This is a genomic window from Pseudoxanthomonas sp. PXM03, assembly GCF_014852005.1.
Classification (GTDB): Bacteria; Pseudomonadota; Gammaproteobacteria; order Xanthomonadales; family Xanthomonadaceae; genus Pseudoxanthomonas_A.
This window is the reverse complement of sequence record NZ_JACVAU010000002.1, coordinates 1-54,735: the sequence shown is the minus strand read 5'-3', so window position 1 is coordinate 54,735 and position 54,735 is coordinate 1. Positions and strand designations below refer to the sequence as shown.

The 54,735-nt window shown below is 67.1% G+C and carries 60 protein-coding genes and 1 tRNA gene; 25 read left to right on the top strand and 36 right to left on the bottom strand.

The annotated features are described in order from the left end of the window. Nucleotides 1–13: 13 nt before the first annotated feature. The 14 genes from IB223_RS09000 to IB223_RS08935 form a co-directional block, all read right to left on the bottom strand. Nucleotides 14–99 (bottom strand) — tRNA-Leu (locus tag IB223_RS09000). Between the two features lie 61 nt (nt 100–160). Continuing rightward, nucleotides 161–748: a cysteine dioxygenase family protein gene (locus tag IB223_RS08995; protein ID WP_192201358.1), complete on the bottom strand. Its 588-nt coding sequence runs from the start codon at nt 746–748 to the stop codon at nt 161–163. A 239-nt stretch (nt 749–987) separates the two neighbouring features. Continuing rightward, nucleotides 988–2,115 (bottom strand): homoserine O-acetyltransferase, encoded by a 1,128-nt coding sequence (locus tag IB223_RS08990; RefSeq protein ID WP_192201357.1) that lies wholly within the window; start codon nt 2,113–2,115, stop codon nt 988–990. Between the two features lie 27 nt (nt 2,116–2,142). Continuing rightward, nucleotides 2,143–3,075, bottom strand: coding sequence for an endonuclease/exonuclease/phosphatase family protein (locus IB223_RS08985; RefSeq protein ID WP_192201356.1), 933 nt, complete (start codon nt 3,073–3,075; stop codon nt 2,143–2,145). Between the two features lie 314 nt (nt 3,076–3,389). Beyond that, entirely contained in the window at nt 3,390–4,406 is a 1,017-nt protein-coding gene (locus IB223_RS08980) for a tetratricopeptide repeat protein (RefSeq protein WP_192201355.1), read from the bottom strand. Next, nucleotides 4,406–4,864: a cytochrome c-type biogenesis protein gene (locus IB223_RS08975; protein ID WP_192201354.1), complete on the bottom strand. Its 459-nt coding sequence runs from the start codon at nt 4,862–4,864 to the stop codon at nt 4,406–4,408. The genes IB223_RS08980 and IB223_RS08975 overlap by 1 nt, the downstream gene beginning before the upstream one ends. After that, entirely contained in the window at nt 4,861–5,406 is a 546-nt protein-coding gene (locus IB223_RS08970; RefSeq protein WP_192202362.1) for a DsbE family thiol:disulfide interchange protein, read from the bottom strand. Before IB223_RS08970 ends, IB223_RS08975 begins: the two co-directional genes overlap by 4 nt. Before the next feature lie 47 nt (nt 5,407–5,453). Then, a complete protein-coding gene (locus IB223_RS08965; protein ID WP_192201353.1) occupies nt 5,454–7,394 on the bottom strand; it encodes a heme lyase CcmF/NrfE family subunit in 1,941 nt (646 codons plus the stop codon). 216 nt (nt 7,395–7,610) lie between these two features. Next, on the bottom strand, nt 7,611–8,072 hold the full coding sequence (gene ccmE, locus IB223_RS08960) for a cytochrome c maturation protein CcmE (RefSeq protein WP_192201352.1): 462 nt from the start codon (nt 8,070–8,072) through the stop codon (nt 7,611–7,613). A 3-nt stretch (nt 8,073–8,075) separates the two neighbouring features. Beyond that, entirely contained in the window at nt 8,076–8,243 is a 168-nt protein-coding gene (gene ccmD, locus IB223_RS08955; protein ID WP_192201351.1) for a heme exporter protein CcmD, read from the bottom strand. Beyond that, nucleotides 8,240–8,995, bottom strand: a complete 756-nt coding sequence (locus IB223_RS08950) for a heme ABC transporter permease (RefSeq protein WP_192201350.1) — start codon at nt 8,993–8,995, stop codon at nt 8,240–8,242. The genes ccmD and IB223_RS08950 overlap by 4 nt, the downstream gene beginning before the upstream one ends. 13 nt (nt 8,996–9,008) lie before the next feature. Further along, on the bottom strand, nt 9,009–9,701 hold the full coding sequence (ccmB, locus tag IB223_RS08945; RefSeq protein ID WP_192201349.1) for a heme exporter protein CcmB: 693 nt from the start codon (nt 9,699–9,701) through the stop codon (nt 9,009–9,011). Between the two features lie 244 nt (nt 9,702–9,945). Next, nucleotides 9,946–10,596, bottom strand: coding sequence for a heme ABC exporter ATP-binding protein CcmA (gene ccmA / locus IB223_RS08940; RefSeq protein ID WP_192201348.1), 651 nt, complete (start codon nt 10,594–10,596; stop codon nt 9,946–9,948). A 119-nt stretch (nt 10,597–10,715) separates the two neighbouring features. Beyond that, nucleotides 10,716–11,213: a DUF3293 domain-containing protein gene (locus tag IB223_RS08935; RefSeq protein ID WP_192201347.1), complete on the bottom strand. Its 498-nt coding sequence runs from the start codon at nt 11,211–11,213 to the stop codon at nt 10,716–10,718. A 71-nt stretch (nt 11,214–11,284) separates the two neighbouring features. On the opposite strand from IB223_RS08935, the gene IB223_RS08930 reads away from it, so the two are divergent. Continuing rightward, the gene (locus IB223_RS08930; protein ID WP_192201346.1) at nt 11,285–12,436 is read left to right on the top strand and encodes a pyridoxal phosphate-dependent aminotransferase; all 1,152 of its coding nucleotides are present in this window, start codon (nt 11,285–11,287) and stop codon (nt 12,434–12,436) included. 137 nt (nt 12,437–12,573) lie between these two features. Then, nucleotides 12,574–13,371, top strand: a complete 798-nt coding sequence (locus tag IB223_RS08925) for an amidohydrolase (RefSeq protein ID WP_192201345.1) — start codon at nt 12,574–12,576, stop codon at nt 13,369–13,371. 829 nt (nt 13,372–14,200) lie between these two features. On the opposite strand, the gene IB223_RS08920 is transcribed toward IB223_RS08925, so the two are convergent. The 11 genes from IB223_RS08920 to IB223_RS08870 all read right to left on the bottom strand — a co-directional run bounded on the left by IB223_RS08920 (nt 14,201) and on the right by IB223_RS08870 (nt 27,116). Then, entirely contained in the window at nt 14,201–14,647 is a 447-nt protein-coding gene (locus IB223_RS08920) for a PaaI family thioesterase (protein WP_192201344.1), read from the bottom strand. Then, a complete protein-coding gene (locus IB223_RS08915) occupies nt 14,644–15,024 on the bottom strand; it encodes a hypothetical protein (RefSeq protein ID WP_192201343.1) in 381 nt (126 codons plus the stop codon). The genes IB223_RS08920 and IB223_RS08915 overlap by 4 nt, the downstream gene beginning before the upstream one ends. 10 nt (nt 15,025–15,034) lie before the next feature. Beyond that, nucleotides 15,035–16,249, bottom strand: a complete 1,215-nt coding sequence (locus tag IB223_RS08910; protein ID WP_225590984.1) for a PQQ-dependent sugar dehydrogenase — start codon at nt 16,247–16,249, stop codon at nt 15,035–15,037. A gap of 26 nt (nt 16,250–16,275) precedes the next feature. Next, a complete protein-coding gene (locus IB223_RS08905; RefSeq protein ID WP_192201342.1) occupies nt 16,276–18,168 on the bottom strand; it encodes an ABC transporter ATP-binding protein in 1,893 nt (630 codons plus the stop codon). 282 nt (nt 18,169–18,450) lie between these two features. Further along, nucleotides 18,451–19,548 (bottom strand): efflux RND transporter periplasmic adaptor subunit, encoded by a 1,098-nt coding sequence (locus IB223_RS08900; RefSeq protein WP_192201341.1) that lies wholly within the window; start codon nt 19,546–19,548, stop codon nt 18,451–18,453. A 26-nt stretch (nt 19,549–19,574) separates the two neighbouring features. Next, complete coding sequence (locus IB223_RS08895; protein ID WP_192201340.1) at nt 19,575–22,670, bottom strand: efflux RND transporter permease subunit; 3,096 nt, start codon at nt 22,668–22,670, stop codon at nt 19,575–19,577. Between the two features lie 317 nt (nt 22,671–22,987). Continuing rightward, nucleotides 22,988–23,836 carry a LytTR family DNA-binding domain-containing protein gene (locus IB223_RS08890; protein WP_192201339.1) on the bottom strand — a complete coding sequence of 283 codons (849 nt, stop codon included), beginning with the start codon at nt 23,834–23,836 and terminating at the stop codon, nt 22,988–22,990. Nucleotides 23,837–23,840: 4 nt separating this feature from the next. Continuing rightward, on the bottom strand, nt 23,841–24,926 hold the full coding sequence (locus IB223_RS08885) for a histidine kinase (protein ID WP_225590983.1): 1,086 nt from the start codon (nt 24,924–24,926) through the stop codon (nt 23,841–23,843). A gap of 108 nt (nt 24,927–25,034) precedes the next feature. Continuing rightward, on the bottom strand, nt 25,035–25,679 hold the full coding sequence (locus IB223_RS08880; protein ID WP_192201338.1) for a trimeric intracellular cation channel family protein: 645 nt from the start codon (nt 25,677–25,679) through the stop codon (nt 25,035–25,037). Nucleotides 25,680–25,744: 65 nt separating this feature from the next. Then, complete coding sequence (locus tag IB223_RS08875) at nt 25,745–26,191, bottom strand: carboxymuconolactone decarboxylase family protein (RefSeq protein WP_192201337.1); 447 nt, start codon at nt 26,189–26,191, stop codon at nt 25,745–25,747. A gap of 37 nt (nt 26,192–26,228) precedes the next feature. Then, nucleotides 26,229–27,116 carry an RNA polymerase sigma-70 factor gene (locus IB223_RS08870; protein ID WP_192201336.1) on the bottom strand — a complete coding sequence of 296 codons (888 nt, stop codon included), beginning with the start codon at nt 27,114–27,116 and terminating at the stop codon, nt 26,229–26,231. Between the two features lie 114 nt (nt 27,117–27,230). Between IB223_RS08870 and IB223_RS08865 the strand changes: the two genes are divergently transcribed. The 3 genes from IB223_RS08865 to IB223_RS08855 all read left to right on the top strand — a co-directional run bounded on the left by IB223_RS08865 (nt 27,231) and on the right by IB223_RS08855 (nt 29,834). Beyond that, entirely contained in the window at nt 27,231–28,748 is a 1,518-nt protein-coding gene (locus tag IB223_RS08865; protein ID WP_192201335.1) for a fumarate hydratase, read from the top strand. A gap of 79 nt (nt 28,749–28,827) precedes the next feature. Then, the gene (locus IB223_RS08860) at nt 28,828–29,178 is read left to right on the top strand and encodes a hypothetical protein (protein ID WP_192201334.1); all 351 of its coding nucleotides are present in this window, start codon (nt 28,828–28,830) and stop codon (nt 29,176–29,178) included. Nucleotides 29,179–29,198: 20 nt separating this feature from the next. Then, a complete protein-coding gene (locus tag IB223_RS08855) occupies nt 29,199–29,834 on the top strand; it encodes a glutathione S-transferase family protein (protein ID WP_192201333.1) in 636 nt (211 codons plus the stop codon). 175 nt (nt 29,835–30,009) lie between these two features. Here IB223_RS08855 and IB223_RS08850 read toward each other — a convergent pair whose 3' ends face one another. From IB223_RS08850 to IB223_RS08835, 4 genes are all read right to left on the bottom strand, one after another. Beyond that, nucleotides 30,010–31,119, bottom strand: a complete 1,110-nt coding sequence (locus tag IB223_RS08850; RefSeq protein WP_192201332.1) for a sterol desaturase family protein — start codon at nt 31,117–31,119, stop codon at nt 30,010–30,012. A 46-nt stretch (nt 31,120–31,165) separates the two neighbouring features. Further along, nucleotides 31,166–31,585 (bottom strand): arsenate reductase (glutaredoxin), encoded by a 420-nt coding sequence (gene arsC, locus IB223_RS08845; protein ID WP_192201331.1) that lies wholly within the window; start codon nt 31,583–31,585, stop codon nt 31,166–31,168. Further along, nucleotides 31,585–32,772 carry a phospholipase A gene (locus IB223_RS08840; RefSeq protein WP_192201330.1) on the bottom strand — a complete coding sequence of 396 codons (1,188 nt, stop codon included), beginning with the start codon at nt 32,770–32,772 and terminating at the stop codon, nt 31,585–31,587. The genes arsC and IB223_RS08840 overlap by 1 nt, the downstream gene beginning before the upstream one ends. A gap of 69 nt (nt 32,773–32,841) precedes the next feature. After that, a complete protein-coding gene (locus IB223_RS08835; RefSeq protein WP_192201329.1) occupies nt 32,842–33,327 on the bottom strand; it encodes a DUF456 domain-containing protein in 486 nt (161 codons plus the stop codon). A 229-nt stretch (nt 33,328–33,556) separates the two neighbouring features. Between IB223_RS08835 and IB223_RS08830 the strand changes: the two genes are divergently transcribed. Beyond that, nucleotides 33,557–33,766 (top strand): cold-shock protein, encoded by a 210-nt coding sequence (locus IB223_RS08830; RefSeq protein ID WP_055944114.1) that lies wholly within the window; start codon nt 33,557–33,559, stop codon nt 33,764–33,766. Between the two features lie 90 nt (nt 33,767–33,856). Here the strand turns inward: IB223_RS08830 and IB223_RS08825 are convergent, their stop codons facing one another. Together IB223_RS08825 and IB223_RS08820 are read right to left on the bottom strand one after the other, a co-directional pair. After that, nucleotides 33,857–34,333 (bottom strand): glycine zipper 2TM domain-containing protein, encoded by a 477-nt coding sequence (locus IB223_RS08825; protein ID WP_192201328.1) that lies wholly within the window; start codon nt 34,331–34,333, stop codon nt 33,857–33,859. Between the two features lie 141 nt (nt 34,334–34,474). Beyond that, entirely contained in the window at nt 34,475–34,915 is a 441-nt protein-coding gene (locus IB223_RS08820; RefSeq protein ID WP_192201327.1) for a cytochrome c, read from the bottom strand. 76 nt (nt 34,916–34,991) lie between these two features. On the opposite strand from IB223_RS08820, the gene IB223_RS08815 reads away from it, so the two are divergent. Continuing rightward, entirely contained in the window at nt 34,992–35,801 is an 810-nt protein-coding gene (locus IB223_RS08815; RefSeq protein WP_192201326.1) for a tRNA threonylcarbamoyladenosine dehydratase, read from the top strand. 107 nt (nt 35,802–35,908) lie between these two features. Beyond that, nucleotides 35,909–37,324 carry a nuclear transport factor 2 family protein gene (locus IB223_RS08810; RefSeq protein ID WP_192201325.1) on the top strand — a complete coding sequence of 472 codons (1,416 nt, stop codon included), beginning with the start codon at nt 35,909–35,911 and terminating at the stop codon, nt 37,322–37,324. 4 nt (nt 37,325–37,328) lie between these two features. Here the strand turns inward: IB223_RS08810 and IB223_RS08805 are convergent, their stop codons facing one another. Together IB223_RS08805 and IB223_RS08800 are read right to left on the bottom strand one after the other, a co-directional pair. Next, on the bottom strand, nt 37,329–38,111 hold the full coding sequence (locus IB223_RS08805) for a TatD family hydrolase (RefSeq protein WP_192202359.1): 783 nt from the start codon (nt 38,109–38,111) through the stop codon (nt 37,329–37,331). After that, nucleotides 38,111–38,329 carry a DUF6116 family protein gene (locus tag IB223_RS08800; RefSeq protein ID WP_192201324.1) on the bottom strand — a complete coding sequence of 73 codons (219 nt, stop codon included), beginning with the start codon at nt 38,327–38,329 and terminating at the stop codon, nt 38,111–38,113. The genes IB223_RS08805 and IB223_RS08800 overlap by 1 nt, the downstream gene beginning before the upstream one ends. Nucleotides 38,330–38,502: 173 nt before the next feature. Between IB223_RS08800 and IB223_RS08795 the strand changes: the two genes are divergently transcribed. The 7 genes from IB223_RS08795 (at nt 38,503) to IB223_RS08765 (ending at nt 45,251) form a co-directional block, all read left to right on the top strand. Beyond that, nucleotides 38,503–39,318: a glycine zipper 2TM domain-containing protein gene (locus IB223_RS08795; protein WP_192202358.1), complete on the top strand. Its 816-nt coding sequence runs from the start codon at nt 38,503–38,505 to the stop codon at nt 39,316–39,318. A gap of 148 nt (nt 39,319–39,466) precedes the next feature. After that, on the top strand, nt 39,467–40,630 hold the full coding sequence (locus IB223_RS08790) for an acyl-CoA dehydrogenase family protein (RefSeq protein WP_192201323.1): 1,164 nt from the start codon (nt 39,467–39,469) through the stop codon (nt 40,628–40,630). Nucleotides 40,631–40,723: 93 nt separating this feature from the next. Continuing rightward, nucleotides 40,724–41,275: a GNAT family N-acetyltransferase gene (locus IB223_RS08785; RefSeq protein ID WP_192201322.1), complete on the top strand. Its 552-nt coding sequence runs from the start codon at nt 40,724–40,726 to the stop codon at nt 41,273–41,275. Nucleotides 41,276–41,313: 38 nt separating this feature from the next. Next, nucleotides 41,314–41,760 carry a hypothetical protein gene (locus tag IB223_RS08780; protein ID WP_192201321.1) on the top strand — a complete coding sequence of 149 codons (447 nt, stop codon included), beginning with the start codon at nt 41,314–41,316 and terminating at the stop codon, nt 41,758–41,760. Beyond that, complete coding sequence (locus tag IB223_RS08775) at nt 41,750–42,406, top strand: glutathione S-transferase family protein (protein ID WP_192201320.1); 657 nt, start codon at nt 41,750–41,752, stop codon at nt 42,404–42,406. Before IB223_RS08780 ends, IB223_RS08775 begins: the two co-directional genes overlap by 11 nt. Nucleotides 42,407–42,414: 8 nt before the next feature. Next, nucleotides 42,415–44,676, top strand: a complete 2,262-nt coding sequence (locus tag IB223_RS08770) for a thiamine pyrophosphate-dependent enzyme (RefSeq protein WP_192201319.1) — start codon at nt 42,415–42,417, stop codon at nt 44,674–44,676. A gap of 29 nt (nt 44,677–44,705) precedes the next feature. Then, on the top strand, nt 44,706–45,251 hold the full coding sequence (locus tag IB223_RS08765; protein ID WP_192201318.1) for an NADPH-dependent FMN reductase: 546 nt from the start codon (nt 44,706–44,708) through the stop codon (nt 45,249–45,251). Nucleotides 45,252–45,268: 17 nt separating this feature from the next. Here IB223_RS08765 and ubiM read toward each other — a convergent pair whose 3' ends face one another. Together ubiM and IB223_RS08755 are read right to left on the bottom strand one after the other, a co-directional pair. Then, entirely contained in the window at nt 45,269–46,498 is a 1,230-nt protein-coding gene (gene ubiM / locus IB223_RS08760; RefSeq protein WP_192201317.1) for a 5-demethoxyubiquinol-8 5-hydroxylase UbiM, read from the bottom strand. Between the two features lie 88 nt (nt 46,499–46,586). Further along, entirely contained in the window at nt 46,587–47,369 is a 783-nt protein-coding gene (locus IB223_RS08755; protein WP_343227180.1) for a folate-binding protein, read from the bottom strand. Between the two features lie 123 nt (nt 47,370–47,492). On the opposite strand from IB223_RS08755, the gene IB223_RS08750 reads away from it, so the two are divergent. The 10 genes from IB223_RS08750 to lolD are packed head-to-tail and all read left to right on the top strand — an operon-like array spanning nt 47,493 to nt 54,164. Further along, nucleotides 47,493–47,678, top strand: a complete 186-nt coding sequence (locus IB223_RS08750; RefSeq protein WP_192201316.1) for a DUF1674 domain-containing protein — start codon at nt 47,493–47,495, stop codon at nt 47,676–47,678. Between the two features lie 59 nt (nt 47,679–47,737). Continuing rightward, entirely contained in the window at nt 47,738–48,130 is a 393-nt protein-coding gene (sdhC, locus tag IB223_RS08745) for a succinate dehydrogenase, cytochrome b556 subunit (RefSeq protein WP_192201315.1), read from the top strand. Further along, nucleotides 48,127–48,510: a succinate dehydrogenase, hydrophobic membrane anchor protein gene (sdhD, locus tag IB223_RS08740; RefSeq protein ID WP_192201314.1), complete on the top strand. Its 384-nt coding sequence runs from the start codon at nt 48,127–48,129 to the stop codon at nt 48,508–48,510. Before sdhC ends, sdhD begins: the two co-directional genes overlap by 4 nt. 5 nt (nt 48,511–48,515) lie before the next feature. Then, nucleotides 48,516–50,306 (top strand): succinate dehydrogenase flavoprotein subunit, encoded by a 1,791-nt coding sequence (gene sdhA, locus IB223_RS08735; protein WP_192201313.1) that lies wholly within the window; start codon nt 48,516–48,518, stop codon nt 50,304–50,306. 18 nt (nt 50,307–50,324) lie between these two features. Beyond that, nucleotides 50,325–51,107 carry a succinate dehydrogenase iron-sulfur subunit gene (locus tag IB223_RS08730; protein WP_192201312.1) on the top strand — a complete coding sequence of 261 codons (783 nt, stop codon included), beginning with the start codon at nt 50,325–50,327 and terminating at the stop codon, nt 51,105–51,107. 4 nt (nt 51,108–51,111) lie between these two features. Further along, nucleotides 51,112–51,543: an MAPEG family protein gene (locus IB223_RS08725; protein WP_225590980.1), complete on the top strand. Its 432-nt coding sequence runs from the start codon at nt 51,112–51,114 to the stop codon at nt 51,541–51,543. Further along, entirely contained in the window at nt 51,540–51,788 is a 249-nt protein-coding gene (locus IB223_RS08720; protein WP_192201310.1) for a succinate dehydrogenase assembly factor 2, read from the top strand. The genes IB223_RS08725 and IB223_RS08720 overlap by 4 nt, the downstream gene beginning before the upstream one ends. Continuing rightward, on the top strand, nt 51,739–52,194 hold the full coding sequence (locus tag IB223_RS08715) for a hypothetical protein (protein WP_225591112.1): 456 nt from the start codon (nt 51,739–51,741) through the stop codon (nt 52,192–52,194). The genes IB223_RS08720 and IB223_RS08715 overlap by 50 nt, the downstream gene beginning before the upstream one ends. 4 nt (nt 52,195–52,198) lie before the next feature. Further along, nucleotides 52,199–53,446, top strand: a complete 1,248-nt coding sequence (locus IB223_RS08710) for a lipoprotein-releasing ABC transporter permease subunit (RefSeq protein WP_192201308.1) — start codon at nt 52,199–52,201, stop codon at nt 53,444–53,446. Further along, nucleotides 53,439–54,164, top strand: a complete 726-nt coding sequence (gene lolD, locus IB223_RS08705; protein ID WP_192201307.1) for a lipoprotein-releasing ABC transporter ATP-binding protein LolD — start codon at nt 53,439–53,441, stop codon at nt 54,162–54,164. Before IB223_RS08710 ends, lolD begins: the two co-directional genes overlap by 8 nt. Before the next feature lie 466 nt (nt 54,165–54,630). Here lolD and IB223_RS08700 read toward each other — a convergent pair. Next, on the bottom strand, nt 54,631–54,735 hold a 105-nt coding region (locus tag IB223_RS08700), incomplete at its 5' end, for an IS3 family transposase (protein ID WP_192199669.1).

The following is a 54,735-nucleotide window of genomic DNA, read 5'->3' as shown; positions in this document are numbered from 1 at the left end:
CGGGGTTTGATCTTGGTGCCGAAGGTGGGACTCGAACCCACACGCTTTTAAGGGCGGCGGATTTTGAGTCCGCTGCGTCTACCATTCCGCCACTTCGGCGCGGACGGGGAGTATAGCCGAGCCCGGGTCCCCGCCGACAGGGGCAGGGTCCCGCAGCCCCTCAATTGACCTGGTCCGTGCCCAGCAGCCGCTCGCCCCGGCGCTGCCAGCCGTCCGTGCCGGCCTCTTCCTCCGGCGTGAAGATGCCGCAACGGACCATCGTGCGCTGATACACATGCAGGCTCACCGCGATCGCCTTGTCGCTCGGGTTGCGGATGGTGTGGTACTCGTGCGGCGGGATCAGGCTGCCCGCCGAGCCCGTGCCGGCCTCGATCGTCCCGGCCGGGACGAAGCGATAACGCACATCATCGTGCTCCGCCAGCTCGTACTGCGTGATCTCCAGGCGCCCGCGCCACACGCCCTCCACGCACCACATGCCCGAATGATCATGGATCTTCGTGCCCTGGCCCGGGCCCCACGTCATCGCGATCACGCTGTAGCCGTGCTCCGGACTGGTGTACAGCTCGCGGCGCGCGTAATGGTCGGAGATCGGCTCCAGCACGCAGGACGGCAGATGCACGTCCTCGTCGCAGATCAGTTCGCACAGCGACTTGCGCAGCGCATCGGTGACGGCGCGGTCGTCACCCAGGGCGACGGCGGCGTCCAGCGAAGCGATCAGCTTGTCGGCGCCGGGGAAATCGAGGGTCATGGGACGAGCCCGGTGGAAGTGTGGGCCCATTTTAGCCGCGCGGGGCGGGGAGGGTGTCGTGCGGTGCGGGATGGGTTGGCCGTTCCCTCACCCCGCGCAGCGGGGAGAGGGTGCCCAGCGGGCGGGTGAGGGGCGAACGGAGACCGGATGGGTGCGCGCTCGGGTGTTTGCCGCGCTCGCCCCTCATCCGCCTTCGGCACCTTCTCCCCGCTGCGCGGGGAGAAGGGAACAGCGAGGGCTCAGACCCCCTCCAGAAACCCTGCCACTGCCGGTCCGAACCGCTCGAAATCCACCAGGAAGGCATCATGCCCCTGCGGCGATTCCAGCGGCAGGAACTCCGCCTGCGCCCCGCCGGCCGCCAGCCCCTCGGCGATCTGCTGCTGCTGTTGCAGCGGGAACAGGATGTCGGTGGCCGCCCCGATTGCCAGCGCACGCTGCACGCGGATTTTGGCCAGCCCCTTCATCACGTCGCCGTCCGCGCGGTCCTCACCGGCGTATTCTGCCAGGTCGAACCAGTCCATCGACCGGCTGAGATAGAGATAACAGTTGGGATCGAAGCGGCGCACGAAACGGCGCGCATGGCCTTCCAGGTAACTCTCCACCTGGAACTCCAGGCCGAACGGTTCCTCGTCAGGTCGATCCGATTCCAACCGCACGCGACCAAAGCGGCCATCCCACTCCAGCGCCGAACGGTAGGTGATCACGCCCAGCTTGCGCGCCATCCGCATGCCGGATTCGGGATAGGTCTCGTCGTCGTACTGGCCGTGGTTCCATTGCGGATCCAGCCGGATCGCCTCGCGCTGCAGCGAGCGGATCGCGATGGAGAACGGCAGCGCCTGCGCACTGCCGGAGATGTTGATGTGCGTGCGCGCTGCGCCCGGGTGCAGCAGCAGGTAGGCCAGTGCCGTCATCCCGCCCATCGAGTTGCCGATGATGCAGGCCAGCTGCTCGATGCCCAGCCCGCGCACCACGTCGAAGGCCGCGTTGGCGCCGTCTTCCACCGACAATTCGGGGAAGTCGAGGCGGTAGAGGCCACCCGTATCCGGATTCACCGAGGCCGGGCCCGTCGAGCCCTTGCAGCTGCCCAGCGAGTTCACGCAGACCACGAACCAGCGGTCGGTGTCGATCGGCTTGCCGGGGCCGAGCATCGCTTCCCACCAGCCCTCCGCCTCGTTGCCCGGATTGCGCGCCGCATGCGCGTCCGGCGACAGCCCGGTGACGATCAGCACCGCGTTGTCGCGGTGCTCGTTCAAGGTGCCCCAGGTCTCATACGCCATCCGCGCCCCGTGCAGCGCACCGCCGCGCTTCATGCGGAACGGCGAGGGCAGGGGATGGAAGCGGGTGCCGGGGGGGATGAATTCGGTCATCCGCCAAGTGTAGCGATCTGCGCGGCGCTATTCGCCATGCCAACGCACCCCGACGCGCACGGGCAGGTGGTCCGAACCGATATCGGGGCCGCGTTGCGCGTCCGTGCCGGCAAACTCGGACGAGACCAGCACGTGGTCGATACCGATGCCGAACCAGCCGCCGGCCTCGCTGGGATAGGTAGGTGCCCATCCTGAAACGCGACGCAGGGAGCGCAGGTCGCTGCCGAGCAACGCACTGGACCACGGCGTGGCATTGAGGTCGCCGGCGACGATGGTCGGTCGGGCGGTCGCCGCCGAGGCGAGTTCGCGCAGCAGGCCATCGCGTGCACGGTACTTGCGCGTGGCCATCGGTGGTTTCGGGTGCGCGGCGATGAGATGGACGGTACGGCCGTCGATGTCGAGATCGGCCTCCATCCGCAGTGCGCCCAGTCCGTCGGGCAGTACACGCACGTTGTGCAGTGGATGATCTGAGAGCACGCCCAGGCCGGGCGGAGATGCAAGCGGATGCAGCGCGTAGTGTGCGAAGCCGCCGTACTGCCGTTCGGCCAGCGCGGCGGCGTAGTCCGGAGACAGTTCGGTCAGCACCACGAGGTTGGCCGGCTTCCGTTGCAGCCAGTCGAGCAGTGCGGCGGGGTCTTGCTGGCGGATGTTGACGTTGGCGACCGCTACCACGAGATCCGACGATTCCTGCGAGCGCGGGGCAACGGGACTGGCGGTGAGCCATGGCAGGGCCAGCAGTGGCAGGCCGAGCAGCCAGCGCCTGTCGCGTAGGGCGCCGAGCAGGCAGGTGACTAGCCAAGCGGCGCCATAGAGCGGCTGCCAGTGCGCGAGCAGGTCCAGCGCCCAGCCGATGGATCCTTGGCCGGGCATCCATGCGCGTTGCAGCGGGAGCAGCAGTCCGAGCAGCGCAGGTGCGGAGAGCCAGAGCGCTAGCCGCGACGCAACGCGTGCGCGCTTCATGCAGTGGGCAGCAGATGGATCATCGCCGGAGTGTAGGGAAGGCGGGTGAGCGATGCCATGTCATGCAGGTGCGGGCACGGCACGGATACGTCGCAACGCAGTGTCCGTATCCCTCGCCCTGCGCAGCGGGGAAAGGGTGCCCGGAGGGCGGGTGAGGGGCGAACGGAGTGGGCGTCCTCGCGCTGCGATCGACGGTCAACGCGCGTCTACGACGGGGACGCGGAGGGTTCTGCGCGAAGAGCGCCCCTCATCCGCCTTCGGCACCTTCTCCCCGCAGGCGGGGAGAAGGAGATGCGCTGGCGTGTGCCGATGCCTTACGGCACCACGCGATCAATCGTCAGCGTGTAGCTGTTGCCGGCCTTGACCTCGGCCGTGACGGCAGCGGCTTCCAGATCGCCGGTCTGGGCGGCGGGGCCACTGCCCTTGGCGATGCGGGCGACCAGTTGCACATGCGGCAGCTGCGACAGCTTGAGCGTGGGCATGGGGCTGTCGCCGTCACCGAGGGGCACGGTCACCGGGAAGGTGTTCACCGGCAGGCGCCTGGCGGCGACCGGCATCGGCGGGCCGCCCATCTGGCGGGCGAACACGAACAGCGTGTCGCCCGGCGCCAGCTTGTCCTTCAGTGCCGGGGCCAGCTCAACGGTGACGGTGAGCAATGCAGGTGCCGCGTCGGCGGGCGCGGCCGGTGCAGTGTCGGCAAGCGGCGGCAGGCCGGCGTCGGCGCGTGCTTCGTTGATCTGTGCGCGCAGGGTGGCGGCCGTGTTGGGGTCGACCTTGGCCAGCAGGGGTTCCCAGGTCTTCGCCGCCTCGGCGTGCTTGCCTTCCTGCCGCTGCGCGAGGCCGACGAACCACAGCGCGCGCTGGTGATCGGGATTGATGGCGATGGCCTTGTCCAGCAGTGCCATCGACTGCGCGTCGAGCTTGCGTTCGGCATTGTTGAACAGGCGCGCCTGCGCTGTCTCGACCAGCAGGTCGGCGTCGGTGGGCAGCAGCTGCACGGCGCGCTCGAAGGCTTTCTGCGCATCGTCGTAACGTTGCAGCGCGGCGTAGGACTTGCCCAGCAGGCGCCAGCCTTCCGGTTCGTTGGGCTGCTTCGCGAGCTCGGCTTCGAGCTGGGTCACGGCATCGTCCAGCGTCGTGGGCATCGTGGCGGTGGCCTGCGGCGACAGCGCGGCAGGCGTGCCCACCACGCGGTACAGCGCGAATGTGGCGATGCCGAGCGCGGCGACGCCACCCAGCACCAGCCCGCGCGCATCGCGCCACAGCGGCCACAGCACCGCCAGCAGGATGGCGGCGGAAAGCACGATGGAGAGGATCACGAAGGTGGTCATCACCACTCCTGGTTGTCGTCGTCGGTGGCCGGCGCGGGGTGCTTCGCGCGCTTGGCGACGATCCGGCCGACCCACACGCCGCCGGCCAGCAACAGCAGCAGCGGCCCGAACCACAGCACGTAGGTGCCCGGTGCCATCTCCGGCTTGTACAGCACGAACTCGCCGTAGCGATCGACCAGGAACTGCTTCACCTGCGCGTCGTCCTTGCCCTGGCGCATCAGGTCGAGCACCTCACGCCGCAGGTCGTGCGCGATCTGCGCGTTGGAATCGGCCAGCGACTGGTTCTGGCACATCACGCAGCGCAGTTCGGCGGTCAGCCTGTGGAAGCGGGCTTCCTCGGCGTCGTCGCGGAATCGCAGCGGGGTGGGGTCGCTGACCTGGGCGACGGCGGGCGCGGCGATGGCGACCAGCAGGGCCAGCAGCAACGCGCGCAACAGGAGAACGGGGGAGATGTTCATCGGCCGGCTTCGATCTTCTCCAGCGCGGGAATCAGCTGGTGGTCGATGATGGCCTGGTCGATGGCGCCGACGTGCTTCCAGCGCACGATGCCTTGGCCGTCCACCAGGAAGGTCTCGGGCGCGCCGGAAATGCCCCAGTCGATCGCCGTGCGGCCTTCGATGTCGGCCAGCACCATCATGTAGGGATTGCCGAACTGCTCCAGCCACCGCAGCGCGTCCGGGCGCTCGTCCTTGAGGTTGTAGCCGATGAAGCGCACGCGCTTGGTCAGCGCGAACTGGGTGAGGACCGGGTGCTCGACGCGACATTCCGGGCACCAGCTGCCCCACACGTTCATCACGTAGGCCTGGCCGGCGAGGTCCGCGTTGGTGACGCGTTTGGCGGGTTCGTGCAGCAGCGGCAGGTCGAACGCGGGCGCCGGCTTGCCGATCAGCGTGGAGGGCAGCGCATCGCGGCCGGCGCGGTCGGATTGCTTCACGCCGTAGTACAGCAGGCCCATCAGGCCGATGAAGAACAGGCCGATGATGATCAGCGCGAAGGTCATCGCGCCACGCGAGCGCGGCGGCGACGGCGGGAGTTCGGACGCGTTGCTCATGCGGGATTGGCCTCGGGCTTGCGGTGGTTGCGGAACCGGCGGTCGGCGGCGGTGACGAAGCCGCCCAGCGCCATCAGGGCGGCGCCCAGCCAGATCCAGCGGACGAAGGGCTTGATGTGCACGCGCAGCGCCCAGGCGCCGTCGCCGAGCGGTTCGCCGATGGCGACGTAGACATCGCCGAGCACCCCGGGCCGGATGCCGGCCTCGGTCATCACCTGACCACCACTGGCGTACGCGCGCTTCTCCGGATGCAGCAACGTCACCGGCTTGCCATCGCGCAGTACCTGCACGTGACCCCGGTCGGAGAGGTAGTTCGGTCCCTGGGTTTCATCGACGCCCTGGAAGTGGAAGCCCCAGCGGCCGACCTCGACCGTCTGGCCGGGCTTCACCGCCAGTTCGCGCTGCACGTTGAGCGCTTCCACCAGCAGCGCGCCGACCAGGAACACGGCGATGCCGGTGTGCGCCAGCGTCATGCCCAGCATCTCAGGAGTGAAACGGCCGTTCGCGCGCAGGCGCGACCAGACGAAGCGCAGCGTGCCCAGGCCAACCCACGCCGCACCGAGGATGCCGGCGGCGGCTTTCAGCTTGCCTTGAGGCGCCACGAACCAGGCGATGACGGCCAGTGCGATCGCCAGCCCGGCCCACGGCAGCAGCATGGCCAGCGGCTTGCGCAGGTTTTCGCGCTGCCACTTGGTGATCGGCCCGAAAGGCACCAGTGCCACCAGCGGCGCCATCAGCACGATGAAGAGCAGGCTGAAGTACGGCGGGCCGACCGAGATCTTGCCCAGTTCCAGCGCGTCGGCGATCAGCGGATACAGCGTGCCCAGCAGCACCATCGCGCAGGCGGCGGCGAGCAGCAGGTTGTTGGCCAGCAGCAGCGTCTCGCGCGAGTTGGCAGCGAAGTACGACTTCTCCGATTCGCCCTCGGACAGCTGCGGTGCGCGCCAGGCGTACAGCAGCAGCGAACTGCCGATCACCACGCCCAGGAAGATCAGCACGAACAGGCCACGGGTGGGATCGGCGGCGAAGGCGTGCACGCTGGTCAGCACACCGGAGCGCACCAGGAACGTGCCCAGCAGCGACAGCGAGAACGCGGCGATGGCGAGCAGCAGTGTCCAGCCACGGAACGCGCCGCGCTTCTCGGTGACCGCCTGCGAATGGATCAGTGCCGCGCCCACCAGCCAGGGCATGAAGCTGGCGTTCTCGACCGGATCCCAGAACCACCAGCCGCCCCAGCCCAGTTCGTAGTACGCCCACCAGCTGCCCAGCGCGATGCCGAGGGTGAGGAAGCCCCAGGCGACGTTCGTCCACGGCCGCGTCCAGCGCAGCCAACGTGCGTCCACGTGGCCGTCGAGCAGCGCAGCGATGGCGAACGCGAACGGCACCACGAAGCCGACGTAGCCCACGTACAGCAGCGGCGGGTGGATGATCATCCCCGGGTCCTGCAGCAGCGGGTTGAGGTCGCGGCCTTCGCCGGGAGACGGCAGCAGGCGGATGAAGGGGTTGGAGGTGAAGATCAGGAAGGCGAGGAAGCCGATCGCGACCACGCCCATCACGCCGAGCACGCGTGCCATCACCACGTCCGGAAGACCGCGCGAGAACAGCGCCACGGCGCCGGTCCAGATCGCCAGCACCAGCGCCCACAACAGCAGCGAGCCTTCGTGCGAGCCCCATACTGCGGTGTAGCGGTAGACCATCGGCAGCAGCGAGTTGGAGTTGCTCGCCACGTACTTGACCGAGAAGTCCTGCTGCACGAAGGCCACCGTCAGCGCGATGAAGGCCAGCATCACCAGCCACAGCTGTGCGTAGGCCGCCGGGCGCGCGACTTCCATCCATGACGCCTTGCCGCGCTGCGCGCCGGCCAGCGGCAGCACCGCCTGCAGCATCGCCACCAGCAGCGCCAGGATCAGCGCGATTTGTCCGAGTTCAGGAAACATGCGTATTCCATACCCTCTCCCTGCGCAGCGGGGAGAGGGTGCCGAAGGCGGGTGAGGGGCGAGCGGAGTCGCCGGCGTTCAAACAATGGGAGGGCATCCAGATGCGACGATCATCTTTCCCGTCGAACAGGTGCTGACCAGCAAGAGCGCCCCTCATCCGCCCTTCGGGCACCTTCTCCCCGCAGGCGGGGAGAAGGGAGCGGGCAAGCGCCACCTTCAATTCGGTGACCCGGCCGGCGCGGCCTGCACGTCGTGCTTCTGGTGCGCTTTGCCCATCTTGTCTGCGACTTCCTTCGGCATGTACGCCTCGTCGTGCTTGGCCAGCACGTCCTCGGCCACGAACACGCCATCCTGCAGGGTGCCGGTGGCGACCACGGCCTGTCCCTCGCGGAACAGGTCCGGGAGGATCTTGTCGTAGCGCACCGTCAGCTGCGCGTCGCCATCGGTGACGCGGAAGTGCGAGGTCAGCGAGCCGGCTTCGCGCTTGAACGAGTTCTTTTCCACCATGCCGCCCAGCCGGAAGCGGGACTGCTTGGCATCACCACGCAGCACTTCGGCCGGTGTGTACAGGTACGCCACGTTGCGCTGCAGGGCCATCGCGATCAGCGCGGTGGCGATGCCGGCCACCACGACGGCGAGCAGCACGAACAGCAGGCGACGGCGTCGCACGGGATTCATCGGTCAGCGTTCCAGGTCGGTGGGGGCGGCGTTGCGGCGCGAATCGCGTGCGATGCGCAGGCGGGCGGCGCGCAGTTCGCGGCGCACCTGCAGGCGCGGGGCGATGAAGTCCCAGGCCAGCACGGCGGCGAACACGGCGTAGGCGCCGATGACGTATTCCAGATAGCTCATGGGGCGGCTCCGTCCGACGCGAGTTTCGCCACCCAGGCCTTGCCGGCTTCGCGGTGCAGGTTGTCGGCGCGCGCGCGCGCCAGCAGCGAGCCGGCGAACCAGAACTTGGTGGCGATCACCATCAGTACCAGAGGCAGCAGCATGCTGTCGTCCATGCTGGACTCGCCGAACACGCGGATGGTCTGGCCCTGGTGCAGCGAGTTCCACCACACCACCGAGTAGCGGATCACCGGCAGCAGCGCCACGCCGACGATGGCCAGAAGGCCGGCCGCACGCGCCGCGCTACGGCGGTCGTCGATGGCGCCGTACAGGCCCATCACGCCGAGATAGAGGAACAGCAGGATCAGTTCGGTGGTCAGGCGCGGATCCCAGTCCCACCAGGTGCCCCACATCGGCTTGCCCCAGATGCTGCCGGTGGCCAGGGTGATGACGGTGAACGCGGCGCCGGTGGGGGCGCAGGCCATTGCCAGGATCTCGCACAGTTTGATGCGCCAGACCAGCGCGATGGCGGCATAGAACGCCATCAGGCCGAACACGAACATGCTCATCCACGCGCTGGGCACGTGGATGTACAGGATCCGGAAGCTGTCGCCCTGCTGGTAGTCGGCCGGCACCACGAACAGCGCCTGCCACAGGCCCACGCCGAACAGCACGAGCGCCGCCAGGTAGCACCACGGCGTCCAGCGCGCGGCGAAGCGGTCGAAGTAGGGCGGTGAGCCGAGTTGGTGGAACCAGCGGACGAGAGGATTCATGCGGCGGCGGTCTTCAGGTCAGGGCGATGCGGATCGCCGCGGCGGCGGCCAGCGGCGCCAGCAGCAGCGAGAGCAGCAGGCCGGCGGCCAGCCAGAGGAGGGCGCCGGAAGCATCCAGCCCTTGCGCGCTGGCGGTCACGGCCCCTGCGCCGAACACCAGCACGGGCACGTACAACGGCAACGCCAGCAGGGCGACAAGGATACCAGAGCGCCTCATGCCCACCGTCAGCGCGGCCACCACGGCGCCCAGCAGGCTCAGCAGCGGCGTGCCCAGCGCGAGCGTGGCCAGCAGCATCGGCAGGTCGCTGCGCGGCAGGTGCAGCATCTCGCCCAGCAGCGGCGTCACCAGCACCAGGGGCAGGGCGGTGGTGGCCCAGTGGGTCAGCACGCGCACCAGCACCAGCCACGCCAGCGGCACCGGCGCGAGGATCCATTGTTCGAGCGAACCATCTTCCGCATCGCCACGGAACAGCGTGTCCAGCGACAGCAGGCCCGCCAGCAGCACAGCGACCCACAGCACCGCCGGCGCCACCTTCGACAGCGCCTGCGGCGCGGTGCCCAGGCCGAGTGCGAACAAGACGACCACCAGCATGGCGAACAGGGCAGGCTGCAGTGCATCGCCACGGCGGCGCCACAGCAGTTGCACGTCGCGCGTGATCAGTGCGCGGGCGGTCTGGAGGAGCGAGGGGGACGTGGTCGAATTCATGCTTCCGCCTCGGAGGAGCAGCGCCTTCCCCCGCCTGCGGGGGAAGGCGGGGATGGGGGCGAAGCGGAGTCGTGTGCCGTGATCACGGCATGGGAATTCCACGAGCGCGTTCCGTGCGAACGAGACACTGGATGCAGGGCCCCGGCGGCGCGCTTCCGGGCGCCGGCGTGCCCCCACCCCAGCCCTCCCCCGTGAACGGGGGAGGGGGCGATGGACGGCGGAGTCGGAAACATCGGTGCGGGATTCATGTCGCGTCTCCCCGCTCCAGCAGCAGCATGCGGGTCTGCACCGGTGGTGCGGCGTAGGCGCCGTGCGTGGTCACCAGCGCAGCGCCGCCGTCGCGCAGGTGCGCGGAGATCATCCGGTTGACCAGGGTGATGCCGTCCAGGTCGAGGTTGGCGTAGGGCTCGTCGAGCAGCCACAGCGGCGACGGCGACAGCCACAGGCGCGCCAACGACAGCCGCTTCTTCTGGCCGGCGGAGAGCTGCCGCGCCAGCGCGTCCTCGTAGCCGGCCAGGCCGACCATCGCCAGGGCATTGCCCGGCATCTGCCGCGCGCGGCGACCGTGCAGGCCGCAGAGGAAGTTGAGGTTCTCCAGCGCGTTCAGGTCCGCCTTCAGTGCCGGCAGGTGGCCGAGGTAGGCCATCGCGTGGGCGCGACGCGACGGGCCGGCAGGCTGTCCGTCGATGTCGATCTGGCCCGTATCGGCCCGCAGCAGGCCGGCCAGGACGCGCAGCAGGGTGGTCTTGCCGACGCCATTGCCGCCCTGCACCAGCAGCGCCTCGCCTGCGTCCACGGCGAAGTCCAGCGGCCCGAACACCGGCTCGTCATTGCGCGAGAACGCCAAGGCGCGGGCGGCCAGCAACGGCGGGTGGCGGGGAGCGGCGTCGGTCATCGGATCGGGCGTTCCCGGGCGGGAGGCTGGGGTGTCCTGGGGGCTCAGCCGCGCATTGTAAGCGGAGGCGCCGGGCCGGCCGCCTGCGACAGACGGTCGCGCCCCGGGCCCCGACAGGCTCAGCCCACCCAGTCGGTATGCGGGTCGCCGTCGGCCTGCGCCGGTCGCGGCCACATCATGCGCAGGCGGACGGGTTCGCCGGCCTGCCAGAACAGGGTGCCGCCCTGGCCGAACTCGCGGGCCAGGACATCGGCCTGCTCCGGAGTGGCATCCAGCACCAGGCACCCGTGTTCCACCATGCCGCCCTGGCTGTTGCAGCCCAGTGCGGGATGGAAGGACAGGCCGAGCGCCTGCACGCGAGCATGCAGGCGTTCCTGCGCGGCGTCATTGAGCGGGCGCGAAGTGTCGCCGGGCGGTGGATTCCATGCGGTGATGAACAGATAGCGGGTCGCCATGATCTGCCGCTCGACATCCGCCGCGGTCAGGCCGGTGCGGAACAGCCATTCCTGCCGCCCTACCGCCACGAAGTAATGCGCGGCTGCCCAGGCGGTGGCCAGACGCGCCCGTTCGACCTCGGGAACCTGGTCGATGGCGTCGGGATCGCGGGAGTCGCCCATGGGCCGCATCATCGCGCGTAAAGCGGAGCGCGTACACTCCGCCTTCCCCTTCATCGAGTGCCTGACCCGGGATGTTCCAGCCCCAGACCAAGCTGCCCAAGGTGGGCACCACCATCTTCACCGTGATGTCGCAACTGGCCGCCGAGCATGGCGCGGTCAACCTGGGGCAGGGTTTCCCGGATTTCGCGGTGCCGCCACGCCTGGTGGACGAACTGGATGCCGCCATGCGGGCCGGCCACAACCAGTACGCACCGATGACCGGGGTGGCGCCGCTGCGCCAGGCCATCGCCGAAAAGGCGCTGCGCTGCTACGGCCGCGAGGTGAATCCCGACACCGAGATCACCGTGACCAGTGGTGCTACCGAGGCGTTGTTCAACGCCATCCATGCGGTAGTGCGCCCGGGCGAAGAGGTCATCGTGCTGGACCCGGCCTACGACAGCTACGAGCCCGCCATCGACCTGGCCGGCGCGCGCGCCGTGCATGTCCCGCTGGATCCGCAGACCTTCGCCGTGGATTGGGACCGCGTGCGCGCGGCCATCACCCCGAAGACGCGCCTGCTGATCATCAACAGCCCGCACAACCCGTCCGGCGCGATGTTCGACGCCGCCGACATCCGCGCACTGGCCGCGCTGCTGGAAGGCACCGGCATCTACCTGATCTCCGATGAGGTGTACGAGCACATCGTGTTCGATGGGCGTCGCCACGAGTCGATCCTGCGTTACCCCGAGCTTGCCGCGCGTGCGTTCGTGGTGTCCAGCTTCGGCAAGACCTACCACTGCACGGGTTGGAAGATCGGCTATGCCATCGCACCGCCGGCGCTGACGGCGGAGTTCCGCAAGGTGCACCAGTACAACGTGTTCTGCACCTTCGCGCCGGCGCAGTTCGCCTTCGCCGCGATGATCCGCGATGAGCCGGAACACTACGAGCAGCTGGGTGCGTTCTACCAGGACAAGCGCGACCGTTTCCGCGAACAGCTACTGGGCACGAAGTTCAAACCGTTGCCGGTGCCGGGTGGTTACTTCCAACTGGTGGACTATTCCGCCGTCAGTGACCTGTCGGATACCGAGTTCGTGAAGTGGCTGACCGTGGAGCACGGCGTCACTGCGATCCCGCTGTCACCGTTCTACGAAGCGCCTCCGGCGGGCCAGCGCCTGGCGCGCCTTTGCTTCGCCAAGAACGAAGCGACGCTGGATGCGGCGATCGAACGGTTGAAAAAACTCTGAACCCTGTAGGAGGGGCTTCAGCCCCGACGCTTTCCCGTCCGTTCGCTGGAAGTCCGGACATCGAAGAGCATCGGGGCTGAAGCCCCTCCTACAGAGGGTTCCGTTTCGTTGTCGATGCAACCAGGAATATCCGAGCCATGCAGGACCTCCGCATTTCCCTCATCCAGGGCGAGACACGCTGGCACGACCCGGCGGGCAACCGAGACTATTACGGCGGCCTGATCGCGCCCCTTGCCGGACAGACCGATCTGGTCGTCCTGCCGGAGACGTTCACCAGCGGCTTCAGCAACGAGGCGATCGACCAGGCCGAGGGCATGGACGGCGCCACGGTGGCGTGGATCCGCGAGCAGGCCGGGACGCTGGGTGCCGCGGTTACCGGCAGCGTGCAACTGCGCACGTCTGAGGGGGTGTTCAATCGTCTGCTGTTCGCCACGCCCGACGGCGCGCTGCAGCACTACGACAAGCGGCATCTGTTTCGTTACGCCAACGAGCACATGCGGTATGCGGCGGGCAGCGAGCGGTTGACGCTCGAGTGGAAGGGTTGGCGGATCAATCCACTGGTCTGCTACGACCTGCGCTTCCCGGTGTTCGCGCGCAACCGTTATGACGTGGAGCGCCCGGGCCAGCTCGACTTCGATCTGCAGATATTCGTCGCGAACTGGCCGGCGGCGCGTGCGTATCCGTGGAAGACGCTGTTGCGCGCGCGGGCGATCGAGAATCTCTGCTACGTCGCGGCGGTCAATCGTGCGGGCACGGATGGCAATGGGCACGAATACAGCGGCGACAGTGCGGTGATCGATTTCCTGGGACAGCCGGTGGTGGAGTTGCCGGCAGGCGAGGGTGTGGCGACGTCGACGATCTCGGCGGAGGCGCTGGCGACGCACCGGGAGAAGTTCCCGGCGATGCTGGATGCGGACCGATTCGAGCTGCGCTGAGTTGAGCCCCTCTCCCTGCGGGAGAGGGGTTGGGGTGAGGGGTAACGAAGTCCGTTGCTCACGTGGACCTTTAGCGTGTCCAGGTGCGCACCGTCGCGTAGGGTTCTTGGGCCTGGCGGGGCGGTTCTTTTTGCGTGCAGGCATGGTGCGCTCGCCGCGGGGCGTCCCTTTCTTTGCTCGTGCAAAGAAAGGAACCAAAGAAACACGCCCCAGGCGGCACGCCCTCCGCGCTGCGCGCTCCGGGTTCGCGAGTGGGCCGGGAATTTTCGTAAGGCACATCCCTGTGCCATACGAAAACGCCGCCATCCATGGCGGCGCCCTGCGGGTTTTACCCGACCCACTCGCCGTGCCTAGATGGGGCCCCGAAAGCAACAGCCACAGCAAAGCACTTGCTACGGATATGCCCGGCCCAGCTTCGGGGCCCCTTAGGTCCGGCAGTCACGGCGGGTCAAACCCCGTAGGGGCGGCGCACAGGGATGTGCGTCGTTTCCGGATGACACAGGATGTGTCTTCCGGAAATTCCCGCCGGGACTGCGAACCCGCCGCGAAGCGGCGGGCGGACCGCCGGGGTGTGATTTCTTTGCCTACTTTTCTTTGCACAAGCAAAGAAAAGTAGGGCCCCCGCGGCGAGCGGCGCCATGCGTGACCTCAAGCAGACCCGCACCGAAAGATGCATGCAAAAGATTCGTCGCGCGTGAGTGCTTTCGGTGAATCGTGGATGTTGTCGGGCCGCCGCTTATCGAGACTCGCCGACTTCGTTGGCCCTCACCCCAACCCCTCTCCCGCAGGGAGAGGGGCTTCAGAGCCGCCACTGCCTAGCCGCGTGAAGTCAGCCGCTCTTCGGAGGCAGGATCTGGCACACCGCCTGGCACATCACCAGCACGCGGCCCGCGTCGTCACGTACCTCGCCCGCGAGGAACAACTGATTGCGCGTGCGCTCCACCAACCGCGCGTGGCAGGTGATGTGCGGCATGTCCGGCGTCACCGGGCGCAGATACTGCGTGTTGAGCGAGGTCGTGACGCTGGGCGGCGCGATCAGGTACGAGAACGGACCCAGCGTGTTGTCCAGCGCGGCGACGATGAAGCCGCCCTGCATGTGGCCGATCGGGTTCTGGTAGCGGGGAAGCACGGGAAAACGCATCGCCAGCGATTCGCCTTCCACGTAGGCGACCGGCTCGCCCTGCATGTCGAGCAGGCACGGCGGTGGAATCTGCAGGGGTGCGCCGGCAGGCAGGCGCGCGCGCAGCAGGGCATTGATGTCGTTGCCGTCGCTCATGGTGTGAAACTCAGCTCGAACGAAGTGAAGAAAGGCGCACGCCGTGGCGCCGACAGCGTCTTGCCCGCGATCTGCTTTTGCACGCAGATCGCCAGGGGCGTCGTGCCTTCCCGCCACGTGCGTACCACCTTGCCGGTGGCGTCCAGCTCCGCCACGACCACGAACGGCGAGGTGTCCGCCGTGGGGGTCGCGCATGCGCTGACGCCGGCATCGAGCGCGACGGCCTGCGCATCGCGCAGCGATGCCGCCTGCTCCGGAGCCAGCGCGGCTTCGTCGGCATCCGCGCGTTGCTTGGCTTGCGTGTAGTCGAGCGTTGCCTGTGCGTGCGCCGCAGGGGCGCAGCACAACCCGAACGCGAGCAGGAGGTGTCTGATCACTGGCTACTCCTCACGGCGCCTTCGGCGGTTCGATCCGCCAGATCTTGCCGTTGTCTTCGTCGGTGACCACGTAGACGTTGCCGTCCGGCCCGACGCGGACGTCGCGCACACGCTCGCCGATCTCGTTGAGCAGGCGTTCTTCGCCGACGACCTTGTCGCCGTCCAGGGTCAGGCGGATCAGGTTGCGCTCGGCCAGCGAGCCGAGGAACAGACTGTCGTTCCACGGACTTTCCGGTCGCCCGGTGTAGAACGCCATGCCGGACACGCCGGGGGATTTCTCCCACAGGTGGTGCGGTTGTTCCATGCCGTCCTTCGCCTTGCCCACCGCTTCTGGAATCGGCTGGCCGGAATAATTGATGCCGTGGGTGATGACCGGCCAGCCATAGTTCTTTCCAGGCTGGGGCAGGTTGATCTCGTCGCCACCGCGCGGGCCATGCTCGCTCTGCCAGAGCGTGCCGGTGCGCGGGTCGCGCGCCATTCCCTGCATGTTGCGGTGGCCGTAGCTCCAGATTTCCGCACGCGCGCCGGATTGGCCGACGAAGGGATTGTCCTGCGGCACGCTGCCGTCCAGGTTGAGGCGCACCAGCTTGCCCTGCAGCTTGTCGAGTTCCTGCGACATCGCGCGCTTGTTGCGTTCGCCCTGGCTGATGAAGAGATGGCCGGCATCATCGAAGACCAGGCGCGAGCCGAAGTGGTTCGGGCCATCGACCTTCGGTTCCTGGCGGTAGATCACCTTGACGTCGGCAAGCGCGCCGTCGGCCAGCGTGCCGTAGGCCACTGCGGTGCCTGCGGTACCGTTGTCGCCCGGCTCGGCATAGCTCAGGTAGATGCGCTGGCTGGTGGCAAAATCCGGCGCGGGCACCACGTCGAGCAGGCCGCCCTGGCCGGTGGCGAAGACCTTGGGCACGCCAGTGACCGGTGAGGACACCGCGCCGTCGGCACCGACGCGGCGCAACTGCCCGCTGCGTTCGGTGACGAGCATGCTGCCGTCGGGCAGGAACGCGAGCCCCCAGGGATGATCCAGGCCGCCCGCCACCTGCGTGGCCCGGACCTGGCCCTTGGCACTGGTCAGCGTCTGCGCGGGCTGGCTCGCGGGTGCAGCCTGCTCCGCAGTGGCAGTGGCAGTGGCGTTGCCTTTGGCTTCACCGTTCGCGGGCGAATTGCACGCAGCCAGGGGCAGCGCGAGAAGCAGGGCGGTGGCGAGTCGATGGGATGCGTTGCGCAACGTCGTATCTCCTGTGGGGAACATAGTCATCGGTAGCCGGCGGCCTGCAGTTCGAACAGTTCGGCGTAACGGCCGCCCTCGGCCAGCAGTTGTTCGTGGGTGCCGCTGGCTTCCAGGCGTCCTTCATTGAGGACCAGGATGCGGTCCGCCATGCGTACGCTGGAGAAACGGTGCGAGATCAGCACTGCCGTCCGATTGTCCGACAATTCCTTGAAGCGTTGGAAGACCTCGAATTCCGAGCGCGCGTCCAGCGCGGCGGTCGGTTCGTCCAGGATCATCACCTGCGCATCACGCATGTAGGCACGCGCGATGGCGATCTTCTGCCATTGTCCGCCGGACAGGTCCACGCTGTTCTTGAAGCGGCGCCCGACCATCTGGTCGTAGCCCTGGGGCAGTCCGGCGATCACTTCGTCGGCCATGGCGCGCGCGGCAGCGTCGCGGATGCGCGCCTGGTCGTGCATGGCGTCGATCTGGCCCACGCCGATGTTCTCGCCGGCGGTCAGGTGGTAGCGCACGAAGTCCTGGAAGATCACCCCGATGTTGGCGCGCAGTTCGTCGATGTCGTAGTCGCGCAGGTCGCGCCCATCCAACAGGATGCGGCCCTCGTCCGGGTCGTACAGGCGCGCCAGCAGCTTGACCAGCGTGGTCTTGCCGGCGCCGTTCTCGCCGACCAGCGCCAGCACTTCGCCGGCACGCAGCTCGAAGTCCAGACCGCGCACCGCCCAGCGTTCGGCGTCGGGATAGCGGAAGCCGACGTTCTCGAAGGTGAAGCCACGGGTGATCGGTTTCGGTACCGGGACGGGATGCTCGGGCGAGGTGATCTCCGGTTCGATCTCGAAGAACGAAAACAGGTCGTCCAGATACAGCGCCTGGCCCGCGACCTGCGAGAAACCCACCAGCAGGCCTTCCAGCAACTGGCGCAGGCGGCGGAAGCTGCCGGCCAGGAAGGTCAGGTCGCCGATGCTGAAGTCGCCGCGCACCGTGCGCCAGGCGATATAGCCGTAAGCCACGTAGTACCCCAGCGTGCCCAGCGCCGCCAGCAGCGTGCCCCACACCGCGCGACGCCGTGCCAGCGCGCGGTTGGCGATGAAGAACTTGTCGGCCAGGGTGCGATAACGGCTGATCAGGAAGCGATGGAGGTTGAAGATCTTCACCTCCTTCGCTGTTTCCACGCTGGCACCCATCTGCCGCATGTATTCCAGCTGCCGCCGCTCCGGCGTCCACTGGAAATTCAACGAGTAGCCCACCGCATTGAAGTGCGCTTCGCCGATGAAGGCGGGAATCAGCGCCACCGCCAGCAGCACCATCAGCCACGGCGCATAGACCAGCAGGCCCGCGGCGAAGCCGACCACGGTGATGGCGTCCTGCACCTGGCCGAACAACTGGCTCATCAGGTTCATGCGGCCCATGGTCTGGCGGCGCGCGCGGTCCAGCTTGTCCTGCAGGTCCGGGTCTTCGAAGTCCTCCAGGTCCAGCGTGGCCGCGTGTTCCATCAGGCGGATGCTGGTGGCGTTGGTGAACAGCTCCGACAGCAGGGCGTCGGCATAGCTCACCATGCGGCCCAGCAGGTCGGACAGGATCGCCAGCGCGAATTCCACCGCCAGCAACCACAGCAGGTGGTCCAGCACGCCGCTCCGCCACGCGGCCATCAGGCCTTCCTGCGGCACGCCGGCACCGACCAGGCGGATGGCCTCGTCGATGATCAGCTTGCCGATGTACAGCGTGACGATGGGCAGCAGGGCGCGGATCACGCGCAGGCCCAGGCTGGCGGTGGTCAGGACGCGACTTGTCTGCCAGATCTGGCGCAGGAACGGCGCCAGGTTGCGCATCGCATCGAAGCGCTCACGCAGGTTGGGCTTGTTGGCAGGGCGCGGGGCGGCGCCCTTGGGCTTGCCCGCAGGCGGGGGTGACGAGGCCATGCGTGGATTGTGCCTGCCCCGGATGGATTTGGGGTGAAAGCGCGGCTATCTGCACGGTGGGAGCGACGTCAGTCGCGATCAGGCATTGCATCTGTCCAGTCGCGACCGACGTCGCTCCCACAGGGGCGTCAGGGGCATCATCGGGAAGCGACGCGGATCGCGACTGGACGTTCTCCGTGCATCCGTATCCAGCTGTTCGGGGAAGCGGTATGACCCCGTTCGACCGGACCTCTCCAGGTGACGGACAACGCCAGCCGCGATCCGCGTCGCCTCGCACCATGCTCAGCGCATTGCGACCGCCAGTGATGCTGGCTGGATGCTGACCGCCTGCCCGGGCTCGATGCGTTCGCCGCCACGCACAATCAAACGGTCGCCGACGCGCACATCGCCGGTCACCTCCACCAGGCCATCGACTTCGACGCCGGTTTCCACCGGCAGGCGTTCGGCCTTGCCGGCGCCATCCACGCGCATCACGAAGTCACCTTCGCGACGCAGCATCACTGCGTCGCGCGGCACCGCGACCACGCTGCGCGTGCCTGCGCTGGGAAGTCCGACATCCACCGCACTGCCCACCGGCATCTGGGTGGCATCGATGGCGATGCGCAGTTCCAGCTGGCGCGAGGATTCGTCGCCGACCGGCACCAGGGCGGTCACCGGCCAGGCGCGCTCGGTGTCGCCCGCGCGCACAAGCACCGAGGTGCCCGTACCCAAGTGCTGCGCCAGGTCCACCGGCGCACGCACACGGACTTCCTGCGATGCCGTGTCCACCAGGCGCGCCACGGACGCGCCGGTGGTCAGGTATTCGCCCAGTTGGGTGTGGCGTTCGGCGACGATCCCGGTGAACGGAGCGCGCACCACCATCTGTTCGCGCTGGTGACGCGTCTGCGCCAGTTGCGCGAGCGCGCGTGCACGCTCCTGCACCAGCATGTCGCGGTCGGCCCGCAGTTGTTCGTACTGCGCACGCGCGATGTTCTGTTGTGCGGCCAGTTGCGCGTAGCGCTGTTCCTGCCGGGCCGCAAGGTCGAGCTGGGCCTGGATGCGGGCCAGGTCGGCGCGGCCTTCCTGCTCGCGCAGCCGCAATGCCGTGTCGTCCAGCACCGCCAGCGCCTGGCCGGCGCGTATGCGTTCGCCCACCTCGACCACCTCGACGACGCGCCCGCCCTGTTCGCTGGCGACGCGCGCATCCTGCCGGCTGATCACGCTGCCGGGCGACCAGTGGCGCGGTGCGAACTCCGCATTCACCGCTGGCGCGACGCTGACGATCGCCGGCGGCGCGTCCGGCGTTTCGGGGGCGCTGGCGTCGGCGTCCAGCTCCAGCAAGGGGAGGGCGAGGACGCCGGCCAGCGCGACGGCGATCAGGGTCTTGTGCAGGGTACGCATGTCGTTTTCCAGGAAGGGGGAGGGGATCAGGTCGCGGGGGACGGAAGCGGCGTGGCGGGGGTGTCGCGTACATCCGCGCGGGCAGCGCGTGTGCCAGCCAGCCGCAGCAGGGCGGGCACCAGCACCACGGTGAACAGCAGGCTCAACGCCACGCCGCCTACCGAGACTGCCGCAAGGCCGCGGTAGATCACCGCGCCGGGGCCGGGATTGATCGCCATCGGCAATGCGCCCAGTACACCGGTCAGCGCCGCGATCAGGATCGGTCGCAGGCGTTGGTCCAGGGCCTGTTTCAGGGCCTCGTCCAGCGATGCGCCGCCCGCCTGGGCCTCGCGCGCCTGCGCCACCAGCAGGATGGCGTTGTTGATCACCATGCCCAGCAGCATGATGAAGCCGATCATCGACAGCAGGTCCAGGGTCTGTCCGGCCGCCACGTCGAGCACGCGCAGGCCCAGCACGCCACCGAGCACCGCCATCGGCAGGGTGGCCATGACGAAGGCGCTGTCGCGCAACGACTTGAACATCGCCGCCATCAGCATGAACAGCACCACCAGCGCGATCACGAAGTTCGTGCCCATGCTGCGCACCACTTCGCCGAGCCGGTCGGCACTGCCGGAAATCCGGATGGCGGCGTCGGGAGGCAGCCCATCGCGCAACGCAGGCACGATCTCGTCATTGACGATGTCCAGCGCTTCTTCCAGCGACATCGCGGCCGGGGGATCGACGGTCAGCGTCACCGTGCGGCGGCGGTCGATGCGGCGCAACTGGTTGGGTGCGAGCACCGTTTCCACCTGCGCGAGTTCGGCCAGGCTCAGTACGCCGCCCTGGGGTGTCGCCAGGGGCGCGGCGCCCAGCCGTTCGACATCGTCGGCGCGGTCGCTGCGCAGGATGATGGCGAGCCGGCGGTCGCCGTCGAAATGCTCGCCCAGCCACTGGCCATCGCCCAGCGCACGTACGACGGTGCCCAGCTCGGGCCGCCGCCAGCCCGCTTCCGCCAGACGGCGGTCGTCCGGATTCACCCGCAGTTCCGGCGTGCCGGCATCGGCATTGGGCCACGCCTGCACATTGGCGCCGGCGAAGCGCTCCGACAGCAGTTTGCGTCCTGCTTCCGCCGTCCGGGCCAGTGCGTCGCCATCGCTGTGCTGCAGGTGGATGGCGATGGCGCGTGCCGATCCGCCGAAGCTGCCGAACAGTTCGCCTTCGCTGGCGAAGGCGCGTGTGTCCGGAAAGCCGACGACGATCTCGTCGCGCACGATGCGTTCCAGCTCGCCGATATCGGCGGGATCGACCACGCGCGCGCCGAGCGAACCACCGCCCGGCCACAGGTTGAGGTACCAGTTGCTCAGCTGCGGCCCCTTTTCGCCCTCCATGTACGGCCGCATGCGCTCGAGCACCACGGGGGCGATCTCGCGGTTCACGCGTTCCGGGCTCATGCCGGGCGGGAAGTTGAAGAAGGCATCCACCGCGGCACGCTTCACCGGCGGCAGGTAGTCGATCTGCGGCATCAGCAGCGTCGCCAGCAGCACGGGCGCGAGCACCAGTGCGCCGACCCACGCAAGCTGACGCGGGCGACCCTCCGTGACACGCAGCGCCCAGTCGCTGACGCGCGACCAGGCACGGTGCTGCGTGGCATCGCCGGGACGCGTGCGCAGCCAGCTGCCGGCGGCGGCGGGCAGCACGGTGACGGCGATCAGCAGCGAGATCCCCACCGCGATGGAGATGGTCAGCGCCAGGTCGGCGAACAGCTGGCCTTCCACGTCATCCATGAAGATCACCGGCAGGAACACGGCCACGGTGGTGAGCGTGGACGCAACCAGCGCGCCGCCCACCTGGCGCGTGCCCTCCAGAGCGGCGCGCGCTGCCGGCATGCCTTCCTCGCGCAGCCGCACGATGTTCTCCGCGACGACCACGGCGGCATCCATCACCATGCCGACCGCGAACGCGAGCCCCGCCAGCGAGATGACGTTGAGGCTGCGGCCGGTGAGCTGCAGCACGATGAAGGTGGCCAGCAACGAAATGGGAATGGCGCACGCGATCAGTGCGGTGGCACGCACATCGCGCAGGAACCACCACAGACAGCCGACCGCGAGCAGCACGCCGACGGTGAGGCTGCCCGACAGCAGGCCGAGTGCGCGGTTGATGAACACCGAGGCATCGAAGCTCTGCGCGATCTCCAACCCGAGCGGCTTCAGTTCCCGTTCGCGAACGTCCGCCACGACGCGCTTCACTTCATCCAGCGTGTCCAGCACGTTGGCCCCGTTCTCGCGCAGGATGCGCAGCCCGATGGCGGGGTTTCCGTTCTGGTAGGCGAAGAAGCGCTGCTCCGGCCGTTTCACTTCGACGCGAGCGACATCGCCAAGCCGCACCGGCCGGCCATCGCGCCAGGCCAGGATCAGCTCGCCCAGGGCTTCGGGCGAATAGCGCCCGGCGAAACGCAGCACGTACTCGCGCCGCCCGGCTTCCACCACGCCGCCGGACACGTCGGTGGCGCGCGCCGCGACGGCGGCGACCTCGGGAATCTGGATGCCCAGCGCGGCGGCACGTTCCAGATTGAGGGTGATGGTCAGCTCTTCCTCGGCGCCACCGTTGATCTCGACGCCGGCCACCCCTTGTACCGCGGAGATGCGCGGGACGATGCGATCCTCGATCATCTGCCGGTAGTCGAGGATGTCGCCGCGCGTGCCCGGCAGCTTCTGCACGAAGAAATAGGTGAGCGAGTTGTTGGCATTGTCGGCGCCCGCCTGCACCACGGGCGGTGTCGCATCGCGCGGCAGCGGCTGCAGCCGGTTCATGCGCGACAGCACCTCCACCAGCATCGCGTCCATGTCGCTGCCGACGGCGAAGGTGAGGTTGATGAAGCTGTTGCCCGCGTTGACGTTGGAGGAGATTTCCTCCAGCCCGGGCAGGCCCTGCATCACGGCTTCGATGGGTTCGACGATCTCCGACTCCATCTCCTGCGGCGATGCCGCGCGCCAGCCGGTCTGGATCGACATCTGTGGCCGCTCGATGTCGGGAAACAGCTGCAGCGGCAGCTTCATCAGGCTCATCAGGCCGAAGGCACAGACCATGGCGACGACCACCGCGACGGCAGCGGGATTGCGCAGGGAGGCTTCGGTGAGTTTCATCGTGCAGGTCCGCTGTGGTCTCGGCGGAGCGCACGATGCGCGCGTCTTCCGTGATGGTTATGGCCCGGAAGTCATGCCGCGTGCCGTATTGCGGCAAGTGGTGGAGCGGGCGCGATGAACCGAAGATCGAGAATCCGCGTTACGCCGGGTTGGCACTGATGTAGGAGCGACGTGAGTCGCGACCGCACGCGTCGGATTTCGTCGCGCCTCGACAGAGGGCGCGGTGTTGGCATGTCGATATCGATTCGCGCGCGTCATGTGCCACGGCAATGGCAGCCGTGCGGTCGCGACTCACGTCGCTCCTGCAGAAGAACGGGTTACAGCAAAACCGCCAGCTTGTCGCGATGGCTGCGCGACAGTTTCAGTTCCTGGCCGCAGTCCAGCCGCAGGAAGCTTTCCCCGTTGGTATGCGGTCGCATCTCCACCACCCGGCGCGCGTTGACGATGGTGGAGCGGTGGATGCGCGGGAAGCGCTGCGGATCCAACTGCTTCTCGAGCTCGCGCATGGTGGCGCGCAGGATCAGGGTCGTGCCGGTCTGGCCTTCGCCATCCACGTGGATGCACATGTAGTCGCCCGCGGCATCGATCCAGCGGATGCTGTGCAGGTCCACGCGCACGGTACGACCGCCATCGCGGATCGCGAGCTTTTCCTCGCGCCGCAGCAGGTCCAGCGCATCGGGCTTGAGGGCGTCGTCCAGATGCAGGGGGGGACGGCCGCTCAGTTCGCCCAACAGGCCGAGCAGGGTGGCGCAATGGCCGCTGGCCTCGCGCTGCGCGCGCGCCTGGCGCACGCGCGACAGGGCCTGCGCCAGCCGTGAATCGTCCACCGGCTTGAGCAGATAGTCGGTGGCGGAGGCCTCGAAGGCACGGATGGCGTAATGGTCGTAGGCGGTGACGAACACCACCAGCGGCATCTCGCTGGCGGGAATCGCGCGCAGTGTCTGGAAGCCGTCCATCCCCGGCATCTGCACATCGAGGAACACCAGGTCCGGCCGGTGTTCGCGCAGACCGGCGATGGCCGATGCGCCATCGCCATACTGGCCGACGATGTCGATGTCGGCATGCGCGGCAAGGCGGATTTCCAGCCCGCGCCGCGCCAGCGGTTCGTCGTCGACGATGAAGGCGCGCAATCGTGCCGGGCGGGGCAGTGAGGTGGCGTGGTCCATCAGCTCAGTCCGCCAGCGTCTGCGAGGTTTCGAACGGCAGGCGCAGGGTGACTTCGATGCCGCGCTCCAGGTTGCGTACGGAGAAACCACCGGACCCGCCGTACAGCACGCTCAGGCGTTCGCGCGTATTGCGCAGGCCCACACCCTTGCCGGGCGGCAATTCGTCGCCCTCCAGGCTCCCGCAGCCGGGGCCGTCATCGGTGACGCGCAGCACCAGTTGCGCGCCGTCCCGCTCGGCTTCGATGCGCAACAGGCCACCTGCGACCTGCTTGGCCACGGCGTACTTGATGGCGTTCTCCACCAGCGGTTGCAGCAACAGGCTGGGCAACAGCGCACGCCAACAGTCCTCGTCGATATCGGTCTCGATGCGCAACCGTTCGGCGAAGCGGATCTTCTCGATGTCCAGGTACAGCGTCAGCGCATCGAGTTCCTGACGCAGCGTGACGCGCTGCATCGGGTCGTTGTCCAGCGAGTGCCGGAGGAACGACGACAGGCCCTGCACCATGCGGTTGGCGGTGGCATTGTCGCGGTCCAGGATCAGCGTGGAGATCGCGTTGAGCGTGTTGAACAGGAAGTGCGGGTTGAGCTGGTAGCGCAGCATCTTCAACTGCGCCTGGTGCGCCATGCTGCGCGCGGCCAGCGTGCGCTCGGTTTCGCCCTGCAGCTGCTGGTAGTACTTGATGCCCATGTACGCGCCGACCCACGCCAACACCACATAGATGTAGCCGAGCGAATAGGCGACGAACTCCAGTCGGGTGGTCGGCTTGCATGTCTCGCAGAAGTCGACCAGGACTTCACGGGTGACGAAATCGATCAGCGCCGAGCTGGCCAGGACCACCGGAATCATCAATGCCAGCAGCTGGCGGGGTGGCAGGCTCCAGTAGGTCCTCAGCAGGAAGCGCAGGCCCAGCGTGACCAGTGCGCCCATGGTGGCGGCGGTCGCAGGCACCACCCAGTAGCCGGACGGCTTGCCGTGGGCGACGGCATACAGGCAGCCCTGCGCGAAGTAGGCGCCCCAGCCCGACAGGTGCAGAAGCCAGAAGACGCGCTGGCGGGGCAGGTCCAGCGGATGGGAGGTGGCGATGGCCATGGTGTCGATCAGGACGCAGGTGGCGCCATGCTAACGCCACCGGGCGCGGCGGTCCGCACGGTTCGTCGGCGCCGGGCCACGCTTGGGCGCAAGGCGGCCGGCGTTGCGCTATTTCAGCGGACCGGGCGGCTCGCCATCGCCACCGGACTGCAGCGCCACCGGCAGGTGCCAGCCATAGGTCACCGCCATCATGCGCAGGCCGAAGCACAGCCCGGCGCCGACGAGGGCGCAGGGCACCGCAGGCAGGGCGAGCCAGTGCCCCGTTGCCACGATGAGCGCCCCGGCCAGCGCGGCCACCGCGTACAACTCGGCCTGCAGCACCAGCGGCACCTGCGCCAGCAGCAGGTCACGCAGGATGCCGCCGCCGATGCCGGTCAGCATGCCCATCGCCGCCGCCATGGGCGGGGACAGGCCATATTCCAGCGCCTTCTGGGTGCCGGCCACGGCAAACAGCGCCAGCCCCATCGCGTCGAACATGCGTACGGGATGGTGGAGTTTTTCGATCAGCGGTGCGCGGAAGAAGGTCACGATGCCGGCTGCCAGCGAGGTCACCGGATAGCGCCAGTCGCTGAGCGCGGCCGGTGGCGTGGCGCCGATCAGCAGGTCGCGCATGATGCCGCCGGCGGTGGCGGCCGCGAAGGACAGCACCAGCACGCCGAAGATGTCCAGGCGACGGCGCACCCCCATGGTCGCGCCACTCAGCGCGAACACGAAGGTGCCGACCAGATCGAGGATGAGGACCAGGGCTTCCATGCCGCCATTGTGCCGCCGTGGTGCGTGCGGGGCGAGCATGCGCCGCCCCGCGACGCCACTTCGGATCAGGGCAGGATCGGCTGCATGCCCACGCCCAGCCGGTTCCAGGCGTTGATGGTGGCCACGGCCATGGTCAGCTCGGCGATGCCGTGCTCGTCGAAATGCTCCTTCAATGCCTCGTACGTGGCATCGGCGGGGGCGCCCGTCGGCAGCGTGGTCAATTGCTCGGCCCACGCCAGCGCCGCGCCTTCGCGGGCATCGAAGAAGCGGCTGTCGCGCCAGCCGGCGACGGTGTCGATCTTGCGTGACTCCACGCCCGCCTTGCGCAACGCGCTGGCATGCATGTCCAGGCAGAACGCGCAGCCGTTGATCTGCGAGACGCGCAGGAAAATGAGTTCGAGGAACTCCTTGCCAAGCGCACCGTTGTGGAGCGCGGTGCTTGCGGCGTAGAGGCCGCGGAACGCCTCGGGAACGTGCTTGGGATACTCGACGCGATGGAACTTCTTGGTCATGGCAGTGCTTCCGTGACGGCCACGGTGGCCGCCTTCACTACCAGGACGCGCCACCGTCCTTCGCCGTGACAGCCGTGCCCAACTTGTCCGGATTGGCGACGGTGAACAGCTCGCTGATGCGTTCACCATCGCTCACGGCCACCATCACCGCTGCCAGCGCGCCGTCGCGGTAGCGCAGGATGGCGGGTTCGCCATTGACCGTGCCCATCCGCCACGCGATGGCGGGATCGTGCCGGCGGTAGACCGCCCAGAACAACCGCGCGATGCGCGCCGCCCCCAGCAGCGGACGGATGACGGCCACCGCCTTGCCGCCGCCATCGGACACCAGGCGCGCGTCTTCGCTCAACAGGGCGGTGATCGCGGGCTGGTCGCCGCGCTGTGCCGCGCGCATGAAACGCTCCAGCAGATGGCGGTGGTGTTCGGGCGCCACATCGAAGCGGGGACGACCGGCCTGCACGCGCTCGCGGGCGCGATGGACCATCTGCCGGCAATTCGCCTCGCTCTGGCCCAGCAGCGGCGCGATCTGCGCATAGTCGTAGTCGAAGGCTTCCTTCAGCAGGAAGGCCGCGCGCTCCTCCGGGCCCAGCCGTTCCAGTACGGCGAGGAAGGCCAGCGAAACCTGCTCGGCGACCTCGGCCGAATGCTCGGGGGTCGGGGATTCATCGATCTCCGACGGGGCGGGCAGCCACGGGCCGGTGTAATGCTCGCGCTGCACCCGAGCGGCGCGCAGCCGGTCGATGCCCAGCCGGGTGGCCGCGGTGACCAGCCAGGCTTCGGGGTCGCGGATGCCGGTCCTGTCAGCCTGCTGCCAGCGCAGCCAGGTGTCCTGGACCACGTCCTCGGCATCGCTGCGGCTGCCCAGCAGGCGGTACGACAGGCCGAACAGGCGGGAACGGTGGGCTTCGAAGGTATTTTCGGCGTTCATGCGACCAAAGACGGGGCAGGGTGCCTGGCTGTGACAGGCGGGCAACGTGTCACTTTGGCCTAAAATGGGCGCTTCCGCCCGCTACCCACCGGCAGCCCCGGCTTTGCCCGCCCCATGACCTCGATCAAGCAGGAAGACCTCATCCAGTCCATCGCCGATGGACTGCAGTACATCAGCTATTACCACCCGGTCGACTACATCAAGAACCTAGCCGCCGCCTACGAGCGTGAGGAATCGCCGGCCGCGAAGGACGCCATCGCGCAGATCCTGATCAATTCGCGCATGTGCGCCGAAGGCCATCGCCCGATCTGCCAGGACACCGGCATCGTCACCGTGTTCCTCGAGATCGGCATGGACGTGCGCTGGGACGACGCCACGATGGGTGTGGAGGACATGGTCCACGAAGGCGTGCGCCGCGCCTACAACCACCCCGACAACAAGCTGCGCGCCAGCGTGCTCGCCGACCCGGCCGGCAAGCGCACCAACACCAAGGACAACACGCCGGGCGTGGTCAACGTCAAGGTCGTGCCGGGCAACACGGTCGACGTGATCGTCGCCGCGAAGGGTGGTGGTTCGGAAGCGAAGTCGAAGTTCGCGATGCTCAACCCGTCCGATTCCATCGTCGACTGGGTGCTGAAGACCGTGCCGACGATGGGCGCCGGCTGGTGCCCGCCGGGCATGCTCGGCATCGGCATCGGCGGCACCGCCGAGAAGGCGATGCTGCTGGCGAAGGAATCGCTGATGGAGCCGATCGACATCACCGACCTGCAGGCGCGCGGCCCGTCCAATCGCGCCGAAGAACTGCGCCTGGAGCTGTACGAGAAGGTCAACGCGCTCGGCATCGGCGCGCAGGGGCTGGGTGGGCTGACCACCGTGCTCGACATCAAGGTCAAGGATTACCCGACCCACGCGGCCAACCTGCCGATTGCGCTCATCCCGAACTGCGCCGCCACCCGCCACGCGCACTTCACCCTCGATGGCAGCGGCCCGGTGATGCTGGACCCGCCTTCGCTCGAGGATTGGCCGGAACTGACCTACGACGCGTCGAAGGGCCGTCGCGTCGATCTCGATACGCTGACCCGCGAGGACGTCGCCAACTGGAAGCCGGGCGAAGTGCTGCTGCTCAACGGCAAACTGCTGACCGGCCGCGATGCCGCGCACAAGCGCATGGTCGACATGCTCAACAAGGGCGAGGCGTTGCCGGTCGATCTGAAGGGCCGCTTCATCTATTACGTGGGCCCGGTCGATCCGGTGCGCGATGAAGTCGTCGGCCCGGCCGGTCCGACCACCGCCACCCGCATGGACAAGTTCACCGAACAGGTGCTGGCGCAGACCGGCCTGCTGGGCATGGTCGGCAAGGCCGAACGCGGCCCGGCGGCGATCGAAGCGATCAAGAAACACCAGTCGGCCTACCTGATGGCGGTCGGCGGCGCGGCGTACCTGGTGTCGAAGGCGATCAAGGCGGCGAAGGTCGTCGGTTTCGCCGACCTGGGCATGGAAGCGATCTACGAATTCACCGTGCAGGACATGCCGGTGACGGTGGCCGTCGATTCGCAGGGCACCTCGGTGCACAACACCGGCCCGAAGGAATGGCAGGCGCGGATCGGGAAGATCCCTGTGGTGGTGGCCTGATCCGGTGCCTGCGACTCCGCTCCGGATCTACGCTGACTTCAATGGTTTGGTTCGTGGGCCAGCGCAGGGACGCATCGCGGTGGTCCTGGATACCTATGGTTCGCTGCGGGATCTTTCCAATGCGGGCGTCGTCCTCAGGGATGGACTCGAATTGGTGGCCTACGACGAATCAGACGACGTTGAGGATCTCGAGATTCATGGCGTTGTGCGTTATGACATCAAGCGCCAATGGTGGGTGGTCGAATCCGACGAGCGCGGGGTGATGTACGTGCCCGCTGGCGAGCGCGTACGTGTCGAGCCCGGATTTCATTGTGTGCAGTGTGGTCATGCCTTGGCGGGGTTGGATGCTTTCCAACTCGATCAAGCCTGCCCTCACTGCGCTACGCCAGTGCGCAGCGCCATGGCTGCACCGGCACAAATTCCCTTTTAGATCACGACCAGGCGGCCCATATGTCGACGAAGCTCTACTACTCCCGCAGCACCGCCAGCCTGGTCGTCCACTGGCTGCTGATCGAGCTGGGCATCCCGCATGAGCTGCAAGAGCTGGACTTCGACAAGCGCGACCAGAAATCGGACGACTACCTGAAACTCAATCCCGCCGGCGTGGTCCCCACGCTGGTGATGGACGGCCAGGTGATCACCGAGACTGCTGCCATCCTGATGCACCTGGCCGACACGCATCCGCGTGCCGAGCTCGCGCCGGCCGTCGCCAGCACGCAGCGCGCGCAGTACTACCGCTGGATGCTGTTCTGCGCTAATACGCTGATGCCGGCGTACCGCGCGTGGTTCTACTCGGACGAGATCGCAGGCGAGGCCAACATCCAGGCCACGCAGCAGCACGCCCGGGCGAAGCTGGAAAAGGCCTGGGGACAGGTTGCCGACCATCTGCAGGCCCACGGCCCCTACCTGCTGGGCGCGCAACGCAGCGCCGCGGACTTCCTGCTGACCATGCTGATGCGCTGGTCGCGCAACATGCCCAAGCCGACCGATACCTGGCCCGTGCTGCACGCCTACGCGCAGCGCATGAAAGCGCTGCCGAGCTTCAGGGAAGTCTATGCCCGTGAGGGACTGACGGACTGGACGTGACCGGCACCTGATCCAATGTAGGAGCGACGTAAGTCGCGACCGTGGATCGGGAAGTAGCGTGAAGCCATGGCCACGAATGGGGGGCGCCTCGGATACATCGCTTGGAGCAGCGCTCCTGCCCGTCGTGGCGCGCGGTCGCGACTTACGTCGCTCCTACAACGTTCGCCGAGGCTGCTCAGTCCACGTACTCGTCGAACTTCCGTCCGCCCTGGAATGGCATCAGATGCTGGCGCAGAATGCCGCGCGGCACCGTCTCCAGCTTCATCACGCCGTACTCCTCGGGCCAGTCTTCCTGCTTCGGCGGCAGCTTGAAGGTGCCCATCAGCATGTCCACCAGCGGCAGGTGGATGGCGTAGTTCACGTCCAGGTAGTCCTTGTGCCGCGCATGGTGCCAGTGGTGGTAGCGCGGCAGCACCAGCAGGTACTCCAGCACGCCGAAGCGGATGCCGAGGTTGGCATGTGCCAGCACGGCTTGCAGGCCGACCAGGATCACGTAGGCGTTCACCGCGGGTGCCGAGAAGCCGAGGATCAGCAGTGGCAGCAACACCGCGCTGCGGGTCAGGACGATCTCGACGAAGTGGATGCGCGAACCGGCCAGCCAGTCCATCTCGCGGCTGGAGTGATGGACGGCATGGAAGCGCCAGAGCCACGGGATGTTGTGGTACGCACGGTGCAGCAGCGCCTGGGCCAGGTCGGCCACGAACACCGCGATCAGGAACTGCGCCCACACGGGCAGCGACTGGATGGCGTCCTTCAGTGCCGGGAAAGCCGCCAGCCCGGCGATGGTCGAGGTGGATGCCGTCACCAGGATCAGGATGAACTGCACCAGCACGTGGCTCATGAAGAAGTAGCCCACGTCCGTGCGCCAGCCGGGGCGCAACGGCGAGATGCGGCGCTTGCCCAGGTAGTGCTCCAGCGGCACGAACACCAGCGCCGAGAAGAACAGCGAGATCACGAACCAGTCCAGGCCCAGCGAGTAGGGCGTCTTGCCGATGGAATCGAACTGCACGTTGGTGCCACCCAGCAGCACGGCGAGCGTGGCACCGCCCACGCCGACCAGGGCGATGCGCTTGTTGCGGTCGCGCAGGATGGCCAGCGTGCCCATGCCGAAGGCCGCTGCCAGGCCGATCAGCAACAGGTGACGCGCGAACTGCTCGTTGTAGACCGCGCGGAATTCCTTGCTGGTCAGCAGTTCGGGATGGTGGAAGCAGAGCACCGCCATCAGGCTGAGCAGCCCGAGCAGGGCGGAGGCGTAGGCGAAGAACGAACGGCGCGGGCGGGGCATGGTGCTTCCTTGGCAGGTCGAGTGGCTTCCTGCGCCAGATTTTACGTCAGACGATGCGATTTCCGGCCGCGTCCACCACGCGTTCTCCATCCTCCTTCGCGAAGGCGCCCTGTTGCGGTCGCGGCAGGATGTCCAGCACGCGCTCCGAGGGGCGGCAGAGTGTGGTTCCCATCGGTGTCACCACGATCGGCCGGTTGATAAGCACCGGATGGGCCAGCATCGCGTCAAGGAGCGTGTCGTCGCCGGCCTCCGCCAGGCCGAGGTCCGCGTACAGGGGTTCCTTGGCGCGCACCACGTCGCGGACCGGTACCTGCATCGCGGCGATCAGCGACAGCAGGGTGTCGCGGTCCGGCGGGGTCCGCAGGTACTCGATGACCTGCGGCTCGATGCCGGCATTGCGGATCAGTCCAAGGGTGTTGCGCGACGTGCCGCAGGCGGGGTTGTGGTAGATCGTCACGTTCTCCATCAGTACCAGTCCAGCAGCGAAATGCCCAGGCCCACGTAGGTGGCCTTGTGGTTGTAGTCGATCAGGCTCTCGCCGTAGCCATGGAACAGCTGCACGTGCGCACGGAAGCTCCGGTTGATCGGGAACCCGTAGTCCACCTGCAGGGCACCATGCGAGTCGTCGCCGCCGCGCAGGGAATGCCGGCCCAGCACCGTGAACACATGGCCGTTGCGCGCGTAGGTGAGCATCGCATCGCCGCGCCCGATGTAGTCCTCGATGTCGGGGTTGTCGTCGTCGTTGCCGTCCGGCACGCGGTACCACGGCCGCAGCACCAGCGCCCAGTTCTCGCGGTCCAGGCCGATGGTGGCGATGACGCGGTTCCAGCTGCGCGACAGCGGATCGCTGCGGCCATTGGACTGGTGGTTGAGCGCGATGCCGGCCATGCGGCCTTTCCAGCCGGCGATGCTGTAGTTGTTGCGGAACACCAGCATCACTTCAGGCTCGTAGTTGGTCTCGCGGAACGGGCGCGACTCGTCGCCGTTGTAGACCTGCCAGCGCGAGCTCTGGGTGTAGGCGCCCCAGATGTCGCCGTTGTCGCCGAACAGGTTTTCCGCGAACTTGGTCTTGAAGCTAAGCTGGAACTTCGCCTCGATGTCCTGCAGGTCCTGCGGTTCGGTGACCGTGTTGTCCGGGTTGGGAGAGGAGGGCGTCTCGTTGACCTGGCTGGTCCAGAACGCGGGCAGCAGATACATGGGCTTGTAGGCGCGCAGCTGGAAGACCCCCAGCTTGGAGTCCTTGGCCAGTTCCCAGCGGCTGTCCAGCAGCGAGCCGCGACCCGCGTTGGCGATCAGGTCGGCGTCGGCCGGATCGTCGGTGCGGAACCATGCGCCCAGGCGGCGGCGTGTACGCTGGCTCAGGGGCAGATCCTGCCCGGTCTCCATGTCGGCGGCGGCCTTGGCTTCGGCACGGGCCTGCGCACGCGCCTGGATTTCGGCTTCCCTGGCAGCCAGCGCCTGTTCGTCGGCCTGGCGGGTGTCGGCTGCGGTGCGCCCAAGCGCAGCGTCATAGCACGCCAGGCGTGCGGCGTCGTTCTCGAGCGAGAAGCAGGCCTCGGCGGACGTGCCGGCCTGGGAGCCGTCCTGGGCCTGCGCGGTCAATGCAAAGGTAACTCCGATTACCAGGGGCAGAAGACGGGTGGGGTGCGTCATGCAGGGACTCGAAGGGTGGGGGCGGCGATATTCTGCCAGTCGGCGTGGATGACACGTGCGATGCGGCCTTCAGAAGATCCAGGCGAACACGAACAGCCCCAGCATGGCGAATGCCAGGCCCAGCTTGAGCACCACGCCCAGGAGGATGCCCAGCCAGGTGCCCAGGCCCACCTTGGTGGCCTGGCGGAATTCACGGCCATGCCACAGTTCGCCCAACAGCGCGCCGACGAAGGGGCCTGCAAGCAGGCCGATGGGCATGAAGAACAGACCGGCGAAGGTGCCCAGTACGGTTCCCAGCAATGCTTTGCGACTGGCGCCGACGCGCTGGGCGCCGATCGCGGTGGAGAAGATGTCGACCGCGAAGGACAGCGCGGTCAGCAGGCCCAGTACCACCAGCGTGACCCAGCCGATCTGCTGGAAATCGCCCGCCCAGGCAGCCAGCAGCATGCCGCCGAAGACCAGGGGCAGGCCGGGCAGGGCGGGCAGGATCACCCCCGCGATGCCAACCAGGATCAGCACCACGGCCAGGGCGTAGTAAAGCATCTGGATATCCAAACAATTCTCCTAGTGAATCAAGGGGTTGGCAGGGGGTTGACTTTCTCGTTCAAGCGTTTGCATTTTGCCAAATGCCGGGTTACTGTGCGGCCGCTGCCGTTGCCAAGGTCACCGTGAATCGTGGCCTGATGGGGTAGATCCATGATCCGCTGCATCCTTGTACCTCGCTTCCTCCTTGCAACCAGCCGCCCAGCAGGCGTATCCACCACCCGTTTCAAGGAGCAAGTAGATGTCTGATCGTGAAACCGGAACCGTGAAATGGTTCAACGATGCCAAGGGCTTCGGCTTCATCAGCCGCGAGAATGGCGAAGACGTGTTCGTGCACTTCCGCGCCATCCAGACCCAGGGCTTCAAGAGCCTGAAGGAAGGACAGAAGGTCAGCTTCACCGTCGTGCAGGGCCAGAAGGGCCTGCAAGCGGACGCCGTGCAGCCCGTCTGACCTGACCGCCGAACCGCGCCCCTGCGCGTGCTCCGCAAGAAAAAGCCCGGCTGATGCCGGGCTTTTTCTTTGCCTTGGTCGGGGTCGCGATCAGCGCAGCACCACGCGACCGTTCTGGACACGCACGTAGGTGTTCTCGCGGATGCCGCCCAGGTCGCGCTGGCTGATCGTCACGCGGCGACCGTCATCCATCCGCACGGTCACGTTGTAGGTTTCGCCAGTAGTGCGGTTCTGGATGGCGTTGCCTGCGGCCGCGCCCGCGACGGCGCCGGCCACGGTGGAAACATTCTTGTTGCCTTCGCTACCGCCGGTGCGATCGGAAATCTGGCGGCCGGCGACCGCACCGACGATACCGCCCAGTACCGCGCCGGTGGCGGACGGCGCGCTGCGGCCCGACGACACGACATCGATGCGTTCGACGATGCCGCAATCCGCGCAGTACCGGTTGGCGGGGGCCGTGTTGCTGTAGCCGCCACCATAACCGCTTCCGTAGCCCGGCGAAGTGCTGGCGCAGCCGGCGAGCGCGACGGTGGCGGTCAGGCCTATGACGAGCAGGCGCATGTTCATGGGAATCTCCTGTGGATGGCCGGCCCCGCGTGGTGATGGAACCGTTCGATGACCATGCTCCACAGCAACGCGTGAACATGATGAGAATCGGGCCGCATGAGCGGCCCGGATGTCAGTTGCGATTCAGACGCCGGCCGTCGGTCAGCCGCGGAAGTCCTGGTGGCAGGCTTTGCAATCCGTACCGATCTTCTCCACCACCGCGCCGGCAGCGACACAATCGGTCGGCGGTGCACTCAGGGCGGCGTCGAGATCTGCCCGGAACTGGCTGGTGTGGGTCTTGAAGCGCGAGTCGTCGGCCAGGTCCGGGAAAGCGACCTCCAGGTCATTGGCGATCGCCCGCAGCGTGCGTACGTGCGGAATCGTGTCGGTCGCGGCGCAACGATTCTGCTTCACCTTGTCCGACAATTGCCCGGAGTGCTTGGCCATCACGTGCATCACCGCGTGCGGGAATGGATCCTGTCGTGCCTGCAGCGCACGCATCGCCATCACCGTACAGACGGCGCCCACCACCAGGCCGATCAGGAACAGGAACAGGTAACGTGAGGCGGCGGAAGGCTTCTTGATCTCGGGCTGGCTGGCCATGCGGCGGGCTCCATGTGGTTGACGCCGCGATGGTACGACGCGCGTCACGGTTCGCGCCACGCTTTAAACTAGTGACATGAAGAAAGAACTCAAGGACCGCTTCGGCGGCATCGACCGGCTGTACGGCGTGGGGGCGGTGACGCGCCATGCCGCTGCGCGCGTGGCGGTGGTCGGCATGGGCGGCGTGGGCTCGTGGGTGGTGGAAGCGCTGGCGCGCTCGGGCGTGGGTCATCTGACGTTGATCGACGCGGACGACATCTGCGTGTCGAACACCAACCGGCAATTGCCGGCATTGGAGGGCCAGTACGGTCGCAACAAGGCCGAGGCGATGGCGGAACGCTGCCGCGCGATCAATCCGCTGATCGACGTGGACGTCGTGCCGCAGTTCCTGACCGCGTCCAACATGGCCGAATTGCTGGACCGGGGGTTCGATCTGGTGCTCGACGCTTGCGACAGTTTCCGGGTGAAGGTGGAGATGATCGCGTGGTGCCGCCGCCGCAAACTGCCCATCGTGGTTTCCGGCTCGGCGGGCGGGCGTACCGATCCCACCCAGATCCGTCTGCGCGACCTGTCGCGCACCGAACACGATGCGCTGCTAGCACTCGTGCGCAAGAAGCTCCGTGCGGAGTTCAACTTCCCGAAGAACCGCGACCGCTACTTCGGCGTGCAGGCGGTGTACTCGCTGGAGAACGTCAGGTATCCGCAGGCCGACGGCTCCGTCTGCGGCCTGCGCCCTCAACTGGGTGCGGATGCCGCACTGAAGCTGGACTGCGGCGTGGGCCTGGGGGCCGCCACCCACATCACCGGTGCGTTCGCGTTTGCGATGGTGGGCAAGGCGCTGGAACTGCTGGCCAAGCCGCGCAAGGTTATGCCCGGTAGCGACTGAGTTACGTGACTCGCCTTGGCGCATGGGCGCGGCGCTTCGGCGCACGCCCCCTGTGCAGGGCGAGGGGGCGGAGGGATAGTGCGGCCCCTTCCATTACCGCATCGGCCATGTATATCCGCGCCCTGCTGCTGATCGGGCTGCCGCTTTTCGCCGCAGCCGCCCATGCCTGTCCGGTCGTTCCCGACGCGATGCGCGCTGCGCGCATCCATGCGGCCGGCGGTCCCGAATCGTTGCGCGTGGAGCGCGTGCCTGTCCCCGTACTGCAGGCAGGTGATGTCCTGGTGCGCGTGCACTACGCGAGCATCAACCCCGTCGACTGGAAACTGCAGGAAGCGGGCCGGCTGCCGTTTCCCGCTACGCCGGGTGGCGATTTCGCGGGGGAGGTGGTGGCGGTCGCGCCAGGCGTGACGGCATTCGCCTGCGGTGATCGCGTCGCCGGTATCGTGGATCCGCGCGAGCGTTCGGGCAGCTACGCGGAATACGTGTCTGCGCCGGTCGCGTCCATCGTGCCGGCGCCGCAGGCTTTCACGATGCAGGAGGCCGCTGCGTACCCGACCGTGGCGGTCGCCGCGTGGCGCTATCTGGTCGCCGCCGCGGACGTACAGCCCGGCGAGCGGGTGCTGGTGCACGGCGGCGCCGGCGGCGTGGGCTCGATGGTCGTACAACTGGCCAAGGCGCGCGGCGCATATGTCATCGCGACCGCATCTGCGCGCAATCACGATTATCTGCGCACGCTGGGGGCGGATGACGTGATCGACTATCGCAACGTCCGCTTCGAGGATGTGGTGCACGATATCGACATCGTGGTCGACACCGTGGGGGGCGATACGCTGGCGCGCTCACCCCGGGTGCTGCGCGAGGGAGGGCGGCTGGTCACGCTGGTCGGCCAGGTGCCCGCTGCGCTGTGCGTGCCAGGTCGTGTCGTCTGTCCCGCGACGCCGCCGTGGGATGTGCAGGCAGGGCTGAACGGCGTGGCGCCGTTGATTGCGGCAGGCCGGTTGGGGGTCCATGTCGATGGTCTGTATTCGCTGGACCGGATCGCCCAGGCCCAGCAGCACAATCGCACAGGTTCCACCCGCGGCAAGGTGGTCGTGGCGGTCGGTGCGGACAATGTCGGCATTGCCAGCGGCGACAATGTGGCTGCGGTGCGGCTGCCGCTGCAGGCCTATCTGGATGGCCATGCCACCGGCCAGCGCCGGCACTTCCAGCGGGCATTTGCCGACGAGGCCGTGCTGGTGGGATACAAGGATGGCCAGTATCGGCACTGGCTGGCGCAGGACTACATCAAGGCCTCTTCCAGTGGCCGCGCGCCGGCGGACGAAGGCACGCGCAAACGCTGGATCCGCCAGATCACCGTAACCGGTGACGTCGCGACCGCCGTGATCGAACTGGACTATCCGGACATGAAGGCCCTGGACCACATGACGCTGCTACGTTACGGCGACACATGGAAAATCGCGGTCAAGGCCTATCACGCAACGACTCCCGCCCCGGCGGCTGATTCCGCCCGGGTCGTGCGCTGAAAGCTCAGGCGCGGACGACAGCGGGCAGGCCGAACAAACGCTCGGCGTTCTGCGTGGTGGCGCGCGCAAGTTCATCGGGCGCGATATCGCGCAGTCCGGCAATGACGTCGCGGACTACCGCCAGTCGCGCGGGTTCGTTGCGTTGCCCGCAGATGCCCGCATCGGGCTGGTCCGGCGCATCTGTTTCCAGCAGCAGGAAATCGAGCGGCATCGAGCGGGCGAGCGTACGCAGGCGATTCGCGCGCTCGTAGGTGACCGGTCCGCCCAGGCCGATCAGGAAACCCATGTGCCACAGCTGGCGTGCCTGTTCCGGACTGCCGGAAAAGCTGTGCACCACGCCCCGCAGGCCGCCCACGCGTTTGAATGACGCGATCACCGCATCGACGGCGCGGCGCGCATGTACGATCACCGGAAGATCGAACTCCCGCGCCAGCTGGAGCTGCCCGTCGAAGTAGTGCTGCTGATCGTCCGCATCCAGGCCCTCCACGAAGAAATCCAGGCCGCATTCGCCGACAGCCACAGGGCGTTCGCGCTCGATCCACTGGCGCAGTTCATCCAGATGGGCGGGCTGGTGCTCGGCCAGGTACATCGGGTGGAGTCCATAGGCCGGAAACAGCCCTCCATCGCGCGCGCAGACCTCGCGCAGCCTGGGCCAGCTGGCCGCCGCCACCGCAGGCACGACTTGCCGGTCGACGCCCGCCGCGCGCGCGCGCGCCAGCGCCGCGTCACGGTCCGGGTCGAATTCCGATGCGTCGAAATGACTGTGGCTGTCGACCAGCATTTCGATCAGCGCTTCGAGGGCTCTATCGTGGGCGGCGGATCCTTGCGCCGCTTCCAGTTGGCCAGCAGCAACGTACCGAGGCCGAACAGGATTTCATCCACGAACGGGAAGGGATCAGGCAGGACTAGGGTGACCATGAAGAGTGCGGCGGTGATCTTGAACAGGGTGGGGTAACGCAGCTTTCGCGCCCACTCGAGCAGTGGCAGCAACAGGGGGTTCGGCATGGCGGTGATTGCTCTCGGCGTGTGTAACGGGCGTCACGCTAGCATGATCGGCGCGAGGTTGAAGCGTTCACTTTTCGTTGGTTTTCGTGGGCATAAGCGGGGACTGTGTTCAGGTTGGCAATGGTGCAATGATGACCAATATGAATCGGGCACGGCCCGACCTGGAGGCAGCGATGAAGAGCAATACAACAACCATTCTGGTCGCCGTCGGCGCGCTGCTGGTGGGCGGTGTGGCCACTGCGGCCTTCCTCAAGGGCGGCGACAAGAGCCCGACCGGCCAGGATGGCCTGGTGACGGCAGCCGATGGCACCCTGGTCGCCGATGACGCCGCCGCGACCGACAACCAGATTCCGGTGGGCACGCTTCAATACGCCACCGTGGTCAAAGCCGATCCGGTGACCAGTTCGGAGAAGCTGTACGCCACGGTGATCGGTACCGAACCCGTGCGCGAGACCACGACCACCAGTACGCCGCGCGAAGTCTGCGAGGACGTGGTGGTGCAGGAGCGTGCGCCCGAGCGCGATGGCAACGTCGGTGGCACGGTCGCCGGTGCGGTGATCGGTGGCCTGCTCGGCAACCAAGTGGGCAGCGGCAGCGGCAAGAAGGCCGCCACCGTGGCGGGCGCCGTCGCCGGCGGTGCGATCGGCAACCAGGTGGACAAGCGCCACGTGGGTGGCAAGGTCGTCAGTCGTACGGAGCGTCAGTGCCACACCGAGAATGCGACCTCCGAGTCCTCGCGCGTGACCGGTTACAACGTGACCTACCGCAATCCGGATGGCACCACCGGCACCATGCGCATGGACAGCAAGCCGGGTACCCGCATCGCGATGGGCACGACGGACAAGGTCATCGGTTATGACGTGACCTACCGTTTCGATGGTCAGGACAAGACCATCCGGATGGACCAGAAGCCGGGTGAGCGCCTGCCGGTGATCGATGGCCAGGTGGTGACGCAGACCGCCAGCGTCGACGCCCCCGACAAGGGCTGACACGCAGGCCGGGCAGGCCTGCGTTTCAACGGGGTACCCCTCAAAGGCCGGCGTTTCGCCGGCCTTTGCTGTGCGGACTGGCGCTTACCGGCTTCAAGGGCCAACGCATACAATGCGGTGAATACCACCTGACGCCGGTTGAAGCACGATGGCTCTGAACCCGTACGACCTGTTCGATGTCCGTTCCCTCCTGAGTGAAGAAGAGCGTGCCGTGCAGGACGCGGTGGCCCGCTTCACCGACGAACGCGTGCGGCCGATCATCGGCGACGCCTTCGACCAGGGCCGGTTCCCGAAGGAACTGGTTCCCGAGATCGCCGAGCTCGGGCTGCTTGGTTCTTCGCTGCCGGAGAAATACGGTTGCGCCGGGCTCAACGCGGTCAGCTATGGCCTGATCTGCCAGGAACTTGAACGCGGCGACAGCGGCATCCGCAGTTTCGTCAGCGTGCAGTCCTCACTGTGCATGTACCCCATCTACGCCTACGGCAGCGAAGAGCAGCGCCAGCGCTGGCTGCCGGACATGGCGGCGGGCAAGGTCATCGGTTGCTTCGGTCTGACCGAACCCCACGGCGGTTCCGACCCGGCCAACATGAAGACCACCGCGCGCCGTGATGGCGATGACTGGGTCATCAATGGTTCCAAGATGTGGATCACCAACGGCAACCTGGCGGACATCGCGATCGTCTGGGCGCAGACCGATGACGGCATCCAGGGCTTCCTGATCGAGAAGGGCACGCCCGGCTTCACCGCGCAGGAGATCAAGCACAAGATGAGCCTGCGCGCCTCGGTGACCAGCGCGCTGTTCTTCGACAACGTGCGCCTGCCCGACAGCAGCCGCCTTCCCAACGTGAAAGGCCTGAAAGGGCCGCTGGGCTGCCTGACCCAAGCCCGCTACGGCATCACCTGGGGCCCGATTGGTGCGGCGATCGCCTGCCTCGACGAAGTGTTGGGGTACACCAAGGAACGCATCCTGTTCGACCGTCCCGTCGCAGCGACGCAGAGCGCGCAGATCAAGATGGCCGAAATGGCACGCCGCATCACACTCGCGCAGTTGCTGTCGCTGCAACTCGGCCGCCTGAAGGACGCCGGCACCATGCAGCCCTCGCAGGTGTCGCTGGCGAAGTGGAACAACTGCCGCATGGCCATCGACATCGCGCGCGAATGCCGCGACCTGCTGGGCGGCGCCGGTATTACCACCGAACACGCGGCCATCCGTCACGCGCTGAACCTGGAATCGGTGATCACCTACGAAGGCACGGAGACCGTGCACCAGTTGGTGATCGGTCGCGAGCTGACGGGCATCAACGCGTTCTGAGGCTGCCCGCTTCCATTGCAGGAGCGCGGCTGCAGGGAAGTCGAGTGTCGCTGCTCGGTGTGTCCGGTTTTCTGGTGGGATGGTGTGGCGTCGATGGACCTTTCCAATCTCCAGCTTGAAACTCCCCGCCTGTGGTTGCGGCTGCCGCGGCGGGACGACTACGAAGCCTGGGCGGCGTTCGGTGCCGATGAGGAAGCCACGCGCTTCATAGGCGGAACGCAGGCGCGCTCGCCCGCGTGGCGCAGCCTCGCCGCGACATTGGGGAGCTGGCACCTGCAGGGATTCGGCATGTTCTCGGTGATCGAAAAGGCCACGGGTCGCTGGATCGGCCGGGTGGGGCCGTGGCAACCGGAAGGTTGGCCTGGCACCGAGGTCGGCTGGAGCATCGCGCGGGAAGCCTGGGGTCGCGGTTATGCGCCGGAAGCGGCCGTGGCCAGCATCGATTGGGCGTTCGATCATCTGGGCTGGGACGAGGTGATCCATACCATCGATCCGGAGAACGCCAACTCCAGGACGGTGGCCGCCAAGCTCGGTTCGACCTACCTGCGGATGGATCGCCTGCCCGAGCCGCATCACGAGAAGCCGGTCGAGGTCTGGGGCCAGACGCGAGCGCAGTGGAAAACCCGCATGGCCACGCAATCGTGATGCCAGCTTCCGCCCTGCACGCAGGCTTGCACCATGCCTTGCCGGAGCTGGCGCGGACGTTTCGCGATCCCTGGTGGATCATCGGCAGCGCCGCGATGGTGCTTGCCGGCATTGCCGACATCGCGCCGCAGGATATCGATGTGCTCTGCAGCCGTGCGGATGCGCTGCGGCTGCGCGAAGCATGGCGCGGCCATGCTGATGCGGATTATCGTCCCGCAGATGGAACGCGGTTTCGTTCCACCTTCTCGCGTTTCGTGCATCTGCCGATGCCAGTCGAAGTAATGGGCGGGCTGGAAGTCATGACCGCCGCCGGCTGGCAGGCCCTGGTGGTGCACGAAGACGTGTGCCTGGACATCGCGGGCGATGCCTTGCGCATCCCGACGCTGCGGGAACAGCGCCGCATCCTGCTCGCGTTCGGTCGCGACAAGGATCTCGCCAAGGCCGCCCGCATTTCCCTGTTGCCGGAGCCTCCGCATGTCGCCTGATCCCGTCACCGTCCACGGCATGTCCACCTCCGGCAACTGCCACAAGGTGCGTCTGTTGCTGGAACAGCTGGGCCGGTCCTACGCGTGGATCGAAGTCGACAGCGCCAACGGAGGCACGCGCACGCCGGAGTACCTGGCCAGGAATCCGAACGGCAAGGTGCCGATGCTGGAGCGCGCCGATGGCAGCATCCTCGTCGAGTCGAATGCCATCCTGTGCTGGTTGGCGGAAGGTACCTCCTTCCTGCCCGACGATGCCTGGCAGCGGGCGCAGGCGCTGAGCTGGCTGTTCTTCGAGCAGTACAGCCATGAGCCCTACATTGCCGTCGCGCGTTTCATCCGTGGCTGGACGCCGCTGGATTCACCGCGTCGCGCGGACCTTCCACGCCTGGTCGAACGGGGCGCTCAGGCGTTGGCGGTGATGGAAAGACACCTGGAGACCGCGATCTGGTTCACTGGTCCGGCTTACGGCGTGGCCGACATCGCACTGTTCGCCTACACCCATTGCGCGAACGACGGCGGCTTCGACCTGGCCGCGTATCCCCGCATCACCTACTGGCTGGCGCGTGTGTACGCCACGCCGGGTTTTGTTCCCATGCCGGGCGTGAGCGACGATGTCGCCGCGCGCCTGGCGTCTTCCCGATCCTGAGCGAGCACATGACCGCAAACCCCATTCCTGCCCGCATGAAGGGCCTCAACCGTGCCGAGATCTGCGACCAGAACTTCATCGAGTTCGTGAAGGAATGGAAGGGGCACGTCGGCGACAGGCCTGCTGCCGGTGATGCCGTCCTGCCGGGCAGTGCGCTGGATGCGAAAGGCTTCATCGAGCTGCTGGAATCCCAGTTGATCTCGCGTCACCTCGACCTGATGGCGCGCGTACTGCGCGTGCAGAACAAGGTCTTCTACACCATCGGAAGTTCGGGCCACGAAGGCAACGCCATGGTCGCGCGGCTGGCGCGCCATACCGATCCTGCCTTCCTGCACTACCGCAGCGGCGGCTTCATGGCCGAGCGCTTCCGCAAGCTGCCGGGCATGGATCCGGTGATGGACTCCGCGCTCTCGTTCGCCGCCAGCGCCGAAGATCCCGCGTCAGGAGGCCGCCACAAGGTCTGGGGCAGCAAGCCGTTGTGGGTGTTGCCGCAGACCTCGACCATTGCCTCACACCTTCCCAAGGCGCTGGGCACGGCGGTGGCGATCGAGCAGGCGCGCCGCATCGGCCATGCACTGCCGATTCCCGACGACAGCATCGCGATCTGCTCCTTCGGCGACGCGTCGAGCAACCATGCCACCGCGCAGACCGCGTTCAACGCGGCGGCATGGACTGCCTACCAGAAGCTGCCCGCGCCGGTGCTGTTCGTCTGCGAGGACAACGGCATCGGCATTTCGGTGAAGACGCCGGATGGCTGGATCGGCCGCAATTTCCGTGATCGCAAGGACCTGGACTACTTCCACGCCGACGGCCTCGACCTGGCGACGGGCTACGGGCAAGTGCAGGCGGCGGTGGATCACTGCCGGCGCACGCGCCGGCCGACATTCCTGCATCTGCGCACGACCCGCATCATGGGTCATGCGGGTACCGACTTCGAGATCGAATGGCGCCCGCTGGAGGAACTGTGCGCCGTGGAGGCGACCGATCCGCTGCTGCGTTCTGCGGCCATCGCCCTGGAATCCGGCCTGCTCTCGAAGGAGGCATTGCTGGGGCTGTACGAAACCACGCGCAAACGCTGCTTCGCGGCCGCCGAGGATGCCGATGGCCGTCCCCGCATCACCACGCTGGAGCACGTGATGGCGCCGCTGGCGCCGTGTACGCCCGACGCGGTGGCGAAGGAAGCCGCGCGTGCCGCCCCTCACGACGTGCGCGTCGCTGCCTTCGGCAGCGAGGACAAGCTGCCGGAGAAGCTGCCGCCACGGCATCTGGCCATCCAGATCAACAACGCCCTGCACGACCTGTTCTGCAAATACCCCGAGGCACTGCTGTTCGGCGAGGACGTGGCGCAGAAGGGCGGCGTCTATACCGTCACGAAGGGGCTGCAGAAGGCGTTCAAGGGCAGTCGCGTGTTCAACACGCTGCTGGACGAGACGATGATCCTCGGCCTGGCGCAAGGCTACGCCAACATGGGCATGCTGCCTCTGCCGGAAATCCAGTACCTGGCGTATTTCCACAACGCCTGCGACCAGATCCGGGGCGAGGCGGCCAGCCTGCAGTTCTTCAGCAACGACCAGTACCGCAATCCGATGGTGGTGCGGATCGCGGGTCTGGGTTACCAGCGCGGTTTCGGCGGCCACTTCCACAACGACAATTCGATCACCGCGCTGCGCGACATCCCGGGCCTGGTCGTCGGTTGTCCGTCGCGCGGCGACGATGCGGCCACCATGCTGCGCACGCTGACCGCTCTGGCGCAGGTGAACGGACGCGTGAGCGTGTTCCTGGAGCCGATCGCGCTGTACATGACGAAGGACCTGCACGAGGCGGGTGACGGGCAATGGCTGTTCCCGTATCCGGCGCAGGACGAGGCGATGCCGCTGGGCGAAGGCCGCGTGTATGGCGAGGATGCGGACGATCTGGTCATCTTCACCTACGGCAATGGGGTGCCGATGAGTCTGCGCGCGGCACGCAGCATCGAGAACAAGCACGGCTGGAAGGTGCGCGTGGTCGATCTGCGCTGGCTGGTGCCGCTCAACGACGCCTTCATCGCGGCGCAGGCGAAGACCGCCCGGCGCATCCTGGTCGTCGACGAGGGTCGCCACGCGGCGGGAGTGGGCGAGGGCGTCATCACCGCCATCGCGGAGGCGGGCCATGGTGCGCGGCCGTTCCAGCGCGTGGTCGGCGCGGATACGTACACGCCGCTGGCAGGCGCCGCATTCCTGGTACTCCCGGGCGACGAGGACATCGTCGCGGCGGCGGACCGGCTGGCATGATGTCGCCAGCCCCGCCTGGAGATCGCAACATGACCACGCCGCGCATCGGCATCATCGTCGGCAGCCTGCGCGCAGGCTCCTTCAACCGGCAGCTCGGCCATGCCGTGCGAGCGCTGGCGGGAGAGCGTTTCGCCTTCGAGGACATCGACATCGGTGACCTGCCACTCTACGATCAGGATGACGACGCGGATTTCCCCGCTGCCGGCCTGCGCTTCAAGCAGCAGGTGGAAATCTGCGACGCGTTGCTGTTCATCACGCCGGAGTACAACCGGTCGATTCCCGGCGTGCTGAAGAATGCCATCGACATCGGCTCACGGCCGGGCGGGAGCAATTCATTTGCCGGCAAGCGTGCCGCGATGGTCGGCACCTCGCCGGGCGCGCACGGGACCGTGTCGGCCCAGCAGCACCTGCGCAATGTCCTGGCGGCGGTGGATGTCGCGGTGTTGCCGCAGCCCGAGATCGCCATCCAGTACCGCGAAGGCCAGGTCGACGCGGACGGGGCGATCACCGATGAGCGCCTGCGCAAGCGATTGCAGCTGTTCCTCGATCGCTTCGGAGGCTGGTTGGCGGCGTAGCGTTTGCCCGGTGCGTGCTAGGGGCGCAGCAATGCCAGCCCGTCGCGCAGGCGCTGCAGCGGCGGGCGGACAGCCGGATGCTCGTCCGCCAGCGTCCGGGCAAGCGCGCGCCGGAAGGGGGTAAGCCGGCGACCTGCGCGCAGCACGGCCTCGCGCACGATGCGCGCTGGCGCACGATCGTTGGTGTAGAGCTCCACGATGGCACGGGTGGCCAGGTAGAGCGGCCGCGTGCCGCGACGATGCCGGCGTTCATAGCGCGCCAGGGCCTCCGCGCATCCCAGGTCGCCGCCATGCTGCCGTGCGTCGCGCGCCATTGCGCCCAAGCGCTCCACGCTGGCAAGCCCCAGGTTGAAGCCATGCGCCGTCACCGGATGCATGCCCACCGCCGCGTCGCCCACCAGGGCAAAGCGGCGACCGACGAAGCGGCGCGCATACACGCCGACCAGCGGGTAGACATGGCGACTGCTCTCCAGCCGCATGTGCCCCAGGCGATGCCCGTAGCGCTGTTCCATCTCGTGGGCGAAGGCATCCACGTCCAGCGATGCAAGGCGCTTGGCCGCACTGTCGGGCAGGGTGACGACGACGGAGGACAGATGTTCCTGCAACGGCAGCAGCGCCAGCGTCTGGCCGTGGCCGAACCACTCCCACGCCACGCCCTGGTGCGGCTGCTCATGGTGCATCCGGCATACCAGCATGCTCTTGCCGAAGTCGTACTGGTCCGCGCCGATCCCCATGGCGCGGCGTGTCTCGGAGAAACGGCTGTCCGCGGCGACCAGCAAGGGCGCCTCCAGTCGCAGACCGTCGCCCAGCGTCACGCAGGCCTGGTCGTCGGTGGTGCGGACCGCATGTATCCGTGCGTTGTCGAACACGTCCAGGTGGGACAGGTCGCAGACGGCGTTCCAAGCGGCTGCGCGAATCTGGTGGTTGGGAACCAGCATGCCCAGCTCCGACTTGCCGGCCAGGCCGGCATCGACGCGCATGTCGTGCAAGCAATCGCCTTCCATCACGCGCGCAGCGCGCAGCGGTGAACAGGCGTCCTCGGGCAGGTGCTGCCAGATGCCGAGGTCGCGCAGCTGCCGCATCGACGCATGCGTCAGGGCGATCTCGCGCCCGTCGAAGGCGGGCTCGGCGATGGCCGCGCGCGGCTGGCGTTCCACCAGCGCCACTTTCAGGTCGAGGTCGCACAGGGCCTTGGCCAGGCAGAGACCCGCCGGTCCGGCCCCGATGATGATGACGTCATGCTGCATGCGCAGGCTTCCTGCTCGGGTTCACGAGCAGTCTAGGGCGGCGTGCGCGGGCGTCATTGACGTGGATCAATCGCCCTGCAGATGATGCTCAGCGACGCAGGCCGTCCAGCAAGGGGCATGGTTCCAGTACGCCGTCGCCGGCTGCAAGCCCACCACCTGCATGCTCCAGCGGCAGCACCGCGAGCAGTACTGTGCGCTCGCCGTCCTGCGCCGTGCAGACGACTTCGCCGATATCGCGGTCGCTCTCGCGCACCGGCATGCCCGCGATTACCGGACCGCCGGTGCGGAAGCAGCGCAGGGTGCGCTTGGCTTTACCGAGGAAATGCGTGCGCGCGACGATCTCCTGGCCCGGATAGCACCCCTTCTTGACGCTGTAGGCCGAAAGTCGATCGAGAGCCAGTTGCTGGGGCGTCCATTGTTCGCGCTGCGATTCGGGCAGGCGTGGCAGGCCGTGGCACAGGTCGGCGACGCGCCACGCGGCGGGCAGGGAGGGATCGTCCGCCGTCACCAGTCGCCCCGCATACAAGGTGCGCGCGCCTCCGTCGCCACTGAAATCCAGTTCCAGCACATCTGGTCGCTCGCCTACGGCGGCACCCTGTGCGCTGGCAGGCGTCGCGAACGTGCCCGCGATGCCGGTGTCCGCTGGCACCTCGATCTTCAACTTTCGTCTAAACACGAAACGTCGCAGGGCATCGGCAAACACGTCGGCGGGGTGATCGGGCAGCACCAGCCACAGGCGATCCCCGGACAGCCTGGCCAGCGCGAAGACCGCGATCACCCGCCCTTTTGGCGTCAGCCACGCATTCCACTGCCAGTGTCCCGGGGCAAGACCTGCCACGTCGTTGGCGAACTGCGCATGGGCGAAAGCCACGGCATCCGGTCCTTCCAGCGTTATCAGCGCATGGTCGGGAAGGGTGAAAACCGGTGCACTGGTAGGGGAAAGGTTGTAAGCCAAGGGGGTGAGGATTAAAATTTTGTGCGTTGCGAGACCAACATGATAGGTCAAACTCCTCCGACTCCCGACCCCGATCCCGGAACACAGCCGCCCGAAACCTCACCGCCGACCGCAGGCGCAGGGGCAGGGGAACCGGCTGCGCAGAAGGAGATCGGTGGACGCGACGGGCCCGAGCCCACGCGTTACGGGGATTGGGAAAAGAACGGGCGCTGCATCGATTTCTGAGCAGCGTACGTAAAGCCAACGCGGTCCTGACCGCCCAGCCGAGACAACGAGCGCAACGAATGGCGACTCCACAACGTCCGCTTTCCCCCCATCTGCAGGTCTACCGCTGGCAGATCCAGATGGCGACCTCCATCCTGCATCGCGCCACGGGCATCGTCCTCGCCGCCGGCGCCTTGCTGATCACTGCGGGGTTGCTGACGCTGGTGATCGGCCCTGAAGCCTGGAACTGCTTCACGACGCTGGCGGGCGCCTGGTACGGGCAGGTCTTCCTGTTCGGCTGGACCTGGGCCTTCGCCTACCACCTGTGCAACGGGATCCGGCACATCGTGCAGGACTTCGCCATCGGCTACCGCGTTGCCACGTTCGTGCGCAGCAGCTGGTTGTCGGTGATCGCCAGCTTGGTGATCACCGCCCTGGTGTGGGCCTATGTACTGCTGGGAGGTGGCGCATGAGCGACTTCCGTACGCCCATCAAGAATGCGCGCGGCCTGGGTTCGGCGAAGACCGGCACCGAACATTTCGTGCACCAGCGCCTCACCGCCACCGCGCTGGTCGCGCTGACGATCTGGTTCCTGGTGTTCGTGCTCAGCCTGATCGGTGCCGACTACGTCACCGCCACCGCTGCGGTCGCCAAGCCCTGGAACGCCGTGCTGCTGGTCGGCTTTCTGGTGGCCATGTTCTGGCACGCCCAGCTCGGCCTCCAGGTCGTGCTGGAAGATTACGTGCACAACTCGCTGCTCGCCCTCGCGGTGCAGACCACCGTCAAATTCATCGCCGTGCTGGGCGCCATCGTGAGCGTCTTCGCCGTGGCCCGCATCGCGCTGGGGAACTGAGCCACATGTCCGCTTACAAGATCACCGAACACAAGTACGACATGGTCGTGGTGGGCGCCGGCGGCGCCGGCCTGCGCGCGACCTTCGGCCTGGCCGCCAAGGGCCTGCAGACCGTCTGCCTGACCAAGGTCTTTCCGACCCGGTCGCACACCGTGGCGGCGCAGGGCGGCATCTCCGCTGCGCTCGGCAACATGGGCGAGGACGACTGGCGCTACCACTTCTACGACACCATCAAGGGCTCGGACTGGCTGGGCGACCAGGACGCGATCGAGTACATGTGCCGCGAAGCCATCCCGGCCATCATCGAACTGGAGCACTACGGCGTGCCGTTCTCGCGTACCGAGGAGGGCAAGATCTACCAGCGCCCGTTCGGCGGCATGACGACCAAATACGGTGAAGGCCCGCCGGCACAGCGCACCTGCGCCGCCGCCGACCGCACCGGCCACGCCATGCTGCACACGCTGTACCAGCAGTCGCTGGCACACGATGCGCGCTTCATGGTCGAGTACTTCGCGCTGGACCTGATCTTCGACGAAGAAGGCGCCTGTCGTGGCGTGCTGGCGCTGGACATGGCCACCGGCACGCTGCACCTGTTCCGTTCGCATGGCGTGGTACTGGCCACCGGCGGTTACGGCCGCGCGTACTTCTCGGCGACCTCCGCCCATACCTGCACCGGCGACGGTGGCGGCATGGTGATGCGCGCCGGCCTGCCGATGCAGGACATGGAATTCGTGCAGTTCCATCCCACCGGCATCTACGGTGCGGGTTGCCTGATCACCGAGGGCGTGCGCGGCGAAGGCGGCATCCTGCGCAACAGCAACGGCGAGCGCTTCATGGAGCGCTATGCCCCGCACTACAAGGACCTGGCCTCGCGCGACGTGGTCAGCCGTTCGATGACCATCGAGATCCGCGAAGGCCGCGGCGTCGGCGAGCACAAGGACCACATCCTGCTCGACCTGACCCACCTGGGTCCCGAGGTCATCAACGAGAAGCTGCCCGGCATCGCCGAGAGCGCACACATCTTCGCCGGCGTGGACGTGACCAGGCAGCCGATCCCGGTTATCCCGACTGTGCACTACAACATGGGCGGCATTCCGACCAACTACCACGGCGAAGTCGTGCGCAAGGTCGGCGACAACCCGGATGCTGTCGTTCCCGGCCTCTACGCGATCGGCGAAGCCGCCTGCGTGTCGGTGCACGGCGCCAACCGGCTGGGCTCCAATTCGCTGCTCGACCTGGTGGTGTTCGGCCGTGCGGTGGCCAACCGCTGTGCCGAGACGATCAAGAGCGGTTCGTCGCACAAGCCGCTGGCGGGCGACGCCTGCGACAAGGCGCTGGCGCACCTGGACAAGCTGCGCAATGCCAACGGCGACACGCCGACATCGGTGATCCGCGACAACATGCAGCGCACCATGCAGGCCGACGCGGCCGTTTTCCGCACCAGCAAGACGCTGAAGGAAGGCTGCGACAAGATGGCCGACATCTTCTCCAGCTTCCAGGACGTCAAGGTCAGCGACCGTTCGCTGGTCTGGAACTCGGACCTGATCGAGACCTACGAACTGCACAACCTGCTGCTCAATGCCGTGGCCACGATCAACTCGGCCGAACAGCGCCACGAGAGCCGCGGCGCGCACGCGCACGAGGATTTCCCGGACCGCGACGACGTCAACTGGCACAAGCACACGCTGGTCAACGTCGCCGATGACGGCACGTGCAGCTTTGATTCCCGCCCCGTGCACATGTACACGCTCAGCAAGGACGTGGATATGGTGCCGCCCAAGCCGCGCGTCTACTGAGCCCGGGAGACCTGACACATGGCCGAATTTTCCCTCCCGAAGAACTCGCGCGTCACCAAGGGCAAGCACTTCCCCGCGAAGGGCGCCAAGAACGTGCGCACTTTCAAGGTGTACCGCTGGAACCCGGACGACGGCGCCAACCCGCGCACCGATACCTACGAGATCGATCTCGACAAGTGCGGCCCGATGGTCCTGGACGCGCTGATCAAGATCAAGAACGAGATCGATCCCACGCTGACGTTCCGTCGTTCCTGCCGCGAAGGCATCTGCGGCTCGTGCGCGATGAACATCGACGGTACCAATACGTTGGCCTGCACCAAGGCCATCGGCGATTGCAGCAAGGCGGAAGTGCCGATCTATCCGCTGCCGCACATGGAGGTGGTGAAGGATCTCGTTCCCGACCTGACCCACTTCTATGCGCAGTACGCCTCGATCAAGCCGTGGATCCGCACGCAGACCCCAGCGCCGCCGGACCGCGAGCGCCTGCAGTCGCCGGAAGACCGCAAGAAGCTGGACGGCCTGTACGAGTGCATTCTGTGCGCCTGCTGCTCGACCAGCTGCCCGAGCTACTGGTGGAACGGCGAGCGTTACCTGGGCCCGGCGATCCTGCTGCAGGCCTACCGCTGGATCATCGACTCGCGCGACGAGGACACCGGTGCGCGCCTGGACGACCTGGAAGATCCGTTCAAGCTGTACCGTTGCCACACCATCATGAACTGCGCGCGCACCTGCCCGAAGGGCCTGAACCCGGCGCTGGCGATCGCCGAGATCAAGAAGTTGATGATGGCGCGTCGCGCCTGATCGCATGACCGGCGCACCTGCCACGGCGATCCTCTGGCCCGCGGTGGCCATGGCCAGCTTGACCTTCCTCGTGTGGGTCAGGCTGTACCACCTGCGGCTGGGTGAAATGGCACGCAAGCGCATCGATGCACAGGCGCTCGCCAGTGCTGCCGATTCGGCCCGCCTGCTGCTCGATACCCGTGCTTCCGACAACTTCCGCAACCTGTTCGAGCTGCCGGTCCTGTTCTACGCCGGTGTGCTGCTGGCCGCGCAACTGGGCGTATCGGATAGCGCATCGCTCGCGCTGGCATGGACCTTCGTCGGCCTGCGCGTGGTGCACAGCGTGGTCCACTGCACTTTCAATCATGTGATGACACGTTTCATCGCCTATGCGCTGGCGACGCTGGTGCTGATCGCGTTCTGGGTGCGGCTCGCCATCGCCTTGGCCGCCGCATGACGGACGAGCCCGAACTCAAGCGCATCCGCTGGCGCTGCCGGCGCGGCATGCGCGAACTGGACCAGTTGTTCGACCGCTACCTGGCGCGCTGCTGGGCGACCGAATCCGAGCCGCAGCGGGTGGTTTTCCTACGCCTGCTCGACTGCGAGGACGATAAGCTCTGGCGCTGGTTCATGGGCTATGAGCAGTGTCCCGATGTCGAACTCGCCGCGCTGGTCGAACGGATCCGTCAACTGCCGGCTTGAGTGGCGACCGTCGCGCCTGCTGCAGATGGTGCTGATCCTGCTGGGACTGTTGGGCGCGATATCGGTGCTGGCCAGCGAGATGCCTAGCCTGTTCGCGTGGCCTCTTGCCGTCGCTTCGCTCGGCTACGGCGCGTGGCGTGCGCGCCGGGAGGGGAGGTTGGAGCGTCTCGCGTTCTGGTTCCCCGGCAACGGCCGCCCACCCACCGTCGACGGCCGGCCGATGCTCGATGCGCACCTGCAGTGGCGGGGTCCGCTGGCGTTCCTGCGCTGGAGAGCGTGCGCCGGCGGGCGCTGGCGGCATGCAGCCTGGTGGCCGGACACGCTGCCCGCCCCGCAGCGGCGTGAACTCCGGCTTGCTGCGGGCGACGTGGACGCTGGGCGGCACCGGAGGGATCGGGCACCATAGGCCGATGTTCAAACCCATTCCAGTCGCCATCGGCCTGCGCTATCTCCGCGCCAAGCGCCGCAACGGTTTCATTTCCTTCATCTCGCTGGCCTCGGTCGTCGGCATTGCGCTGGGCGTGATGATCCTGATCACCACGCTGTCGGTGATGAGCGGCTTCCAGCGCGAGATCCGCGACCGCCTGCTGCAGGCCACCGCGCACGCCACCGTGATGGGTGCGGACGAGGCGATGCAGGACTGGCCGCACGCCACCCGAATCGCAATGGATGATCCGCGAGTGGCCGGGGCCGCGCCCTTCATCCACGTGCAGGCCATGTTGACCGGCAATGCCGATCCGCAGGGCGCCCTGGTCACCGGCATCCTTCCGGGCGAAGAGCCGAAGGTCTCGGTGATCGGCGACAAGATGAAGGCCGGAACGCTGGGATCGCTGCAGCCGGGCGAGTTCCACATCCTGCTGGGGCAGGAACTGGCCGCATGGCTGCGCGTGGGCGTAGGCGACAGCGTGGTCGTCACCGCGGGTGATTTCCAGGGGACGCCGATGGGGGCGATGCCCAAGATCAAGCGGTTCACTGTCACCGGCATCTTCTCCGTCGGCCACAACGACGTCGACCGCAACCTGGCGCTGGTCCACATGGGCGATCTGCAGCGTGTGTTGCGGATGGGCGAGGGTGTCACCGGCGTACGCATGAAGCTGCACGACATGTATCAGTCCTGGGAAGTGGCGCGCGACCTGGCGTTGCGTCTGCAGGGCCCGTACCGCATCAGCGACTGGACCAGCGAGAACGCCAATCTCTACCACTCGCTGAAGATGGAAAAGACAGTGATGGGCATCCTGCTGTCCTTCATCATCCTGATGGGCGCCTTCTCGCTGGTGAACTCCCAGGTCATGCTGGTGACCGACAAGCAGGCCGACATCGCCATCCTGCGCACCCTGGGCCTCACGCCGCGCGGAGTCATGCAGGTGTTCATGGTGCAGGGCGTCCTGATCGGCGTGATGGGCACGGTGCTGGGCGTGGTCGGCGGCATTCTGCTGACCATCAATCTGGAATACATCCTTGCCGCCATCGAAGCGGTGTTCAAGGTGACGTTGCTGCCTCCCGACGTGTACTACATCACTGGCCTGCCGTATGAGCTCGATGCGGGCGAAGTGGTACTGATCGCCGCCGTCGCCCTCACCATGAGCTTCCTGGCCACGCTGTATCCCGCGTGGCGCGCCGCCCGCACGCAACCGGCGGAGGCGCTTCGCTATGAGTGAACCGAACCGCATGAACGACGCCATCCGCACCGCCGTCATCCACGCCGAGGCCCTCGGCAAGACCTACGCGGAAGGCAAGCTGCGCACGCCCGTGTTCGATGGGCTGGAGCTCAACGTCCAGCCCGGCGAGACCGTGGCGATCGTCGGAGCCTCCGGTGCCGGCAAGAGCACGTTGCTGCATCTGCTCGGCGGACTGGATACGCCCACCTCGGGCGAGGTGTACGTGGCCGGCCAGAAGATGTCTTCATTGTCCGATGCCGCGCGTGGCCAGCTGCGCAACAGGGCATTGGGCTTTGTCTACCAGTTCCATCATCTCCTGCCTGAATTCACTGCGCTGGAGAACGTCATGATGCCGGTGATGCTGGGCGGTGCCGCCACGGACGACGCCGGCAGCAAGGCCAGGTCGCTGCTCGAAGCGGTGGGGCTCGGTCATCGTCTAGCGCACAAGCCGGGCGAGCTGTCAGGCGGCGAGCGCCAGCGTGCGGCGGTGGCGCGCGCGCTGGTGAATCAACCCGCCTGCGTGCTGGGCGACGAGCCGACTGGCAATCTTGATGAAAAGACGGCCGCGACAGTGTTCGACCTGATGCTTGAACTCAACCGTGCGCAGAAGACCAGTCTCGTGCTGGTGACCCATGACCGCCGGCTGGCACGCCGGCTGGACCGTGTGCTGGAACTGCACGAGGGCAAGTTGCGCGAACTGGCCCACGACGCGGTCTGACCTGTGCAGAAACCGTTGGGTCATTCCATCTGACTGCTGGTTGGAAGACAGTTGCTGAATTAAGCCGACCCGCGAAGCGGGTCCGGCTTGAATGAATTGTTAGGCCGCAGTGCCGCCCAACCTGCGACGAGACACTACTCCAGCCATGCAGAGCGCAAGCCCTGCCGCGAGAATGACATAGGGCGGGTAAAAGTCGTCCTGAGGCTCGGCGGGGACCGCGCGCCAGTATCGAGAGCTCTGGCTGTCGAGCGGCGCAACGAGGTCAGCCGGCAGCAGACCTTGGATGAAAGACATGCTGAGTAGGCCACGGGCTGCGAGGGCTATGCCAAGAACTAGAACTAAGTACGCGAGAAGTTTCTTCATGCAGCCTAGCGCCTGAGTTAAACCGGCCCGCCCGATGCGGTCCGGTTACGCCCAAGACCGCGAAGGGGGCGGCAGTTCCTGCGAAAAAGTGGACACCGGTTCTCTAGCAGCACTGCTCGAATTCCACCGGTGATCGATAGCCCAGCGCCGAGTGCAGGCGCTGGTGATTGTAGAACTGGATGTAGTTGTTGATCGCCGAGCGAAGCGC

Coding starts and splice junctions, on each gene's coding strand:
- sdhC (WP_192201315.1), top strand. CDS start 47,738: ATGGCGACTCCACAACGTCCGCTTTCCCCCCATCTGCAGGTCTACCGC.
- IB223_RS08785 (WP_192201322.1), top strand. CDS start 40,724: ATGGACCTTTCCAATCTCCAGCTTGAAACTCCCCGCCTGTGGTTGCGG.
- IB223_RS08950 (WP_192201350.1), bottom strand. CDS start 8,995: ATGAATCCTCTCGTCCGCTGGTTCCACCAACTCGGCTCACCGCCCTAC.
- IB223_RS08900 (WP_192201341.1), bottom strand. CDS start 19,548: ATGCGTACCCTGCACAAGACCCTGATCGCCGTCGCGCTGGCCGGCGTC.
- IB223_RS08790 (WP_192201323.1), top strand. CDS start 39,467: ATGGCTCTGAACCCGTACGACCTGTTCGATGTCCGTTCCCTCCTGAGT.
- IB223_RS08885 (WP_225590983.1), bottom strand. CDS start 24,926: ATGGCCATCGCCACCTCCCATCCGCTGGACCTGCCCCGCCAGCGCGTC.
- IB223_RS08880 (WP_192201338.1), bottom strand. CDS start 25,679: ATGGAAGCCCTGGTCCTCATCCTCGATCTGGTCGGCACCTTCGTGTTC.
- IB223_RS08995 (WP_192201358.1), bottom strand. CDS start 748: ATGACCCTCGATTTCCCCGGCGCCGACAAGCTGATCGCTTCGCTGGAC.
- IB223_RS08775 (WP_192201320.1), top strand. CDS start 41,750: ATGTCGCCTGATCCCGTCACCGTCCACGGCATGTCCACCTCCGGCAAC.
- IB223_RS08830 (WP_055944114.1), top strand. CDS start 33,557: ATGTCTGATCGTGAAACCGGAACCGTGAAATGGTTCAACGATGCCAAG.
- IB223_RS08935 (WP_192201347.1), bottom strand. CDS start 11,213: ATGGGCGACTCCCGCGATCCCGACGCCATCGACCAGGTTCCCGAGGTC.
- IB223_RS08930 (WP_192201346.1), top strand. CDS start 11,285: ATGTTCCAGCCCCAGACCAAGCTGCCCAAGGTGGGCACCACCATCTTC.
- IB223_RS08840 (WP_192201330.1), bottom strand. CDS start 32,772: ATGACGCACCCCACCCGTCTTCTGCCCCTGGTAATCGGAGTTACCTTT.
- ubiM (WP_192201317.1), bottom strand. CDS start 46,498: ATGCAGCATGACGTCATCATCATCGGGGCCGGACCGGCGGGTCTCTGC.
- IB223_RS08795 (WP_192202358.1), top strand. CDS start 38,503: ATGAAGAGCAATACAACAACCATTCTGGTCGCCGTCGGCGCGCTGCTG.
- IB223_RS08970 (WP_192202362.1), bottom strand. CDS start 5,406: ATGACCTTCGCGCTGATCATCATCGGCCTGTTCTTCATCGGCCTGATG.
- IB223_RS08855 (WP_192201333.1), top strand. CDS start 29,199: ATGTCGACGAAGCTCTACTACTCCCGCAGCACCGCCAGCCTGGTCGTC.
- lolD (WP_192201307.1), top strand. CDS start 53,439: ATGAGTGAACCGAACCGCATGAACGACGCCATCCGCACCGCCGTCATC.
- IB223_RS08985 (WP_192201356.1), bottom strand. CDS start 3,075: ATGAAGCGCGCACGCGTTGCGTCGCGGCTAGCGCTCTGGCTCTCCGCA.
- sdhA (WP_192201313.1), top strand. CDS start 48,516: ATGTCCGCTTACAAGATCACCGAACACAAGTACGACATGGTCGTGGTG.
- IB223_RS08975 (WP_192201354.1), bottom strand. CDS start 4,864: ATGAACATCTCCCCCGTTCTCCTGTTGCGCGCGTTGCTGCTGGCCCTG.
- IB223_RS08770 (WP_192201319.1), top strand. CDS start 42,415: ATGACCGCAAACCCCATTCCTGCCCGCATGAAGGGCCTCAACCGTGCC.
- ccmB (WP_192201349.1), bottom strand. CDS start 9,701: ATGAATTCGACCACGTCCCCCTCGCTCCTCCAGACCGCCCGCGCACTG.
- IB223_RS08825 (WP_192201328.1), bottom strand. CDS start 34,333: ATGAACATGCGCCTGCTCGTCATAGGCCTGACCGCCACCGTCGCGCTC.
- IB223_RS08875 (WP_192201337.1), bottom strand. CDS start 26,191: ATGACCAAGAAGTTCCATCGCGTCGAGTATCCCAAGCACGTTCCCGAG.
- sdhD (WP_192201314.1), top strand. CDS start 48,127: ATGAGCGACTTCCGTACGCCCATCAAGAATGCGCGCGGCCTGGGTTCG.
- IB223_RS08965 (WP_192201353.1), bottom strand. CDS start 7,394: ATGTTTCCTGAACTCGGACAAATCGCGCTGATCCTGGCGCTGCTGGTG.
- ccmE (WP_192201352.1), bottom strand. CDS start 8,072: ATGAATCCCGTGCGACGCCGTCGCCTGCTGTTCGTGCTGCTCGCCGTC.
- ccmD (WP_192201351.1), bottom strand. CDS start 8,243: ATGAGCTATCTGGAATACGTCATCGGCGCCTACGCCGTGTTCGCCGCC.
- IB223_RS08920 (WP_192201344.1), bottom strand. CDS start 14,647: ATGAGCGACGGCAACGACATCAATGCCCTGCTGCGCGCGCGCCTGCCT.
- IB223_RS08895 (WP_192201340.1), bottom strand. CDS start 22,670: ATGAAACTCACCGAAGCCTCCCTGCGCAATCCCGCTGCCGTCGCGGTG.
- IB223_RS08890 (WP_192201339.1), bottom strand. CDS start 23,836: ATGGACCACGCCACCTCACTGCCCCGCCCGGCACGATTGCGCGCCTTC.
- IB223_RS08905 (WP_192201342.1), bottom strand. CDS start 18,168: ATGGCCTCGTCACCCCCGCCTGCGGGCAAGCCCAAGGGCGCCGCCCCG.
- IB223_RS08725 (WP_225590980.1), top strand. CDS start 51,112: ATGACCGGCGCACCTGCCACGGCGATCCTCTGGCCCGCGGTGGCCATG.
- IB223_RS08720 (WP_192201310.1), top strand. CDS start 51,540: ATGACGGACGAGCCCGAACTCAAGCGCATCCGCTGGCGCTGCCGGCGC.
- IB223_RS08815 (WP_192201326.1), top strand. CDS start 34,992: ATGAAGAAAGAACTCAAGGACCGCTTCGGCGGCATCGACCGGCTGTAC.
- IB223_RS08925 (WP_192201345.1), top strand. CDS start 12,574: ATGCAGGACCTCCGCATTTCCCTCATCCAGGGCGAGACACGCTGGCAC.
- IB223_RS08715 (WP_225591112.1), top strand. CDS start 51,739: ATGTCGAACTCGCCGCGCTGGTCGAACGGATCCGTCAACTGCCGGCTT.
- IB223_RS08710 (WP_192201308.1), top strand. CDS start 52,199: ATGTTCAAACCCATTCCAGTCGCCATCGGCCTGCGCTATCTCCGCGCC.
- IB223_RS08800 (WP_192201324.1), bottom strand. CDS start 38,329: ATGCCGAACCCCCTGTTGCTGCCACTGCTCGAGTGGGCGCGAAAGCTG.
- IB223_RS08990 (WP_192201357.1), bottom strand. CDS start 2,115: ATGACCGAATTCATCCCCCCCGGCACCCGCTTCCATCCCCTGCCCTCG.
- IB223_RS08765 (WP_192201318.1), top strand. CDS start 44,706: ATGACCACGCCGCGCATCGGCATCATCGTCGGCAGCCTGCGCGCAGGC.
- IB223_RS08820 (WP_192201327.1), bottom strand. CDS start 34,915: ATGGCCAGCCAGCCCGAGATCAAGAAGCCTTCCGCCGCCTCACGTTAC.
- IB223_RS08730 (WP_192201312.1), top strand. CDS start 50,325: ATGGCCGAATTTTCCCTCCCGAAGAACTCGCGCGTCACCAAGGGCAAG.
- IB223_RS08980 (WP_192201355.1), bottom strand. CDS start 4,406: ATGACCACCTTCGTGATCCTCTCCATCGTGCTTTCCGCCGCCATCCTG.
- arsC (WP_192201331.1), bottom strand. CDS start 31,585: ATGGAGAACGTGACGATCTACCACAACCCCGCCTGCGGCACGTCGCGC.
- IB223_RS08865 (WP_192201335.1), top strand. CDS start 27,231: ATGACCTCGATCAAGCAGGAAGACCTCATCCAGTCCATCGCCGATGGA.
- ccmA (WP_192201348.1), bottom strand. CDS start 10,596: ATGACCGACGCCGCTCCCCGCCACCCGCCGTTGCTGGCCGCCCGCGCC.
- IB223_RS08750 (WP_192201316.1), top strand. CDS start 47,493: ATGATAGGTCAAACTCCTCCGACTCCCGACCCCGATCCCGGAACACAG.
- IB223_RS08870 (WP_192201336.1), bottom strand. CDS start 27,116: ATGAACGCCGAAAATACCTTCGAAGCCCACCGTTCCCGCCTGTTCGGC.
- IB223_RS08810 (WP_192201325.1), top strand. CDS start 35,909: ATGTATATCCGCGCCCTGCTGCTGATCGGGCTGCCGCTTTTCGCCGCA.
- IB223_RS08850 (WP_192201332.1), bottom strand. CDS start 31,119: ATGCCCCGCCCGCGCCGTTCGTTCTTCGCCTACGCCTCCGCCCTGCTC.